This is a genomic window from Pseudomonas sp. CFBP2511 (assembly GCF_030209255.1).
Classification (GTDB): Bacteria; Pseudomonadota; Gammaproteobacteria; order Pseudomonadales; family Pseudomonadaceae; genus Aquipseudomonas; species Aquipseudomonas avellanae.
This window is the reverse complement of sequence record NZ_JARVSI010000004.1, coordinates 57,672-115,342: the sequence shown is the minus strand read 5'-3', so window position 1 is coordinate 115,342 and position 57,671 is coordinate 57,672. Positions and strand designations below refer to the sequence as shown.

Genomic DNA, 57,671 nt, shown 5'->3' with positions numbered 1-57,671 from the left:
ATTCTACCACGCCGCAGCCGTTGCGAGCCTGCGGCTGGCTATGCGCGCTTGATGCCGCGAACCTCGTCGACGCCACGATTGGCCAACTGGTCGGCACGCTCGTTGCCAGGGTGCCCGATGTGGCCGCGTACCCACTGCCATTTCACCGTGTGACGGCTGACCTGCTCGTCGAGCAACTGCCAGAGATCGGCATTTTTGACCGGCTCTTTGGCGGCGGTTTTCCAGCCACGTTTCTTCCAGTTGACCATCCACTCGGTGATGCCCTTCATCACGTATTGCGAATCGGTCACCAGCGTGACTTCACAGGGGCGCTTGAGCTCTTCGAGCCCGCGAATGGCCCCGGTAAGCTCCATCCGGTTGTTGGTGGTGTTGGCTTCGCCGCCCCACAGCTCTTTCTCGACACCCTTGCAGATCAGCAAGGCGCCCCAGCCGCCCGGGCCAGGGTTGCCCTTGCAGGCGCCGTCGGTGAAGAGTTCAACGCTATCGCTCATTACGACCTTTCCAGAATGATGGGCTTCACCTGCAGCATGGCAGTGCTCAGGAACAATCCTGAGTGTTGCGACTGACCTTGGCCATGGGCATCGGGATCAGCTTGCCGATAGGGTCGCGGCGCACCTGACGCACCGGCCGCAGACCTACCACCAGCTTGCGCGCGACCAGAAGATAGAAACCGCCGCCGGGGCTCTGCCGTCCCTCGCCGAGGCTTTCGAGCCCCGCAAGACGTGATTGCCATGCTGCTGAAGCAAGGGGCGGACGATAGCATCCGAAGCGACGTTTCTCCAGCGCGAAGCCCAGCAGGTTCAGCCAGTCGGCGACCCGCGACGATGAAATGCAGCGCGCCTTGCGCAACGCATCCCGCGCAAAGACATGCCGCACGCCCCAGGCGCTCCAGGGGTTGATACCGATGATCAGCAAGTGCCCGCCCGGCCGCACGCTGCTTGCCGCTTCGCGTAGCAGCCCGTGGGGCGACAGGCAGAAATCCAGGCCATGCTGCAGCACGACCACATCGGCCGCGTGCTCGCTCAAGGGCCAGGCCTGCTCTTCACAGACAATCTCGACGCCCGGCAACGGCGCACCGAGCCGCACATTGCGCTGCACCTGAGGGGCCACGGGCGGGTTTTGCGCAGAAGGCCCGTAATGCACCAGATAACCGCCGAAATAACGCCCCAGCTCTTCGTCGAGAACCCGCCGTTCTTCTTCGAGCAGAAGCTGCCCCAACGGCCCCGAAAGCCATTCACGGGCAGCGCGGATCAATGCAAGCCACTCAGGATCAGCCTGAGCGAACGCTTCATCGGTCATGAGTTCTCCTCCGGAGGTGCTCGCGTACAGCGGCGACAGACTCTAAGATGCACCATTGTCCGCCGCTAAGCGAACTGCGCCATGATACAGATCCATGCCCTTCCTGCTTTCAATGACAACTACATATGGTTGTTACAAGACCTTTCGAGCCAGCAGTGTGTGGTCGTCGATCCGGGCGACGCCGCGCCGGTGCTGGAATGGCTGGCGCAAAACCAGCACTACCGGCTGACCGACATCCTCATTACCCACCACCACAATGATCACGTCGGTGGCGTCGTCGAGCTCAAGCAGGCCACCCAGGCGCGCGTGCTGGGGCCCGCGGCAGAGAGCATTCCGGCCCGCGATGTCGCGCTGATCGACCACGACCGGCTTACCGTGCTCGGTCTCGAGTTCGTTGTGCATGCGGTGCCCGGCCACACCTTGGGCCACATTGCCTTCTACCATGAAGACGCGACCGCGCCGCTGCTGTTCAGTGGCGATACATTGTTTGCCGCAGGTTGCGGACGCCTGTTCGAAGGCACGCCCGGGCAGATGCATGCGTCGCTGGAACGCCTCGCGGCATTGCCGGACAGCACGCTGATCTACTGCGCCCACGAATACACCCTGAGCAATCTGCGTTTCGCCCAGGCCGTCGAGCCAGACAATCAGGATATCGCCGAGCGGCTCGCCCAGGTGACCCTCATGCGCAGCGAAAACCGCATCAGCCTGCCTTCCAGCCTGGCGCTGGAAAAACGCACAAATCCCTTTCTGCGCACCCGTGAAACATCCGTTAAAGAAAAAGCGGACGAACGGAGCGGCGGGCAAAACACCTCGCAGAGTGCGGTCTTTGCCAGCTTGAGGGCATGGAAAGATAAGTTCTGAGCCGACCCTGAAACCGCAATAAAATTCTGAAAGGTTGACCGACGGCAGGCTGGTTCCTAGAATCGCCCGACATTTTCGTCTGGATGTACCCCCCGAACAATGTCGTCATCTATCAGCAAGCCTTCACATTCGGACGCATTGACTCGGTTGGCCCAGGCCATGGCCGTCACCGCGAGCGCGCTTCTGGCCGGCTGCCAGAGCACTGCCAGCGTCGACCCTGTCAGCAGCCACCGCACGCCGAACATGGCCGCCGGTATCAAGCAAAAGCCGATTTTTCTGTCTCACAAGCCCACCACGCCCCTCGCCCCGCCACAAGATGTGTGGGAGCGCATGCGTCAGGGCTTTCAACTGCAACAAGGCAACGACCAGAACCCCCGTATCGATCAACAGCGCCTGTGGTTCGCCAACAACCCTTCCTTTCTGGAAAACGCTGGTGAGCGCGGCAGCCTGTACATGCATTACATCGTAGAGCGCCTCGAAGAACGCAACATGCCGCTGGAGCTTGCCCTGCTTCCGGTGATCGAAAGCGCCTACAACCCGATGGCTGTTTCACGCAGCCAGGCCGTCGGCCTCTGGCAGTTCATCCCGTCCACCGGGCGCTACTTCAACCTGCGCCAGACCAGCTTCTACGACGGGCGTCGCGACATTCAGGCCTCCACGGTTGCCGCACTGGATTACCTGACCCGCCTGCACGACATGTTCAACGGTGACTGGTTGCTGGCCCTGGCCGCTTACAATGCCGGCGAAGGGACTGTCAGCCGTGCCATCGAACGCAACGACAAGCTCAACCTGCCGACCGACTACTGGAACCTGCCACTGCCGCAGGAAACCCGCGACTACGTGCCCAAGCTGCTGGCCCTGTCGCAGGTGGTGCTGTCGCCCGAAGCCTATGGCGTCAACCTCAACCCGATCGCCAACCAGCCCTATTTCGAAGTCGTCGAACTCAACAAGCGTGTCGACCTGTCCAAAGTGGCCAGCGCCGCCGACATCGACGAAGACGAGCTTATCCAGCTCAACCCTGCCTACAAGAAGCGCCTGACCGTCGATGGCCCCCAGCACTTGCTGGTCCCTACGTCCAAGGCGCAACTGCTGACCGCCAGCCTGCTGACCATGAAGCAGGAAGAACTGGTCGCCTGGCAGCCTTACCGCGTGCGCAAGGGTGATACGCTGGAAAGCCTGGCGAGTCGCTATCAGGTCACGACCAGTTCGCTCAAAAGCAATAACAAGCTGGCGGGCAACAAACTGAAAGTCGGCCAGTCCCTGAGCATTCCGGTTCAGCCAGGAACACGCTCCTCGCAACCGGTGTTCGAAGCGCTGGCCAGTAACGACAAGCAGACGCGCACCCGTACTTATAAAGTCAAAAGCGGCGACAACCTGACCACCATCGCGCAAGCCAACAAGGTGGATGTCGAAGACCTGCAACGCTGGAACAAGCTCACCGGCAAGAAGCTCAAGGTCGGTCAGGCGCTGGTCATGCAGGACACCAGCAAAGCCGGCAACAAGGCGGTCGCCAGCGCCAGCAGTAAAGACAGCGAAAAGAAATCCATGCAGTACAAGATCCAGAAAGGCGACTCGATGTACCTGGTCGCCAAGCGCTTCAACGTCGAGATGCAACATCTCAAGCGCTGGAACCCACGTAGCGGGCAGGCCCTCAAACCGGGCCAGACCCTGACCGTTTACCTGCCGCACTGATGACCTCGGCCACTTGCCCTTCAATGACCTTGGGGCGGGTGGCCGGCGCAGTCCTGGCCACGCCCTCACCTGCGGTCTTTTTCCAACGGGAACAAGCTGTTACTGTTAGCGACCCGAAAGCCCAGGTCGTCTGGATAGTGATACGTCCCTTCCTGCTAATCGTCAGCCTGGCCTTGAGCTTCTGCGCCAACGCAGCCATTACCGAAAGTCATGGCTACGCGCAGTTTGGTGTGCTCAAGTACCCGGCCAGCTTCACTCATTTCGACTGGGTCAATCCCGAGGCGCCGAAAGGTGGCACCTTGAGAATGATGGCGTTTGGCACTTTCGATACGCTCAACCCCTACACATTCAAGGGCAGCAGCCCGGTCTCGACCGGAAACTTCCTGCAATATGGCGTCAGTGAGCTGAACGAACCGCTCATGGTCGGCACCGGCCAGTACGACCCCTCCGGCGACGAACCGACGTCCAGTTACGGGCTGATTGCCCAGTCAGTGGAATACAGCGAGGACCGCAGTTGGGTGGTGTTCGACCTGCGCCCGCAAGCACGCTTTCACGACGGCAAGCCGATCACCGCCTACGACGTGGCCTTTTCCTACCGGACCCTGCTCAAGGACGGTCACCCTCAGTACCGCACCGCCCTGCAGGAAGTGCAACGCGTCGATATCCTCAATCGGCACCGCATCCGCTTTGTCTTCAAGCGTTCCGGCAACCCGCTGCTGATCCTGCGTCTGGGCGAACTGCCGGTGCTGCCCCAGCATTACTGGAAAGACAGAGACTTCAAGGCCACGACCTTCGAGCCGCCACTGGGCAGCGGCCCCTACCGCATCACGCGCGTACAGCCCGGACGCCAACTGGTGTTCGAGCGGGTCAAGGATTACTGGGGCAAGGACTTGCCGGTCAATCGCGGCAAATACAATTTCGACCGGGTCGAGGTCGAGTTCTACCGCGACAGTGACGTGGCGTTCGAGGCGTTCAAGGCGGGCGAATTCGATATCTACATCGAACATCAGGCCAAAAACTGGGCCAATGGCTACAACTTTCCGGCAGTCGCCAACGGCCAGGTGATCAAGGCGCAGATCCCGCACCGTATACCGACCCAGACCCAGGGCCTGTTCATGAACACCCGGCGCGCGGCCTTCGCCGACATTCGCGTGCGTGAAGCGCTGGGGCTGCTGTTCAATTTCGAGTGGACCAACCGCACGCTGTTCAGCGACGCCTACGCCCGTTCGACCAGCTACTACCCCAACAGCGAATTTTCCGCGACGGGCCTGCCGACCGGCGGTGAATGGCTGATGCTCGCCCCTTACCGCGATCAATTGCCCCCCAGCCTGTTCACCCAACCGTTTGCGCCATCGAAGACCGATGGCGGCGGCATCCCGCGCGATACCCTGCGCAAAGCCCTGAAACTGCTGACCGACGCAGGCTGGACGCTTTCCGATCAGGGGTTGCTCAACGCGAACAAACAACCGTTGCGCTTCGAGATCCTGTTGGTCAACCCCAACCTTGAGCGCATTCTGCAGCCCTACATTGAGGACCTGCGCCGTCTGGGCATCAATGTCGGCCTTCGCACCGTAGACCGCGCGCAGTACAAACAGCGCCTGGACCGCTTCGACTTCGACATGATTCTCATGACCCTGCAACAGACGCTGAGCCCCGGTCTTGAGCAGTGGCAATATTTTCACTCCAGTCAGGCCACGATCAACGGCAGCAAGAACTACGCCGGTATCGCCAACCCGGTGGTCGATGCGCTGCTGAACAAACTGCTGGCCGCGCAGACCCGTGACGAACAGGTCGCCGCCGCACGGGCGCTGGACCGCGTGCTGCTGTCCCAGCACTACAGCATTCCCAATTGGTACCTGAACAATCACCGGCTTGCCTATCGCAACCGATTCGCCATGGTCACTACCCCGCCCTACACCCTGGGGCTCCGTGCGTGGTGGCTCAAGACTCTGGAGAAGCCCCGATGAACCCATTGCATTCCCTGCGCGCGCAAGCGGCCGGCCTGCTGCTGGCCAGCCTCGCTTGCACGGTACAGGCGGCGCCTCAGCATGGCGTGACGCTGTACGACGAACCGCCCAAATACCCGGCCGACTTCAAGCACTTCGACTACGTGAACCCGGATGCGCCCAAGGGCGGCACGTTCCGTCAGGCAGGCTTTGGCGGGTTCGACAGCCTCAACCCGTTTATCAACAAGGGCGTGCCGGCAGATGACATCGGCTTGATCTACGACACCCTGGCCCGCGCCAGCCTGGACGAACCCTTCAGTGAATACGGGCTGGTTGCCGGCAAAATCGAGAAAGCGCCGGACAACAGCTGGGTACGCTTCTACCTGCGGCCTGAAGCACGCTTCCATGACGGCCACCCGATCCGCGCTGAAGATGTGGAATTCAGCTTCAAGACCCTGATGGAACACGGCTCGCCCATGTACAAGGGCTACTACGCCGACGTCGATCAGGTCGTCGTCGAAGACCCGCTGCGGGTGCTGTTCAAGTTCAAGCACAAGGGCAGCCGCGAAATGCCACTGATTCTTGGCCAGTTGCCCGTGCTGCCCAAGCACTTCTGGGCCGACCGCGACTTCAGCAAAGGCAACCTGGACTTCCCGCTGGGCAGCGGGCCGTACAAGGTGGTCGATGTAAAAGCCGGGCGCTCGGTGCGCTATGAGCGGGTCAAGGATTACTGGGGCAAGGACCTGCCGATCAACAAGGGTTTCTACAATTTCGATGTGCTGACCACCGACTACTACCGCGACAATACTGTCGCGCTGGAAGCCGGCAAAGCCGGGCAGTTCGACTACTGGATAGAGACCAGCGCCAAAAACTGGGCGACCGCCTACAACACCCCGGCAGTCCGCGATGGCAGGCTGGTCAAGGAAGAGCTGCCCAACGGTAACCCGACCGGTATGCAGGGGTTCGTTTTCAACTTGCGCAAACCGGTATTCCAGGATGCGCGGGTGCGCGAAGCGCTGACCTTGCTGCTGGATTTCGAGTGGACCAACAAACAGCTTTTCAACGGTGCCTACAGCCGTACCAAAAGTTATTTCGACAACTCGGAAATGGCCTCAAGCGGCCTGCCCTCTGCCGAGGAACTGAAAATCCTCGAACCGCTGCGCGGCAAGATTCCGGATCGGGTATTCACCGAGGCTTTTCAGCTACCGGTTACCGACGGCAGCGGCATGATTCGCCCACAACAGCGTCGGGCCTTCCAGCTTTTGCAGGAAGCCGGCTGGAAAATCGTCGATGACAAGATGGTCGACACCCAAGGCAACCCGGTGAAGCTGGAATTTTTGATCGCACAGACCGAATTCGAGCGCATCCTGCTGCCTTACAAACGCAACCTGAGTGATCTGGGTATCGAACTGGTGATCCGCCGCGCCGATGTGTCGCAATACATCAACCGGTTGCGTTCGCGGGACTACGACATGATTGTCAGCAGCTTTCCGCAGTCCAGCTCGCCCGGTAACGAGCAGCGCGTGTACTTCGACTCGTCCAGCGCCGACAATCCGGGCAGTCGCAATGTCATCGGTTTGAAGGACCCAGCCGTCGATACGCTGGTCAACGGTCTAATCAACGCCGACTCACGCGCCAGCCTCATCAACTACACCAAGGCCCTTGACCGGGTGTTGCTGTGGGGTTTCTATGTGGCCCCCAACTGGCACATCAAGACCTGGCGGGTGGCTTACTGGAACCACATCGATCACCCCAAGGCCAAGGCGCTTTCTGATATCGGCCTGATGACCTGGTGGGCCAAACCGGATGTCAAACCCGTGACCGCGACCCCGTCAGCCACTGATCAGGCCAAGCCTGCGAACGCGGAGCAATAACATGCTGGCTTATATTCTGCGGCGGCTGCTGCTGATCATTCCGACCCTGCTAGGCATCCTGATCATCAACTTTGTCATCATTCAGGCGGCCCCCGGCGGGCCGGTGGAACAGATGATCGCCAAGATCGAAGGCTTCGACGGGGCCACCAGCCGGATTGCCGGCGGCGGCGCGGAAGTCTCGGTAGCGGGTTCCAACTATCGTGGCGCGCAAGGTCTGGACCCGGCGCTGATCAAGGAAATCGAACGCATGTACGGTTTCGACAAATCGGCACCGGAACGCCTGTGGATCATGATCAAGAACTACGCCACGCTGGATTTCGGCGACAGCTTCTTTCGCGATGCCAAGGTGATTGACCTGATTGTCGAGAAAATGCCGGTATCCATTTCCCTCGGGTTATGGAGCACGCTGATCATGTATCTGGTGTCGATCCCGCTGGGCATCGCCAAGGCCACGCGCCACGGCAGCCAGTTCGACGTCTGGACCAGCTCGGCCATCATCGTCGGTTACGCCATTCCGGCCTTCCTGTTTGCAATCCTGCTGATCGTGGTGTTTGCCGGTGGCAGCTACTTCAACTGGTTTCCGTTGCGCGGCCTGACCTCCAACAACTACGAGGAGCTGAGCACGCTGGGCAAGATTTTCGATTACTTCTGGCACTTGGTGCTGCCCGTCACCGCACTGGTGATCGGCAACTTCGCCACCATGACCCTGCTGACCAAGAACAGCTTTCTCGACGAGATCAGCAAACAATACGTCACCACCGCCAAAGCCAAGGGTCTGAGCAATCACAAGGTGCTTTACGGTCACGTGTTCCGCAATGCGATGCTGCTGGTGATTGCCGGTTTCCCCTCGGCATTCATCGGTATTTTCTTCACCGGCTCGCTGCTGGTGGAGGTGATCTTCTCGCTGGACGGCCTGGGCCTGATGAGTTTTGAAGCCGCTATCAACCGCGACTACCCGGTGGTCTTTGGCACCCTGTTCATCTTCACCCTGCTTGGGTTGGTGGTGAAGCTGATCGGCGACATTACCTACACCCTGGTGGACCCGCGCATCGATTTCGAAAGCAGGAAGCATTGATATGAAGTTGTCTCCTCTCAATCGCCGCCGTTTCGAACGTTTCAAAACCAATCGACGCGGCTGGTGGTCTCTGTGGCTGTTCCTCATTTTGTTCGGCCTGAGCCTGGGCGCCGAGCTGATCGCCAACGATAAACCGCTGGCCGTACGCTACGACGGCCAGTGGTATTTTCCGGTGATCGAGCGTTACCCGGAAACCACCTTCGGCGGCGAATTCCCGCTGGAAGCCAATTACAAGAGCCCGTACATCAAGGAGCTGCTGGCTGCGAAGGATGGCTGGACCCTGTGGGCGCCGATCCCGTTTAGTTACCAGAGCATCAATTACGATCTGAAAGTACCCGCCCCTGCGCCACCGTCCCGGGAAAACCTGCTGGGCACCGACGATCAGGGCCGTGACGTGTTGGCGCGAGTGATTTACGGCTTCAGGATTTCCGTGCTGTTCGCCCTGACCCTGACCATCCTCAGCTCGATTATCGGTGTGATTGCCGGTGCCTTGCAGGGCTATTACGGCGGCTGGGTCGACTTGCTGGGCCAGCGCTTTCTGGAGGTCTGGTCGGGCCTGCCGGTGCTGTACCTGTTGATCATCCTGGCCAGCTTTGTGCAGCCCAACTTCTGGTGGCTGCTGGGTATCATGCTGCTGTTTTCCTGGATGGGCCTGGTGGACGTAGTGCGTGCCGAGTTCCTGCGCGGTCGCAACCTGGAGTACGTGCGTGCGGCTCGGGCGCTGGGCATGGAAAACGGCGCAATCATGTTCCGCCACATTCTGCCCAACGCCATGGTCTCGACCATGACCTTCCTGCCGTTCATTCTCACTGGCGCCATCGGCACCCTGACGGCACTGGATTTCCTAGGTTTCGGCCTGCCCGCCGGTTCACCCTCGCTGGGCGAGCTGGTCGCACAGGGCAAATCCAACCTGCAGGCACCCTGGCTGGGCATAAGCGCGTTTGCGGTGCTGGCCATCATGCTGAGCCTGCTGGTATTCATCGGCGAATCCGCCCGCGATGCATTCGACCCAAGGAAATAAGATGAACAATGACAATCTGATCGAAATCCGCGATCTGGCGGTCGAGTTCGTGACGGGCGACTCGCGGCAACGGGTGGTCGAGAACATCAGCTTCGATATTCGGCGCGGTGAAACCCTGGCGCTGGTAGGCGAAAGCGGCTCGGGCAAATCTGTCACCGCGCATTCGATTCTGCGCCTGCTGCCCTACCCCATCGCCAGCCACCCGAGCGGCACCATTCACTATGCGGGCGAAGACCTGCTGAAAGCAGAAGAGAAAAAACTGCGCTCGATCCGTGGCAACCGCATTGCCATGATCTTCCAGGAGCCGATGACCTCACTCAACCCGCTGCATTCGGTCGAAAAGCAGATTAACGAGGTGCTAGGCCTGCACAAGGGGCTGACCGGCAAGGCGGCCACAGCACGCACGCTGGAGCTTCTGGAACTGGTCGGCATCCCGGAGCCACATAAACGCCTCAAAGCCCTGCCACACGAGCTATCAGGCGGCCAGCGCCAGCGCGTGATGATTGCGATGGCGCTGGCCAACGAACCCGAGCTGCTGATTGCCGACGAACCGACCACTGCGCTGGATGTCACGGTACAGCTGAAAATCCTCGAATTGCTCAAGCAATTGCAGGCTCGACTGGGCATGGCACTGTTGCTGATCAGCCACGACCTCAACGTGGTGAGGCAAATAGCCAACCGAGTATGTGTCATGCAGCGCGGTTGCATCGTCGAACAGGCATCGTGCGAAGAATTGTTCCGTTCGCCGCAACATCCTTATACCAAAGTGTTGCTCAGCGCAGAGCCCAGCGGCGGTCCTTCGACCAACCCGGCCGGTGCTCCGCTGCTCGAGGTCGAGGACCTGAAAGTCTGGTTCCCGATCAAAAAAGGCCTGCTCAAGCGCACGGTCGACCACGTCAAGGCGGTGGACGGCATTGGCTTCAGTCTGCCGCAAGGGCAAACACTGGGTATCGTGGGTGAAAGCGGGTCGGGCAAATCGACGCTGGGGCTGGCGATTCTTCGACTGATTGGCAGCCAGGGCACCATACGTTTCAAGGGCAACGCGCTAGAATCTCTGTCGCAACAGCAGATCCGACCGTTGCGCAGGCAGATGCAGGTGGTGTTTCAGGACCCGTTTGGCAGTTTGAGCCCGCGCATGTCGGTGGGTGAAATCGTCGGCGAAGGCTTGCGCATCCACGGCATGGGCACGCCTGCCGAGCAGCAGACGGCGATCATCGAAGCACTCAGGGAGGTTGGCCTGGATCCGGACACCCGGCACCGCTATCCCCATGAATTCTCTGGTGGTCAGCGGCAGCGAATTGCCATTGCCCGGGCGCTGGTGCTCAAACCGGCGCTGATTCTGCTGGACGAGCCGACCTCGGCCCTCGACCGGACCGTGCAGCGCCAGGTGGTCGAATTGCTTCGCTCGCTGCAAACCAAGTACAACCTGACATATTTGTTCATCAGCCATGACCTGGCTGTCGTCAAAGCGCTGAGCCACCAACTGATGGTGGTCAAGCAAGGCCAAGTGGTCGAACAGGGTGCAGCGCAGGAAATCTTCGCCGCACCGCAACATCCTTATACACAGCAGCTGCTGGAGGCCGCTTTTCTAGCCCCCGTAGCTGTCGATTAACCTGAACCTGAAGAGGAACAACACATGGGTTTTCTCGCCGGTAAGCGCGTCCTGATCGTCGGTGTCGCCAGTAAACTGTCCATCGCATCCGGTATCGCCGCCGCCATGCATCGTGAAGGTGCTGAGCTTGCCTTCACCTACCAGAACGACAAACTCAAGGGTCGTGTCGAAGAGTTCGCCGCAGGCTGGGGTTCAGGCCCTGAGCTGTGCTTCCCTTGCGATGTGGCCAGCGACGAAGAGATCAACAAGGTCTTTGAAGAGCTGAGCAAGAAGTGGGACGGCCTGGACGTGATCGTTCACTCGGTTGGCTTCGCGCCGGGCGACCAGCTCGATGGCGACTTCACCAACGCCACCACCCGCGAAGGTTTCCGCATCGCTCACGACATCAGCGCCTACAGCTTCGTGGCCCTGGCCAAGGCCGGTCGCGAAATGATGAAAGGCCGCAATGGCAGCCTGCTGACCCTGTCATACCTGGGCGCAGAGCGCACCATGCCTAACTACAACGTCATGGGCATGGCCAAGGCCAGCCTGGAAGCCGGCGTTCGTTACCTGGCCGGCAGCCTGGGCCCGGAAGGCACTCGCGTCAACGCCGTGTCGGCAGGTCCGATCCGCACGCTGGCCGCTTCGGGCATCAAGAACTTCCGCAAGATGCTGGCAGCCAACGAAGCGCAGACCCCTCTGCGCCGCAACGTCACCATCGACGAGGTCGGCAACGCCGGCGCGTTCCTGTGCTCGGACCTGGCGTCGGGCATCAGCGGTGAAATCATGTACGTCGATGGCGGTTTCAACACAACCGCGATGGGCAGCATGGACGAGTAAGACGGCAAGCGCCGCTCCCCGCGAGCGGCACTTTCCTGCAGCTTACTTTCCTGCACTCAAAAAGAAGGCCGCTCACTGAGCGGCCTTCTTTTTTGGGCAGGTTTCGAGCTTAGAACTTCTCGATCTTCGCCTGGCTTTCCAACTGTGCACGGTAGGCCGCGAAATCCTGCTGGCCGGCACGCGACGCGAGGAAGCGGCGATATTGCGCCTTTTCCGCATCAGTCGGTGCAGCGGCCTGATTCACGCCATTGAGACGCACAATCACGAAGCTGCCATCGGCTGCGGTAATGCTGGCAAATTCCGGCTTGTCCTTGGCAACAGGCTTTGGCATGCGAAACAGCGCCTGCAGAACTTGAGGATCAACACCTTCCTGACTGCGAGAAACCGCTTCCATCGATTTCCAGTCACGACCGTCCTGCTTCGCAGCCAACGGGATCTTGCCATCACGCAGTCCGGCCAGCAGAGCCTCGCCCTTGGTCTTCGCAGCAGCCGTGGCGTGCTCCTTGACCAGTTGAGCGCGAATCGAGCTGGCAACGCTCTCAAGCGGCAACTGCTGCGGTTGCAGGTGCTCTTTGGAGCGCACAACCAGAACGGTCTCCGGATCCAGCTCCAACGTGTTGCTGTTGGAACCCTCTTCCAGGACTTCCGGGCTGAACGCAGCCTGGATGACCGCGCGGTTGGCCGTCAGGCCTTCACCGCCTTCACGACCGAATGGCGCTGTGGTCTGAACCTTCAGACCCAGGTCCTGTGCCGGTTGAGTCAGATCGGAGGATTCAAATGCAGAATCTTCCAGCTGCTTGGTCACTTCGACAAACTTCTGCTCGACCAGCTGCGATTTCAGATCGTTGCTCAGCTTTTCTTTCAGGCTGGCAAAGGTCGGCACCGACGGCGCTTCGACGCCCAGCAGCTTGATCAAATGCCAGCCGAAGTCTGTGCGCACGGGCTGCGAAACCTGGTCCTTGTTCAAGGCATACAGCGCCTCTTCAAAAGCCGGGTCGTAGACGCCCTTGCCTGCAAACCCAAGATCACCGCCCTTGCTGGACGAACCAGGGTCCTGCGAGAACTCTTTGGCCAGCGCTGCGAAATCCTCACCCTTGGCCAGACGCTGTTGAATTTCTTCAACCTTTGCCTTGGCCTGATCGTCGTTCAGCTTGTCGTTCACTTCGATGAGGATGTGTGCAGCACGACGCTGTTCCGACAGGTTGGCGATTTCTTTCTGATAGGCCGCCTGCAAGTCTTCGTCCTTGACCGTCACCTTGTCGAAGAAAGACGATTTCTTCAATTCGATGTAATCAAGCACAACCTGCTCAGGGCTCATGAACTCCTTGGCATGCTGGTCGTAGTGAGCCTTGACTTCGTCGTCGGTCACTTTGACTGCAGAAGGATCAGCCGGCAGCGTCAGCGAAGCGAAATCACGCGTCTGTTTTTCCAGACGGGCAAAAGCGTCAACCTGTGCGTCGGTCACGAAGGCACTGCCCGCAACACCCGCACGCACCTGACCGATGAGCATTTCCTGACCCAGCATCTGGCGAAATTGCATGCGGCTGTACCCGAGCTGACGAATCACCTGGTCGAATCGGTCAGCACTGAACTTGCCATCAACCTGAAACTCAGGCGTCTGCAACAGCTGTTGATCCAGCGCGGCGTCGGAAAACGAGAACCTGGCATCGCCTGCGCCTTGCAGCAGCAGCTTGCGATCGATCAGGCCTTTGAGGGCCGATTCACGCAGCAGTTTTTCGTCGAGCATCGCAGGATCGAAATCCTTGCCCAACTGCTGCGCAAGCTGCTGAGCCAACTGGCGGCGCTGCATGTCCACAGCCTGACTCAACTCATTCTGAGTGATGTCCTCGCCGTTGACCTCAGCTGCGTTCTGCTTGTTGCTGGTAGCGGTAAACATTGCCTCGATGCCGGTGAAGGCCATCAGAGCGATGATGATTCCGATAATTGTCTTGGCAATCCAGCCTTGTGAATTGTCCCTGATGTTCTGCAGCATTGCGTCCCCCAAAACGGTTGAACTGACTAACCAACCGCGGAGCGTGGGTAGAAAGCGGATAGAAGAAAGGCGCATCCGAGGATGCGCCTTCTCGTAACTGACGAAGCGGTAGGGCTCGAACCCTTCGGTGTCGCAACCGAACGCACCACCGCTGCGCTACTGGACCAGAACGGGTCTGACCCAGCGGGCAAAAGCATCAAGAGGCTTAGTTGACAGCTTCTTTGAGAGCTTTACCGGCTTTGAAACCTGGTTTTTTAGCAGCAGCGATTTCCAGCGTCTTACCGGTCTGAGGATTGCGACCGATGCGAGCAGGACGATCAGTCACGGAGAACGTACCAAAGCCAACCAAAACAACCGAGTCGCCAGCCTTCAGAGCGCCAGTGACGGATTCGATCACTGCGTCCAGCGCACGGCCAGCAGCAGCTTTCGGGATATCAGCAGATGCAGCGATAGCATCAATCAGTTCCGACTTGTTCACTCTAAGTCCCCTTATCTCTATATTGAGTATGTTTCTAAGTTTTAGGTGTTAAGCAAAACGAGCGCTGGAAGGCTTGCTGGTGATTGCTTTGAAGAGCCGCTTTATAACAAGGGCTCTAAAAAGCTGTCAAGGAAGCCTGCCCAGTCTTAATGCGTGCTAATTCTATCCTTAGAGTCAGACTCGCGTTTTTCATCCTTTGCGACCAGATCAGTAGCCACGTCCGGCAACGGCTCCGGCGCGTATTGCAGCGCAATTTGCAGGACTTCGTCAATCCATTTAACGGGCTTGATCTGCAGATCCTGCTTGATGTTGTCAGGAATCTCCTTCAAATCACGCACGTTTTCTTCCGGAATGATCACCGTCTTGATGCCACCGCGATGCGCAGCGAGCAGTTTTTCCTTCAGGCCACCAATCGCCAGAACCTGCCCGCGCAAGGTGATTTCGCCGGTCATTGCCACATCGGCACGCACCGGGATCTGTGTAAGCGCTGACACAAGAGCGGTACACATGCCCACACCGGCGCTCGGGCCGTCCTTCGGCGTAGCGCCCTCAGGCATGTGGATGTGCGTGTCATGTTTCTCGTGGAAATCCGCTGGAATGCCCAGGCTACGGGCCCTGCTGCGTACCACGGTTTGTGCGGCAGTGATCGATTCAACCATCACATCGCCCAGAGAACCGGTCTTGATCAATTGCCCTTTGCCCGAGACCACTGCGGCTTCGATGGTCAGCAATTCACCGCCCACCTGCGTCCACGCCAAACCGGTTACCTGCCCGATCTGATCCTGCTGCTCGGCCAGTCCGTAACGGAATTTACGCACGCCCAGGAAGTGTTCCAGCATCTCGGCTGTGACCTGCACGGAGAAGCGTTTTTCCATCGTGTGTTCTTTGACCGCCTTGCGGCAGACCTTGGCAATCTGGCGCTCAAGCCCGCGCACGCCCGCTTCCCGGGTGTAGTAACGGATGATGTCGCGGATCGCTGCCTCGTCGAACTGGACCTCGCCTTTCTTCAAGCCGTTGGCCTGAATCTGCTTGGGCGAGAGGTATTTGACGGCGATGTTGATCTTTTCGTCTTCGGTGTAGCCCGGCAAACGAATGACTTCCATCCGGTCCAGCAAGGCTGGCGGGATGTTCATCGAGTTCGAGGTGCAGAGGAACATCACATCCGAAAGGTCGTAGTCGACTTCAAGGTAGTGGTCGTTGAAATTGTGGTTCTGCTCGGGGTCCAGAACCTCAAGCAATGCCGAGGCCGGATCGCCACGCATGTCGCTGCCCATCTTGTCGATTTCATCGAGCAGGAACAGCGGGTTGCGAACGCCCACCTTTGTCATCTTTTGTATCAATCTTCCTGGCATCGAACCGATATAAGTACGGCGATGACCCCGGATTTCAGCCTCGTCACGCACGCCACCCAGCGCCATACGCACAAATTTGCGATTGGTCGCATTGGCGATGGACTCGGCCAGGGAGGTTTTACCCACACCTGGAGGCCCTACCAGACACAGCACAGGACCACGAATCTTCTTCACGCGCTTCTGCACAGCGAGGTATTCAAGGATGCGTTCCTTGACCTCGTCCAGACCATAATGGTCGGCGTCGAGAATCGCTTCGGCACGCGCAAGGTCCAGGCGAACTTTGCTCTGCGCCTTCCACGGCACTTGAACCAGCCAGTCGATGTAGGTGCGCACAACGGTCGCCTCGGCCGACATCGGCGACATCTGCTTGAGCTTGTTCAGCTCGGCAGTTGCCTTGGCCAGAGCGTCCTTGGGCAGGCCAGCAGCGTCGATGCGCTTTTTCAGCTCTTCGATTTCGTTGTGGCCTTCGTCGCCGTCGCCAAGTTCTTTCTGAATGGCCTTCATCTGCTCGTTCAGGTAGTACTCGCGCTGGCTGCGCTCCATTTGCTTTTTCACGCGACCGCGGATGCGCTTTTCAACCTGCAGCAGGTCGATTTCGGCATCCAGTAAGGCCAGCACGTGTTCGACACGGGCTGACAGGTCGATAATCTCAAGGATTTCCTGCTTCTGCTCGATTTTCAGCGCCATATGCGCCGCCATAGTGTCTACCAGGCGGCCTGGCTCATCAATGCTGTTGAGCGAAGAGAGGACTTCTGCGGGGACTTTCTTGCCCAGTTGCACGTACTGCTCGAATTGAGCCAGCAGGCTGCGCACAAACACTTCCGATTCGCGGTCTGGCGCATCGACTTCGTCGATCAACGCCACATCGGCACGGTAATGGCCATCGACTTCGATGAAACGCTCCACCGAACCACGCTGCTCACCTTCAACCAGCACCTTGACGGTGCCATCCGGCAGTTTGAGCAGCTGCAATACGGTGGCGATGGTGCCGACGCTGTACAGAGCCTTTTCGTCAGGATCGTCGTCAGCCGGGTTTCTTTGCGCGAGCAGCAAGATCTGCTTGTCGCCTGTCATCGCCGCTTCAAGGGCTTCGATAGACTTCTCGCGCCCCACGAACAGCGGGATAACCATGTGCGGATAAACCACGACATCACGCAATGGCAAGAGAGGCAATTCAATAGTGGTCTTCATGATTTCGCCTCTACGGCGGCCAGTTGGCCGGGACAGATGGAATTAGCTTGAAGCCAAGATGGGGGTAGCGTTCAAAAAAAACAAGCTCTAGAGAAACACCACGCCAAGATCAGTTTCTTCATACAGAACGAATGAACTGGCCAAAAATGCAAAAGGGGGCCGAAAAGGCCCCCTTTTGTGTCACTTCACACGCAAACGCACATCAATGCTTTACGCGTCAGGAGCAGCCTTGGCGGGTGGCTCGCTGTTTTCGTAGATCAGCAACGGCTTGGACGTGCCATCGATAACGCTCTCGTCGATCACCACCTTGCTCACGTCGCTTTGCGACGGGATCTCGTACATGGTGTCGAGCAGCACGCCTTCGAGGATGGAGCGCAGGCCACGAGCACCGGTCTTGCGCTCCAGCGCACGACGGGCAACCGATTTCAGCGCGTCGGTGCGGAACTCGAGGTCCACACCTTCCATTTCGAACAGCTTGGCATACTGCTTGGTCAGAGCGTTTTTCGGCTCGGTGAGGATCTGAATCAAAGCAGCCTCATCCAGCTCGTCCAGCGTTGCGAGCACCGGCAGACGACCGACGAATTCCGGGATCAGACCAAACTTGACCAGATCGTCAGGCTCGACTTCACGCAGGGACTCGCCCACCTTCTTGCCCTCCTCCTTGCTGCGAACTTCGGCGTTGAAACCGATGCCGCCACGGGTGGAACGGTTCTGAATGACCTTTTCCAGGCCCGAGAAGGCGCCACCGCATATGAAGAGGATGTTGCGCGTGTCCACCTGCAGGAATTCCTGCTGCGGATGCTTGCGACCACCTTGAGGCGGAACGGAAGCCACGGTGCCCTCGATCAGTTTCAGCAAGGCCTGTTGCACGCCTTCACCGGAAACGTCACGAGTGATCGAAGGGTTGTCGGACTTGCGCGAAATCTTGTCGATTTCATCGATGTAGACAATACCCATCTGGGCCTTCTCGACATCGTAATCACATTTCTGCAACAGCTTCTGGATAATGTTTTCGACGTCCTCACCCACATAACCGGCTTCGGTCAGGGTGGTGGCGTCGGCAATGGTAAACGGCACGTTAAGCAGGCGGGCCAGTGTTTCAGCCAGCAGCGTCTTGCCGGAGCCCGTAGGGCCGATCAGCAGGATGTTGCTCTTGCCCAGCTCGACATCGTCATTCTTCTTGTCGCGCTGGTTCAGACGCTTGTAGTGGTTGTACACCGCTACTGCGAGAACCTTTTTGGCACGTTCCTGACCGATTACATACTGGTCAAGGATGCCGCTGATTTCTTTAGGCGAAGGCAATTTATGCGCGCTGCTTTCTGCCTGTGCTTCCTGCACCTCCTCGCGGATGATGTCATTGCACAGGTCGACGCACTCGTCGCAGATAAAGACCGAGGGGCCGGCAATCAATTTGCGCACTTCATGCTGGCTTTTGCCACAGAAGGAGCAATAGAGCAATTTGCCGTTGTCCTCGCCGTTGCGGGTGTCAGTCATTCGATCGATCCAATCCGGTAGGCTTGCAACACAAGATGAAGGCTATTGCGGGCTTTTTCAAGTCCGCAGGCGGTCGGTTGTGCCGACCCCCTACATTTTGAGCCGCTTAGGCAGGCATTTGACGCTTGTTGATCACGGAGTCGATCAGGCCGTATTCCGCCGCACGCTCTGCGCTCATGAAGTTATCACGCTCGGTATCACGCTCGATGGTTTCGAGGCTCTGGCCGGTGTGATGCGCCAGCAACGAGTTCAGGCGATGACGAATGTGCAGGATTTCCTTGGCATGGATGTCGATGTCCGACGCCTGACCCTGGAAACCGCCCAACGGCTGGTGAATCATCATCCGCGAGTTGGGCAGGCAGTGACGCTTGCCCTCTGCGCCGCCAGCCAGCAGGAATGCACCCATGCTGCACGCCTGACCGATGCAGATGGTCGAGACGTCCGGCTTGATGAACTGCATGGTGTCGTAGATCGACATGCCTGCAGTGACCGAACCGCCCGGTGAGTTGATGTAGAGATGGATATCCTTGTCCGGGTTTTCCGCTTCAAGGAAAAGCAGTTGCGCGGCGATAAGGTTGGCCATGTAGTCCTCTACCGGACCAACCATAAAGATGACCCGCTCCTTGAGAAGGCGCGAATAGATGTCATAGGCGCGTTCGCCACGGGCGGACTGCTCGATAACCATCGGGACCAGGCCGCCAGCGGCCTGGATGTCAGAGTTCTGCTGAATATAAGAATTGCGGGACATGTCCTGCATTCACTCCCAAATAGTCGAGTCTTGAATACGCACAAGCCAGCGCGAAGGCTGGCTTGTGGGTGTTTTCGCACGAAAAAGAGAATCAGTCGGCTTTTGCAGCTTCCACCGGCTTGACAGCTTCTTCGTAGGAGACCGATTTGTCGGTCACGCTAGCTTTCTGCAAAACAGTATCTACAACTTGCTCTTCAAGCACAACAGAACGTACCTCGTTCATTTGCTGCTCGTTCTTGTAGTACCAGGCAACAACCTGTTCAGGTTCCTGATAGGCGGACGCCATTTCCTGGATCATTTCACGAACGCGAGCATCGTCAGGCTTCAGGTCGAACTGCTTGACCACCTCGGCAACGATCAGACCCAGCTCTACGCGACGCTTGGCCTGCTCTTCAAACAGCTCTGCAGGCAGCTGGTCTGGCTTGATGTTGCCGCCGAACTGCTGAACAGCCTGGACGCGCAGACGGTTGACTTCGTTTTCCAGCAGCGCTTTAGGCACTTCGATCGGGTTGGCGGCCAGCAGACCGTCCATGACCTGATTCTTGACCTTGGACTTGATCGCCTGACGCAGCTCGCGCTCCATGTTCTTGCGAACTTCGGTGCGGAAGCCTTCGATACCGGTTTCCTTGATGCCGAACTGCTTGAAGAACTCTTCGTTCAGCTCAGGCAGCTTTGGCTCGGAAACGGTGTTGACGGTGACAGTGAACTCGGCAGCCTTGCCGGCCAGGTCGAGGTTCTGATAGTCCTCAGGGAAGGTCACGTTCAGAACGCGCTCTTCACCGGCCTTGGCGCCAACCAGACCCTCTTCGAAACCAGGGATCATGCGGCCGGAACCCAGAACCAGCTGGGTGGCGGTGGCGGAACCGCCAGCGAATACTTCGCCGTCGACCTTGCCCTCGAAATCAATGTTCAGCTGGTCTTCGTTCTGGGCGGCACGGTCGGCCACTTCGAAGCGAACGTTCTGCTTGCGCAGCACTTCCAGCATGTTGTCCAGATCGCTGTCAGCGACATCGGCGGACAGACGTTCTACGGCGATGGTGTCGAAACCGGCAACGGTGAATTCCGGGAATACTTCAAAAGTAGCCACGTATTCCAGATCTTTGCCTTTTTCGAACGATTTTGGCTCTACAGCAGGAGCACCCGCCGGGTTCAGCTTTTGCTCGACGACAGCTTCATAGAAGGTAGCCTGAATCAGATCGCCCAGTGCTTCCTGGCGTGCACCGTCTTCGTAACGCTGACGAATCACGCTCATCGGCACCTTGCCAGGGCGGAAGCCCGGGATCTTGGCTTTACGTGCAGTCTGCTGCAGACGCTTGTTGACTTCAGTCTCGATGCGTTCGGCAGGCACGCCAATGGTCATGCGGCGCTCAAGAGCGGAAGTATTTTCAACAGAAACTTGCATGGATATTCCTCGTTGCACAGACGTTAGCCGGCCGTTTCCGACCCCAGAATCAAGGGCATGCATTCTAGTGGGTCAAACTCAAGAAGTCACCCTACTGAAAAAGGGCGGGTTAAAAAAGGAATCGGCCTACGGCCAGAGGTGAAAAACATACACCTCGCACCATTCGCGACAGGTCTGGCACGGCGTCTATATAAGGAAGCACCTGCACCGAACGATCACCGACCCCTCTAAACAGCGCCCCACTCGACCAGCGGCGATGCAGCCGCTGGGCCTGCGAGGCGGTAAAACGAATACGTTGAAACAACAAAACCGCTCAAGGCGGCCATTTTCATTTAGCTTTTTTGCAGCCTGGGCGTTCTCACCCGAGCCATACGGGACCTGGCAGATGGAAAATTCTAAAATCAACCAGATGCCTGCCATACATGACTTCAGCCTCGAAGCCTTATTGAACCCGGCGCGCATCGTACACAACGCAGCCTGGACGCGCCACCCATGGCAAGCAATTGACCAGACGGACAATTTTTGCGCAGACCAGTTCTGACACCGACTGCCAATTCAAAAATCATCATCAATAACGAAAGCTCAGGCTGATGCACCCACATCACACGCGCCGAGACTTCGGAAAATCTTGCTGTACACCGTCGAAAAGCAAGACAACTTACCGAACCAAAACATTGAAGGCCTGCCGCCCGACACGACCACATCACCCCGCAAAACATCAACATTGAAAAAGCATGAAATCATCACATCATTGTCAATACATAACGATAACGAAAAGACAGTCGCTCATGCCATCACAACAGCTTACTTAAAGGGTGGACAGCCGCGGTGCGGAAAACCAGCCCCCTATAGACAGTAACGAGCAACACAAACAGCGGCTCACCCTACCCTTGCCCCTCCCTTGGCTACGCAGGGGAAAGACTCGAGCAAAGGCGTAGCCAGCCGGATGTTGCGCCCTTGTGCTGCACCACCAACCACTCCATACTCCGACCGCTGATTTTGCTTCTCCAGCCGGGAGGACAGAGGCTTCAACCACGGTGAATTTCACAATCTCCACCCCGCACCAACACCTTGCCGAACAGTTAAAACAGTCAAGATACCTAGCCACCAAAACATCGACATCGCTCAGGAAAAAATATGTACAAAATGATTGCTGCACTAAGTTTTCTGGCTATAACTTCCGCAGCCATTACCGGCTGCAATGAAAAAGAAGGAAACAAGGAAAACGTAGCAAATACAAAAACCACCCATTACTCATCAGATAAATGCGCAGTAGACTCCATCGGCGGCAAGACAGGGTCAACTGTTTATGTCGCCAAAGGCATGGTCCAATTCAACGGATGGGCGATCGACACCACTAACCAGAGCGCACCCAAGGAAATCAGACTTCGCCTGACGGGCTACAAGGGCACCGCCACTACGTTCAAGAACCCCACCATTGTTGATCGCCCGGATTTGGTAAAAGCATTCGGCAATGAAAAATTCCTGAAGTCAGGCTTTTCATTCACAGCAGATTTATCATCACTGGAATCCGGCGGCTATAGCGTCGTTACAGAGATCCCGGGTGAAAACTCGTCTCTTCTGTGCCAATCCAGAATATTGCTGGTCATCGAGTAAGCGGCCACCCGCCCCGCAAGAGCCACCTGAAAGAAGCCGCTGCCAATATTGATGATGACCTGGCTTCAAGCAGCGCCCCTCAGGCAACTGCCCAAGGTGAGGTCAAGACGCACCGATCGACGCGCTTGAAAACCGCGGATACAGCTGAACAAATGCGAAACTCGACACGAAAAAAAGCCCGCACTGTGCGGGCCTCTTTTAGCTTTCGCGATTATCAGTGGAACCCGGCCAAAGTACATCTGGTGCGGACGGAGGGAACCAAATTCAGGCCCCAAAAACCCGGGTAACAGGCACAAAAATTCACAGGCAAGAATCGATGTACTTTTTGCTGTACTGATTAGCTGACGCTGGACCGCAGCAGACATCGCCTGAGCTCAGCCGGCAGAACACGATGCCTTAAGTCGCTTTCAAATCGTACAGGCATCGAACCTCAAGGTTCTGGATCGCGATGTTTTGGGCGCCAGTGACTGGGTCAAAGCGCAGGTATCCGGCAAAACCTTTGTCGCTTTTCATTTCAAACGTCAGTTCATTGATGCCCAATCCTACTGGCTTAACCAGCGAATTGATTTCCGAGAGCGTTTCCCCAACCGGCGTGTAAAACAACTGCGCCAGATCTGCCCTTTCCACTTCAAGGCGAACTCTGACCTGTAACAGTTGGCAAGCGGGCAATGTAGCCAGCATGGTTGGGCTCAGGATAATCATCGGGTCAGACCCGGTCATCATCCGGTTGTCGGCGTCGAGAACGGTAATATTTGCGACCTCGAATTTGTCCGATCCAATGTTGTAGAGCGCACCTGTGGTGTCGAATGCAGCAGGCGATGTGGTGGCCAGTCCGGCAAAGGACGCCCCTATAGAACGCGCGTAGCGAAGGATGAGGCTCATGTCGATTCCAGGGTGAACGCCGGGGCACTGGAAGAAACCTCCGCGCTGATTCCCCTGATTCAGGCATGCGATGTTCTCAACGCGTATATCGTAGGTTTGTTTGTAGTACGCGTCGTGTTCTGTGATTTTTGTGCCGACAACGAGTGCGACAGATGCGAAACACATAACGATGACAAGAGAAACCGGAAACACTTTGTTGGCTTTCGACATCGCAGCAAACACGGCTGCTATCACCAGTGGCCACGCAGCGCACACCCAGAAGAAATGAAATCTTACGAAACCAAACGTAAACAACTTCATTCCAGAATCGATGCTTGCTGGATGAAGGTTTGCCCGACCCGCCGAGACGAGCCCAAGGTAAACTAATATCGCAGCAAACACCGGGAACGCGATAAATGAGACTCGACCTAATGCACCGTAGTTTCCGTAACGTCGAGCCACTACCAACGACAACAGAGATATAAGCAGCAGAGAGGCAAGCCCCAAGCTAGCAATACCTAATGATAAAAACGGAAAAATTTCGGATAGATAAAGAGACCGTGCAATTTTAGAAAGAATGAATATCCAGAATTCGGCATCCCACGGATAAGCCATTGCGGTATCAGCCCGATGAATACCATGCTGTATTCCTACAATCACCCACCCTTGCAACAGGCTGGTAAGTATCGAAGGTAAAAGCATCGATATCGCCATACCCATTACTTGTGGCGACTTCTTAACCACAAACAGCTCACGAGTCAGCATTGCCACAGAGAAAGCGAGAAAAGCGAAGGCACCACTGATATAGACCAGCCCGGATGCCGTCGCCAGAAGAATGCCGAATGTGCATTTAAGCTTTGTGCCAAACGAGCTCACACTGACAAGTGAGGCCGTCAGGATGAAAAGCAAAGGCAGCACCTGATGGTACGCCATGTTTTGAAGGCCCCAGTATGAATCAGGCTGCAGCATTATCAGTAGGCTTGAAAAGGCAGCTGCGGATAACAGTTTGTCGTTCAAACAGTACTCGAGCAATTTCCATTGAATTAACAGTATCCCGCCAAGCACTAAGGTCATGCTGATGGCTTGGTATGCAATGGTGTTCCCACTCAACCACCTGAACGCCAATGAATCCAGTGCCATCCCCAGAGGGTAAAGGGTATCGTTTGAGGAGGTGAAAAGGTCGTGCAGTTTGAGGGAGCCCGCAGTTTCGTGATAATAAGGTCTGATATCGTCCAGAAAAGGGAGGTCAATGCCATAGCGAAGCCATGAGACAATATTAAAAACAGCGGAAAGTATCGGCAATCCAACTAGCAGAACGATCAGAACACGTTTACAAAACGCTTCTATTCTAATCTTCTGTGCAGCCAAGTCTGACTGTACAAGGGTTATCATTGCTGCATTCCTTCGCGTCAAGTATGAAAATACTGACCGGACTGTACCATGTATATTTGAAACACCTAGAGATAACGCAGCAATGGGGAAATAAACTCAGGACCAGAGCCCCGGGCCGCTACATCTGGTCACACGCCAGATTGCTTTTCCAAACGCTCCAGACGCTCATCGAGCTGCTTAACGCCGTTGATCAGCACCGCAATGAATTGCTCATAGCGAAGCCCTTGGCGCGAATTGCGATCATTCTTGTCGGACAATACCCATCCCGCAAAATCATCAATACCGACTGACGTCATCGCATCTTTGACCTGCTGGGCACCCAATCTGTAATGGACGCGGCAGCCTTTTGCCTTGGTCACAACATCTTCGAAATCTCTACATCTACTGTTTTCTTCCTGCCGATCTGAATTGAAGACTCCTGCAACACCTCAATAAATTTAATCTTGGTATCGCCAGTCTCATCAATGTAAGTACCGCCTGCAACCTTTGCCATAATCATGACGCGCTGACCGGCTGCATCAAATTCTGGATAGGTGTCCATGAGCTGGCGAGTTTTGATGACTGTCGATTAAACGCGAACAGCCTTGCCATCCACGACAGACACTTCAACAGTTTGCTCTTCGTACTCTTCCTCATCCGGAACTTCTATTTTTTCAACCCGAACAACAACCCGCCCCACCTCACCGGCACCACTTTCACGGCAGGTAGACGCTGCAGTCTTTTTCCTTGGGCTTTGCTTGCCGGACGGCGGTGTCAGCCAGGGGCATTAGTGCATCACCAGTCAACCCGGATTCACGACGGGCTGACTAATGTACTAAAAATGCGCGGAAGACGCTGGAGTCTTGCGGAACTCAACGCAACAAAAAGCCCGCACTTGGCGGGCTTCTTCTGGCTTTCGCGGTTCTCAACGGAACCCTGCGAAAGTACATCTGGTGCGGACGGAGAGACTCGAACTCTCACACCTTGCGGCGCTGGAACCTAAATCCAGTGTGTCTACCAATTCCACCACATCCGCATTTCAGACTTTTAAAGCAAAGGCGCCAGACTATGAATCTGGCGCCCTTCTTAATATGGGGTGGACGATGGGGTTCGAACCCACGACCGCAGGAGTCACAATCCTGTGCTCTACCAACTGAGCTACGCCCACCATATTGCATGTGACGGTGTATCTTACTTGCTGTGCCAAAGCTGCCTTTAATGGCGCACCCGGCAGGACTCGAACCTGCGACCATCCGCTTAGAAGGCGGATGCTCTATCCAGCTGAGCTACGGGCACTTATATAATTTGTATTCTTGCGATAACAAACTAAAGGGCTTTCAATCACACCGAGCTGATTTGCAACTCTGCCTGACCTAATCAACCAGTGCTAGCTTAACCAGTGCTGGGCTCTGCCCGGCAAGTGCGACGAATCTTATAGACGGCCCCCGGGGTCGTCAACCTTTTTTTGAAAAAAATTCAGCTAGATAAAGGAGTTAGCTGAATATGCAGAGCAAGCGCCTTTGCCCTCGCGCCATGTCATGCGAGAATGCGCGCTCATTTTATTTCCTCTCGATGGTTAATCACGCGTCATGACTGCAAAACTAATCGACGGCAAGGCGATCGCCGCCAGCCTGCGCCAGCAGATCGCCAAACGCGTCGCTGAACGTAGCCAGCAAGGTCTGCGCACGCCGGGCCTCGCGGTGATTCTGGTTGGCAGCGATCCTGCCTCCCAGGTGTACGTTTCTCACAAGCGCAAGGACTGCGAGGAAGTCGGCTTTATCTCCCAGGCCTACGACTTGCCCGCCGAGACCACTCAGGTGGCGCTGACTGATCTGATCGACCGCCTCAATGAAGACGCGGCTGTCGACGGCATCCTGCTGCAGTTGCCTTTGCCTGCTCACCTGGACGCGTCGCTGCTGCTGGAGCGCATTCGCCCGGACAAGGACGTGGACGGTTTCCATCCTTATAACGTCGGGCGTCTGGCTCAGCGCATTCCGCTGCTGCGTCCGTGCACCCCAAAAGGCATCATTGCCCTGCTGGAAAGCACCGGTGTCGATCTGTACGGCCTGGATGCCGTGGTGGTGGGCGCGTCGAACATTGTCGGTCGCCCGATGGCGATGGAATTGCTGCTGGCGGGCTGCACCGTCACCGTCACCCACCGCTTCACCAAGGATCTGGCAGGCCATGTGAGCCGCGCCGATCTGGTGGTGGTTGCCGCTGGCAAGCCCGGCCTGGTCAAGGGCGAATGGATAAAGCCCGGCGCTATCGTGATCGACGTCGGCATCAACCGCCAGGACGATGGCAAGCTGGTCGGCGACGTGGTTTACGAGACCGCCCTGCCCCGGGCCGGCTGGATTACTCCGGTCCCGGGCGGCGTTGGCCCCATGACCCGTGCCTGCCTGCTGGAAAACACGCTGTACGCAGCCGAAACCCTGCACGACTGATCAGCCTGTTGGCCCAAAAAAACGGCACCTCAAGGGTGCCGTTTTTTTTACCTCTTCACCACCCTACTTCTTGCCGGCTTCCCAGCTTTTCAGCAGGTCGGAGTAGGCGATGGTTTCACCCTTCGGTTTCTCGTTGGCCAGCTTGCGTTGTGGCGCGAGGAACTTGCCACCGCTTTTCTCAGCCTTGGAATACCACTCTTCGGCCGACGTCTCAGGATTCATCTTCGGTGCACATTTGCTGGCTTCCTGCACTTTGGAACGCTCAATGCGCGTCATGATTGCATCCTGATCCTTGGCCAGACCGTCCAGCGCCTGCTGCGCTGTTTTCTCGCCGGTGACCGCCTCGGCAACGTGGCTCCACCACAGTTGCGCCAGCTTCGGATAGTCAGGCACGTTGGTGCCGGTTGGCGACCACTGAACGCGCGCCGGGCTGCGATAGAATTCCACCAGGCCACCCAGTTTTGGCGCCAGAGCGGTCATCTCCTTGGAGTTGATGTCCGACTCGCGAATCGGCGTCAGGCCGACGATGGTTTTCTTCAGCGAAACACTTTTCGACGTCACGAACTGCGCATACAGCCAGGCCGCCAGACGTTTTTTCTCGTCGGAAGACTTCAGGAAGGTCCACGAACCCACGTCCTGATAGCCCAGCTTCATGCCTTCTTTCCAGTAAGGACCTTTTGGCGACGGTGCCATGCGCCATTTCGGCGTGCCGTCGGCGTTCATGACCGGCAGACCCGGCTTGGTCATGTCGGCAGTGAAGGCGGTGTACCAGAAGATCTGCTGCGCAACGTTACCCTGCGAAGGCACCGGACCGGATTCAGAGAAGGTCATGCCCGCCGCTTCCGGCGGTGCATAGGCTTTCAGCCAGTCAATGTATTTCTGTGTGGCGAAGACTGCCGCTGGCCCGTTGGTGTCGCCACCGCGGGTGATGCTGGAACCGACCGGATGACAATCCTCGACGCGAATGCCCCACTCGTCCACCGGCAGACCGTTAGGCAGGCCCTTGTCGCCGCTGCCCGCCATGGAGAACCAGGCATCGGTGAAACGCCAACCCAGCGACGGGTCTTTCTTGCCGTAATCCATGTGGCCGAAGACTTTCTTGCCGTCGATCTCCTTGACGTCTTCACTGAAGAACTTGGCGATGTCTTCATAAGCCGACCAGTTGACCGGAACGCCCAGCTCGTAACCGTATTTGTCCTTGAATTTCTTTTTCAGGTCAGGACGCTCGAACCAGTCGGCACGGAACCAGTACAGGTTGGCGAATTGCTGGTCGGGCAACTGATAGAGCTTGCCGTCCGGCGCGGTGGTGAACGAGGTGCCGATGAAGTCTTTCAGGTCCAGGGTCGGAGACGTGACTTTGCTGCCTTCAGGGCTGGCCATCAGGTCGGTCAGAGACATGGCCTTGCCGTAGCGAAAGTGCGTACCGATCAGGTCTGAGTCGTTGACCCAGCCGTCATAGATGCTCTTGTCAGACTGCATGGCCGTTTGCAGCTTCTCGATGACATCACCTTCCTGCAGCAGGTCGTGGGTGACTTTGATGCCGGTGATTTCAGTGAACGCCCTGGCCAGGGTTTTCGACTCGTACTCGTGGGTGGTCAGGGTTTCCGACACCACTTTGATATCCATGCCACGGAACGGTTCGGCAGCCTTGATGAACCACTCCAGCTCTTTCAACTGCTCGGCATCGGAAAGCGTACTCGGCTTGAACTCTTTGGCCGCCCATTCCTTTGCCTTCTCTTCGTACTGATCCGCCCATGCCGACACACTCAACCCGCTGAGCATGATCATAGTTGCCAGCGTCACGCTATGTTGCAGCTTGTTTTTCTTATTGAACATAGTCATCTCCAATGTTGCTCTTATGTAGTCCCGCTTTTCGAACACTGCCGAGCGGATCACGTTGATGATCACGCCTGACTGCCGCCTAACCCCAACGCATCACCACCACGAGCCACACCAGGGAAATCCCTGAAGCGACCCAGATATTCCAGTCAGTCACACCAATGACCAGCAAATGCAGGTAGGCGCTACCCAGAAGGCCAATGAACAAGCGGTCGCCACGCGTGGTGACAATCGGTAGAAAACCGCGACGCTCGATACTCGCCGAGCGCAATTCCCATACCGTCATACCCACCAGCAACAACCCGATACTGATGAAGAACGCCGCAGTCGGCAGTGTCCAGGACATCCACTCCATTTTCTCGACTCCTCAGACACGACCAAGAGCAAAGCCCTTGACCACGTGGTTGCGAACAAACCAGATCACCAGCATGCCTGGCAGGATGGTCAATACTCCCGCCGCTGCCAGCACCCCCCAATCGATGCCGGACGCGGAGACCGTACGGGTCATCACCGCGGCAATCGGTTTGGCGTTGACCGATGTCAGGGTGCGCGCCAACAACAGCTCGACCCAGGAAAACATGAAGCAGAAAAACGCCGTGACACCGATTCCCGAGCCAATCAGCGGGATGAAAATCTTCACGAAGAACTTGGGAAAACTGTAACCGTCGATGTAGGCCGTTTCGTCGATTTCCTTGGGAACGCCGGACATGAAGCCCTCCAGAATCCATACCGCCAGCGGGACGTTGAACAGGCAATGCGCCAAAGCGACGGCAATGTGCGTATCAAACAACCCGATGGACGAATACAGCTGGAAAAACGGCAGCAGAAACACCGCCGGTGGTGCCATGCGATTGGTCAGCAGCCAGAAGAACAGGTGCTTGTCGCCGAGAAAACGATAGCGTGAAAACGCGTAGGCCGCCGGTAATGCGACGCTCAGCGATATCACCGTGTTCAGGCACACGTAATACAGCGAATTAAGATAGCCGCTGTACCAGCTCTCGTCGGTGAAAATGACCTTGTAGTTGGCCAAGGTAAAATCCTGCGGCCACAGCGTCAGCCCGCCGAGAATCTCGGTATTGGTCTTGAACGACATGTTGACCAGCCAGTAGATCGGCACCAGCAGGAACAGCAGGTAAATCCACAGCGGTATGATTTTGCGCAGACTCATGACCAGCCCCTCAATTCTTTTCGCTGTGAGTCATGGCGGTGTAAAACACCCATGACACCAACAGAATGATCAGGAAATACACCAGCGAGAACGCCGCCGCAGGCCCCAGGTCGAACTGACCGAGCGCCATGGTGGTCAGGGTCTGACTGAGGAACGTCGTGGAGTTGCCCGGACCGCCACCGGTGAGCACGAACGGCTCGGTGTAAATCATGAAGCTGTCCATGAAACGCAGCATCACCGCGATCAACAACACGCTCTTCATTTTTGGCAACTGGATATGCCGGAAGATGGCCCAGCCGGAAGCACGATCGATCCGCGCCGCCTGATAGTAAACATCCGGAATGGCCCGCAGCCCCGAATAGCAGAGCAACGCCACCAGCGAGGTCCAGTGCCAGACGTCGATGACCAGCACGGTCACCCAGGCGTCCGAGGCATTGGCGGCATAGTTGTAGTTGATGCCCAGCACGTTGTTCAGCGTGTAACCGAGCAGACCGATGTCGCCACGGCCGAAGATCTGCCAGATGGTGCCGACCACGTTCCACGGAATCAGCAACGGGATGGTCATCACGATCAGGCACAACGACGACCAGCGGCCTTTGGTGGGCATGGTCAGGGCGATCGCGATGCCCAGCGGGATCTCGATCAGCAGCACGCAGCCCGAGTAGATGAACTGGCGCAGCAGCGAATCATGCAGGCGCGGGTCCTGCAAGACCTGTCTGAACCAGTCGGTGCCGACGAAATAGCGGCTGGACTGATCGAAGATGTCCTGCACCGAATAATTGACCACGGTCATCATCGGAATGATTGCGCTGAATGCCACCAGCAGAAACACCGGCATCACCAGCCACCAGGCCTTGTTGTTCTGCACCTTACGCATGGGGCACCTCACTCGCAGGACCGGCTTCAAGCAGGTAATCGTCGGCATACAGCATCAGCCATTGCCCCGGAAAACTGATCCAGGCCTGGCCTTGCGGCACCGGTTTGTCTTCCTGCAGACGCACTTTCAGCAACTGGCCGGCCAGTTTCAGGGTGATGATCTTGTACGTCCCCAGGTCCTCGACGTAGGTCACATCCGCGCGCATCGCGTCGTCGTAAGGCCCGTCCCAGACGTGCACGAACTCCGGGCGAATGCCCACCTTCAGACTTTTCCACGAGGTATTGGCGAGCTTGTGCTGCAGCGATTCAGACAGCGGCAGACGAATATCGGCAAAACCGACCCCACCCGGCTGCGGCGTGACGTCGATCAGGTTCATGCCCGGGCTGCCGATGAAATAACCGACAAAGGTGTGCGAAGGCTTTTCAAACAGTTCGCGAGGTGTGCCGAACTGCACGATTTGCCCGCCATACATCACCGCGATCTTGTCAGCGAAGGTCGAAGCCTCCAGCTGATCATGGGTGACGTAGACCATGGTGATGTTGAACTGCTCGTGAATCTGCTTGAGCTTGCGGCGCAACTTCCACTTCAAGTGCGGGTCGATGACCGTCAGCGGCTCATCGAAAAGGATTGCCGACACGTCATCACGCACCAGACCGCGGCCCATCGAGACCTTTTGCTTTTCATCGGCACTCAGGTTGCGCGCTTTCTTTTTCAGCAGCGGTTGCAAGTCGAGTACGTCGGCAATCTCGTTGACCTTGATGAGCACCCGCGCCTCGTCCATGCCCTGATTACGCAGCGGGAAAGCCAGGTTATCGAACACGGTCATGGTGTCGTAGATCACCGGAAACTGGAAAACCTGCGCAATGTTGCGGCGCTCCGGCGGCAGCTCGTTGACCACTTTTGAATCGAACAGTACCTGCCCTTGAGACGGGCTGAGCAAACCCGAAATGATGTTGAGCAATGTCGATTTGCCGCAACCGGACGGCCCGAGCAGCGCGTAAGCACCACCCTGCTCCCAGATGTGGCTCATTTCCCGGATCGCGTAATCCTCGGGGCCAGGGTTGGCGCTATAGCTGTGCGCCAGGTTCTGCAAGCGAATCTCTGCCATCAGGCTACCCTCGCCATGCGCAGGCCCGGTGCCTGAATCAGGCCGCCCTGCTGATCGAATACAAATAATTTATGAGTCGGGATGTACACCCGAATCGATGCGTCAACGTCGTAGGCATGCACGCCGGGCAAATGCAGGACCAGCGAGAACAACTCGTTGCGCACGTGCAGGAAGGTTTCCGAACCACTGATTTCAGCCAGTTCCACGGTAACGGCCAGTTCCAGATCGTCATCATTGGAGGGCACCAGGCTCAGGTGACTGGGGCGCACGCCGAAGCGGTATTCACCGTCGCCAACGGCACGTAAATCAACGTTGAGTGGGAAATGTACGAAGTTGGCGAAACTGACCTCGTTGCCTTCAATGCGCCCAGGCATCAGGTTGATCGGCGGTTCGGAGAACAGCTCTGCCGCCAATACGGTCGCTGGCCGGTGATAAACCTCGGGAGTCTTGCCGCTCTGCACCACCCGGCCTTCGTGCAGGATGGTCGTGGTGCCGCCCAGCGCCAGTGCTTCATTGGGCTCGGTGGTGGCGTAAATGGCGATGGTGTGGCGAGCTGCGAACAGTTCGCGCATCTCCTGGCGCAGTTCTTCGCGCAGCTTGTAGTCGAGGTTGACCAGCGGCTCGTCGAACAGAATCAGCTCGGCATCCTTGACCAGCGCCCTGGCCATCGCCGTGCGCTGTTGCTGTCCGCCAGACAATTCGAGCGGGTGGCGTTGCAGGAATTTCTCGATGCGCAGCATCTTCGCGGTTTCCTGCACCCGACTCTGGATCACGTCCCTGGACAGACCCGCCTGGCGCAGCGGCGATGCGATGTTTTCAAACACCGTCATGCTGGGGTAATTGATGAACTGCTGATAAACCATCGAGACGTTGCGCAGACGAACCGGTCGTTGTGTGACATCGACCCCGTTCATCAACACCCGCCCACTGTCGGGCTTGTCCAGCCCGGCCATCAGGCGCATCAGGCTGGTTTTACCTGACAGGGTTCGCCCCAGCAGAACGTTGAATGATCCCGGCTCAAAGCTCAGGGAAGCGTCGTCGATCCAGATCTGGCCATCGACTGCGCGACTGACATGCTCCAGCGTGAGTGACATGGCGTGCCCTTTGTTGTTTTTTTCATAAGGGTGAATGCGTGACACTTTGCAGATAGCGACATTCGTGCCAGTTCTGGCACTTTCGCGCAGAAGCCCGAGCCAGAGCATTCGCCCGGTTTTACGGCGTCAAACGGGTTTCGCAGCTGAACAAAAATGAACAGAAATATTGAACACTTGAACAAAATGAACATTGACTTTGAGCGAATCTGAACGACACTGGACGGACGTTGCGGGCAAGGATGGTCACGCCGACGGGACCTAAAAACAAAAACAATACGTCATATTCGCAGGCATCCTCATGTCTCAACCCAGCGCTTCGCTTGCTCACGACCTCATCATTCAGGATTCATGGACTCGCTGCCGGGACTTCGGTCTCAGCCATCAGACGCGTCCATCGTTCGGCCAGCTGCCGGGCGCAGAGGTTTCCCGGCTGCTGGAACGCCATCACGGGCTGGTGCAAACCACCCATCAGGAGGTGTTGCCGGTCTATGAAAACATCCTCAGCAACTCCAATTGCCTGATCATGCTGGCCGACACTGATGGCCAGTTACTCAAGTCGTGGGGCAATCAGCGTTTCGTCGAAGCTTCGCAAACCCTGGGCTTCCTGGCCGGAGCCAGTTGGAGCGAACGCGGCACCGGCACCAACGCCATCGGCACGGCGCTGGCCTGCGAACAGGCGATTCATATCGAGCCGGATGAACACTTTCTCAAAGCCAACCGGTTCATGACCGGTTCTGCTTCGCCGATCTTCGATGCCGATCGGCGCATCATTGCCGTACTGGATGTGTCGAGTGACAGCTTCCTTCCCCCTTCGCACACGCTGGGCATGGTCAAAATGATGAGCCAGTCGGTGGAAAACCGCCTGATCCTCGATCAGTTCCGCGACACGCATTTCCAGCTGATCTTCAATACAGCCCTGAACAACCTCGACAGCCAGTGGGCAGGCCTGCTGATTTTCGACGAAAGCGGCCGGATTCTCTGCGCTAATCGCCGCGCCGACAATTTGCTGGGCGCCCGGCTTTCTGGTGTCAATATCGAGACGCTGTTCAAGTGCCCGATTCTGCAACTGCTGAGCGAGACGCAAGCGCGCCCCTTCGCGCTGCACGCGTTTGGCAACAATCGCTTTCAATGCCTACTCAAGCGTCCGACTCGCAAGCCGCTCAAGCTGCACAGCGTAAAGCCCGCTCAGGCACCTGTTGCGCCGCGCAGCCTCGATCTGGAGGCGATCAGCCTCGGCGATGCGAGAATCGAGAAAGCCGTGCTCCAGGCGCAGCGCTTGCTGGAAAAAGACATACCGTTGTTGATTCACGGGGAAACCGGGGTGGGCAAGGAAGTGTTCGTCAAAGCGCTGCATCAGGCCGGTTCGCGCGCCAGCGAGCCACTGATCGCGGTGAACTGCGCGGCAATTCCGGCCGATTTGGTCGAGGCCGAGCTGTTTGGCTACGAGAGGGGCGCGTTTACCGGCGCAAACCAGAAAGGCAGCATCGGGCTGATTCGCAAGGCCGATAAAGGCACGCTGTTTCTCGATGAGGTCGGCGACATGCCGATGCCGGTGCAGGCGCGATTGCTACGGGTGTTGCAGGAGCGCTGCGTTCAACCACTGGGCAGCAGCGAGTTGTATCCGGTAGACATACGGCTGATATCCGCCACCAACCGAACCCTGCGTGATCAGGTGCAGGCCGGGCATTTTCGTCAGGACCTTTATTATCGAATCAGCGGGCTCAACATCGAATTGCCGCCATTGCGCGAGCGCACCGACAAACATGCACTCATCCAGCGTATCTGGGAGCGGCATCGCGACGCGCATCAACGGGCGGGGTTTTCCCGAGAGGTGCTTGAGCTGTTTGAACACCATCCCTGGCCGGGCAATATTCGCCAGCTCAACAGCGTGATTCAGGTGGCACTGGCATTGGCGGACGAGCAGCCGATCAGTGCCGAACACCTGCCGGAAGACTTTCTGCTGGATGTGGGCACGGATGAGGAATGCCGGGAGACGGCGCAAGCCCGTCAATCGCCCTACCGACAGTCGTCGACGCAAGACCTGAGCCACCAGTTGCAGGCCGCGGGCGGAAATATTTCACTGCTGGCCAAACAGTTGGGCGTGAGCCGCAACACGCTGTACAAGCGGTTGCGGGAACAGCGGATTGTTTAGCTTTTGACGCTCGGCAGGCCGCACAGCGAAGAACGGACGCGGAGCGTCCAGAACAGCATGCCCACGCGGAGGATGGGCACGACAGTGTTTCAGGGATAGTCCTTTATCGTTCCCATGCTCCGCTTGGGAATGCATTTCGTGACGCTCCGCGTGACCCAGTGCAAGCCACTGCGGAGTTCAGGCTGCCTTATCTAATCAGTCCCCCAGACGCCAGGTCGTGCCGCCCTTGCCGTCTTCCAGAAGCACGCCCATGGCGGTGATCTGGTCGCGGATTCGGTCGGACTCGGCCCAGTCTTTGGCTGCACGCGCGGCCAGACGCGCCTGAATCAGCGCTTCTACCTCTGCTGCATCGACCCGCCCTTGCGCGCCTGCGCGCAAAAAGTCGTCGGCTTCCAGCTGCAGCACACCCAGCACGCTGGCCAGTTGCTTCAAACGCGCCGCCAGACCCGCCGCTGCTGCAACGTCGGTTTCACGCAGGCGGTTGATTTCACGAACCATCTCGAACAGCACTGCGCAGGCTTCCGGTGTACCGAAGTCATCGTTCATCGCGGTGGTGAAACGCTCGACGAACGCCTCGCCACCTGCAGGCTCGGCAGCCGGCAAGCCTTTGAGCGCGTGATAGAAGCGCTCCAGAGCTGCCTTGGACTCGCGCAGGCTGTCTTCGGAATAGTTGATCGCGCTGCGATAGTGGCTCGACACCAACAGGTAACGCACCACTTCCGGGTGGTATTTTTCCAGCACGTCGCGAAGGGTGAAGAAGTTGTTCAAGGACTTGGACATCTTCTCGCCATTGATGCGGATCATCCCGCAGTGTAACCAGGCGTTGGCGTAAGGCTTGCCGGTGGCCGCTTCGCTTTGGGCGATTTCGTTTTCATGGTGCGGAAACTCGAGATCGCTGCCGCCGCCATGAATGTCGAAGGTGTCACCCAGGCAGCAGGTGGACATCACCGAGCATTCGATGTGCCAGCCCGGGCGACCCGCACCCCACGGCGACTCCCAGCTCGGCTCGCCTGGCTTGACGCCTTTCCAGAGCACGAAGTCCAGTGGATCCTGCTTGGACTCGTCCACTTCGATGCGCGCGCCGATGCGCAGGTCTTCAATCTTCTTGCGCGACAGCTTGCCGTAACCCTGAAACTTGCCGACCCGGTAATACACGTCGCCGTTGCCCGGCGCGTAGGCATAGCCCTTGTCGATCAGCGTCTGGATCATGGCATGCATGCCGGGGATATGGTCGGTGGCACGCGGTTCCATGTCCGGCTTGAGGATGTTGAGGCGCGCCTCGTCCTCATGCATGGCATCGATCATGCGCGCGGTCAGCGCGTCGAACGACTCGCCGTTGTCACGTGCGCGATTGATGATCTTGTCGTCAATGTCGGTGATATTGCGCACATACGTCAGGTCGTAGCCGCTGAAGCGCAACCAGCGGGTAACCAGGTCGAACGCCACCATGCTGCGGCCATGCCCCAGGTGGCAGTAGTCGTACACGGTCATCCCGCAGACGTACATGCGCACCTTGTTGCCATCCAGCGGTTTGAATACTTCTTTGCTCTTGGTGAGCGTGTTGTAAATAGAAAGCACTATCTGCCCCTCGGACATCTCAGGTCCAGGAATCCCGCAACGTGACCGTGCGGTTGAAGACTGGTTGACCGGGTTTCGAGTCCTTGATGTCCGCGCAGAAATAACCTTCGCGTTCGAACTGGAATCGGTCTTCCGGTTGCGCATGACCCAATGAAGGTTCGGCACGACAACCGGTCAGCACTTGCAGGGAATCAGGGTTGATGTTGTCCAGGAAGCTCGCGCCGTCTTCGGCTTTTTCCGGGTTGGCTGAGCGGAACAGGCGATCGTACAGACGCACTTCGCATTCAACGCTCTCGGCCGCCGGCACCCAGTGCACCACGCCTTTGACCTTGCGGCCTTCGGGGTTCTTGCCCAGGGTGTCCGGGTCGTAGGAGCAACGCAGTTCGACGATGTTGCCGTCGGCGTCCTTGATCGCTTCGTCGGCACGGATCACATAGCTGCCACGCAGGCGCACTTCGCCATTGGGCTCAAGACGCTTGTAGCCCTTCGGCGGCTCTTCCATGTAATCGTCGCGGTCGATGTAGATTTCCCGCGAAAACGGCAGCTCGCGCATGCCCAGGTCTTCTTTCGGATGGCGCGGCAGTTCCAGCTTCTCGACCTGACCTTCCGGGTAGTTGGTGATCACGACTTTCAGCGGGCGCAGCACGCACATGGCACGCGGGGCGCTGTGGTCCAGATCGTCACGAATGCTGAACTCGAGCATGCCGAAATCGACCACGCCGTCGGAACGGTTGGTGCCGATCATTTCGCAGAAATTGCGAATGGACTTGGGCGTGTAGCCACGACGGCGAAAACCCGACAGCGTCGACATGCGCGGGTCATCCCAGCCGTTGACGTGTTTTTCGTCAACCAGTTGCTTGAGCTTGCGCTTGCTGGTGATGGTGTAGTTCAGGTTCAGGCGCGAGAACTCGTACTGGCGCGGTTTGCAGGGCACCGGCAGGTTGTCGAGGAACCAGTCATACAACGGACGATGGCTTTCGAACTCCAGGGTGCAGATCGAGTGGGTGATCCCCTCGATGGCATCCGACTGGCCGTGGGTGAAGTCGTAGATCGGGTAGATGCACCACTTGTCACCGGTCTGGTGGTGGTGTGCATGACGAATGCGGTACAGAATCGGATCACGCAGGTTCATGTTGGGCGAGGCCATGTCGATTTTGGCGCGCAGTACGCGAGCGCCGTCCTCGAATTCACCAGCCTTCATGCGCGCGAACAGGTCGATATTTTCCTCAACGCTGCGCTCACGGAACGGGCTGTTCTTGCCCGGCTCGGTCAGGGTGCCACGGTATTCGCGGGCCTGCTCGGGGGTCAAATCGTCCACATAGGCCTTGCCCGCTTTGATCAGCTCGACCGCCCATTCGTGCAACTGATCGAAATACTGCGAGGCGTAACGCACTTCACCGGCCCACTCGAAGCCCAGCCACTTGACGTCGTTCATGATGGCGTCGATGTATTCCTGGTCTTCCTTGGCCGGGTTGGTGTCATCGAAACGCAGGTGCGTATCGCCACCGAACTCCTTGGCCAGACCGAAATTCACGCAGATCGACTTGGCATGACCAATGTGCAGGTAGCCATTGGGCTCCGGCGGAAAGCGCGTGATGATTTTGCTGTGTTTGCCCGAGTCCAGGTCTGCCTGCACGATCGGACGCAGGAAGTTGGTCGGTACGGCTGGGCCTGCCTTTGAATGGGCAGCGGGTTCTGGAGTGGGCTTGCTCATAGGATCCTTGGACATACGTGCGCGGCCAGGGTAGGCCGACTAAATCAAAGCGCTTATCATAGCCGAAGCTGTCAAGCCCCTGACAACAGACTGCACATTTGAGGTCATAAAAGCTGCAAAAGCGCTGAAAAATGTTACCTCGCCTGTAAACTGCGCGTCAGGGTCATAATGTGCCCACTCATGCATGACTAGAGAGCGACTTTCCACATGTCCAAAGTAAAGCTGACCACCAACCACGGCGACATCGTTCTGCAGCTGAACGCAGAAAAAGCGCCACTGACTGTAGCCAACTTCATCGAATACGTTAACGCCGGCCACTATGAAAACACTGTTTTTCACCGTGTGATCGGTAATTTCATGGTCCAGGGCGGCGGTTTCGAGCCTGGCATGAAAGAAAAGAAAGACAAGCGCCCGAGCATCCAGAACGAAGCTGACAACGGCCTGCCGAACAAGAAGTACACCGTTGCAATGGCCCGCACCATGGAGCCGCATTCGGCTTCTGCGCAGTTCTTCATCAACGTGGCTGACAACGCCTTCCTGAACCACAGCGCCAAGACCACTCAGGGCTGGGGTTATGCGGTATTCGCCGAAGTGATCGAAGGCACTGACGTCGTCGACAAGATCAAGGGCGTCCCTACCGCCAGCAAAGCCGGTCACCAGGATGTACCGGTAGAAGACGTGATCATCGAGAAAGCCGAGATCGTTGAGTGATACTGCTGATCTCCGATCTGCACCTTGAGCAGGAGCGCCAGGACATTACCCGGGCGTTTCTGGCTCTCCTCGCTGGTCGTGCCCGTACGGCCGAAGCGTTGTATATCCTCGGGGATTTCTTTGAAGCCTGGATCGGTGACGACGCCATGTCGCCGTTCCAGCTTTCGATCTGCCAGGCCCTGCGCGAACTGAGCGACAGCGGCACACGAATTTTTCTGATGCACGGTAACCGTGACTTCATGCTCGGCAAGGGTTTCTGCAAGGCAGCAGGCTGCACGCTGTTGAGCGACCCCAGCGTCGTGCAGTTGAACGGTGAGCCGGTGCTGTTGATGCACGGCGACAGCCTGTGCACGCGCGATGAAGGTTATATGCGGATGCGCCGCTACCTGCGCCACCCGTTGACGTTGTTCATATTGCGTCATCTGCCGTTGAGCACCCGCCATAAACTGGCGCGCAAGCTGCGCAACGAAAGCCGCGCCCAGACGCGCATGAAAGCCAACGACATTGTCGATGTGACGCCGGACGAAGTGCCGAGGATCATGCAGCAGTTCGGTGTGCGCACGCTGGTCCACGGCCACACTCACCGCCCGGCGATTCACAAATTGCAGATTGGCGATCAGTCGGCAAAACGTATCGTGCTGGGTGACTGGGACCGTCAGGGCTGGGTGCTGCAGGTCGATGAACAGGGGATGAATCTCGGCTCGTTCGACTTTGTGCCGGAGACGGTTGCGTTGCTGAACTGACGGCACGAAAAGTGGGGCTTTGATGATTATCTCCCCCGCGCTCAGCGTTAGACACAAATCTAACTGACTATCGTGCCGATGCTCCGCGTCGGCATGCCGTTCTGGACGCTCTGCGTCGCACGGCGGTTCGGCGAGGTCAGTGATGTTTGTTTACGGCTCGAGGCACCTTTTCGCCCCTCGGCGACCTACTTTGATGGGGCCAAAGTAGGCAACCCCCCTGGCTCCGTTTCCGGCCCGACTTCGTCGGGTTCCTTCGCCCTGACACTGATCCGGGGGTCGCTGCAACGGGCCATCCTTGGCCCGGTGCAGCTAACTCGGCATCCTTGCCGAGTTCCCCCCGGATCAGTGTCAGGGCTCAGCCGTCACTTACGTCGCAATCTGCGTCGTCAGTGCCATCGTGATCGAAAAGCAGATCTAAAGCAGTTAAAGCAGTCACAAACTGCATGCCACCCCATTGGCACGAGAAACCCTTCTCAATGCCCGCCCCCCGCCGCCGGCCCGGCCTTGGCGCCGAATGGGGGTTTGGCCAGCCAGACCAGCAGGATCAGGCCCGCGAATATCCAGCCCAGCAGGTAGAAGTAGTCCACCGTGGACATCATGTAGGCCTGGGCGTTGAGGGTGCGCTCCAGTTGCGCGTAGGCCTGTGGGCTGGCGCCGCCAAGGCTGTCGAGGGCGTGGCGGGTGGTGGGGTCGAATGTGCTGATGTTTTCGCTCAGGTAAGCGTGATGCTGGTTCGCGCGACGGATCCAGATCCAGGTGGTCAGCGACGCCGCGAAGCTGCCGCCCAGGGTCCGCAGAAATGTCGCCAGCCCCGAACCATCGGCGATCTGGTCCGGCGGCAGGTCGGAGAGCAGAATGCTCAAGGTCGGCATGAAAAACAGCGCCACACCAATGCCCATGAACAGTTGCACCATCGCCACGTGCTCAAAATCCACATCGGTGTTGAAACCGGCACGCATGAAGCAGCTCAGCCCCATCGCCAGAAACGCCAGCCCTGCCAGCAGACGCAGGTCGAACTTGTGCGCGTACTTGCCGACAAACGGCGACATCAGTACCGGCAGAATGCCGATCGGCGCTACCGCCAGCCCCGCCCAGGTGGCGGTGTAACCCATTTGTGTCTGCAACCACTGCGGCAGAATCAGGTTGATGCCGAAAAACCCCGAATAGCCGCCGATCATCACCAGCGTACCAATACGAAAGTTACGGTAGGCAAACAGCCGCAGGTTGACGATCGGATGCTTGTCGGTCATTTCCCAGATCACGAAAAACGTCAGTGCGACCAGTGAAATCAACGAGCCGAACAGGATGAAATTCGACTCGAACCAGTCCAGATCATTGCCTTTGTCGAGCACCACTTGCAGCGACCCGACGCCGACGATCAGGGCCAGCAAGCCGATGTAGTCCAGCGGTTGACGAGCAGTGCTGACAGGCCGTTTAGCCATCTGCGAGCGCACCACCAGCACGGCGAACAGGCCGATCGGGATGTTGATGAAAAAGATCCATGGCCAACTGTAACTGTCGGTGATCCAGCCACCGAGAATCGGCCCGGCGATGGGCGCAACCACCGTGACCATCGCCAGCAACGCCAGCGCCATCCCCCGCTTTGCAGGCGGATACACCGCGATCAGCAGGGTCTGGGTCATCGGATAGAGCGGCCCGGCAACCATGCCCTGCAAGGCCCGAAACCCCACCAGCTCTGGCATCGACTGAGAGATTCCGCACAGAAACGACGCCAGCACGAACAGAATGGTGGCCCACAGGAACAGTTTGACCTCGCCAAAGCGACGGCTGAGCCAGCCGGTCAACGGCAAGGCAATGGCGTTGCTGACCGCGAACGAGGTGATCACCCAGGTGCTCTGCTCAGAACTGACCCCCAGATTACCGGCGATGGTCGGCAGCGCTACGTTGGCAATCGTGGTGTCGAGCACCTGCATGAATGTCGCCAGCGACAGACCGATGGTGCAGAGCAACAAGCTGGGCGGAGTAAAAGAAGCGGGGGCATTGTTGCTCATCGCAAATTCCTGAAAACAAGTGCGGTTCAGCGCTGCGCGGATGTCTTGCCGCTGGCAGCACTGTTCTCGTGAATCAGGCGAGTGATCAGCGCATCGGCATCGGCCAGTTGCTCGGCGTACACCTGGGTGCTGAACGCCGCCTGTTTGCGCGGCTGCTGCGCCAGTACCGGACCGCTCTGATCGTGCAGATTGACCTCGACCGTGGTCGACAGGCCAATGCGCAGCGGGTGCTGAGCCAGCTCTTCGGGGTTGATGTGCACGCGGACCGGTACACGCTGGACGATCTTGATCCAGTTACCGGTAGCGTTCTGTGCAGGCAACAGCGCGAAGGCACTGCCGGTGCCGGCGCCCAGGCTGTCGATGGTGCCGCTGTATTTCACATCACTGCCATACAGGTCGGAGCTGATTTCCACGGGCTGGCCGATGCGCATCTTGCCCAGTTGGGTTTCCTTGAAGTTGGCATCGATCCACAACTGGTCCAGCGGGATGACGGCCATGGTCGCGGTGCCCGGCTGAATACGCTGGCCCAGTTGCACGCTGCGTTTGGCCACGTAACCGGTGACCGGCGCTACCAGCGTGCTGCGTGCATTGGCCAAAAAGGCCTGACGCAACTGGGCGGCAGCCGCCTTGACGTCAGGGTGTGAGGACACCACCGTGTCATCGACCAGCGCCACGCTGGTGCTCAACTGCTGCTGAATGTTGTTCAACGCACTTTGCGCGCTGGTCAGGCTGTCTCGGGCGTGCGACAGCTCTTCCTGCGAAATCGCACCGCCCGCTGCCAGGCTGCGACGACGGCTGTAGTTGTCCTGCGCGGTCTGCACGGCAGTGCGCTGTGCGGCCAGTTGCGCTTTCATGCCATCGACATTGCTGTAAAGGCCACGCACCTGCCGCACGACCTTGCCCAGATTGGCCTCGGCACTTTGCAGTGAAACCGCTGCGTCGCTCGGATCGAACTGCAGCAGAACCTGCCCTTCTTGGACCAGATCGCCATCATCGGCGCCGATACTGATGACCGTGCCGGTGACCAACGGCGTGATTTCAACCACGTTGCCATTCACGTAGGCATCGTCAGTCTCTTCACTCCACTGGCCATAAAAATGGTACCAGCCCCAAAGGGCCAGACCGCACAGCACAACGATGATCGCCAGCCCGGTGAGCAGCAATTTGCGTTTGCCGGAATTCGGTTTTTTTTCCTGTGACGCTGCAGATGTGTTTTCAGTGGCGGCAGTGGCCATGACGATTACCTTGTAGTCAGCGACGGTGGGACAGTTGCCAATGCCCGTTCAGGGCCGTGGTCGGCGAGCAGGCTCGCCATGTCGTACCGTTCAGCTTTTGGCTTTGGGAGTGAAGCTCAAGCGAGTCAGCGTGATGTGGTCATCTGCGGCCACCAGCACTTTGGTGAGAATCCGTTGCAGGGTCGCAACCTCCTCCGCGTCCAGCGTGGCGAAAATCTCGTTCATGGCATCGGCACCGATCTGCGGCAACAGGTCGCTGAGGGTCTGCCCTTGTTCGGTGAGCACCAGACGTACCTGACGACGATCGGTCGCCGAGCGCGTCCGCGCAATCAGGCCCTTTTGCTCCAGACGGTCCAGCATGCGGGTCATCGAACCGCTGTCCAGCGACAGGTGCCGACACAATTCCACCGGCGTATCGCTGGAAAACTGGGAAATGATGATCAGCACCTTGAACTGCGCAAATGTCACGTCATAAGGCAGCAGGTACTTATCCAGCATGCGGTCCTTCAGCGCGTTGGTGCGGCCGACCAGCAGCCCGATCAGGCTGGAATCGAAATTCTCGGAGCTGAAATGTTTCAAGGTTTCACCCGGATAGCTGCCTAGGCAGTGATTACAAAATATTACTGCCTAGGCAGCCATTGTCAAAGCATTTATTAGCTTGCTTACTAAAAGCGCAAAAAAAAACGACCGCTGGTGAGGCGGTCGTTTTTTGAGGTGTTACGAACATCAGGCGGCGGCAGATACGCCAGCAGGTACGCCACTGTGAAAGCGGAATTCTTCGTCCGGGCTCTCGATCAGCTCGCGCTCGGCCAGGCGGATTTCCTCGATCTTGGCGTCTACGTCAGCCTTGTCGCCATAGCTGTAAGCCAGCTTCAGATAATCCTGAAAATGCCGCGCTTCGGACTTGAGCAAACCGCCGTAGAACTTGGCCAGCTCTTCATCCAGATGCGGCACCAGGGCAGCAAAACGCTCGCAAGAACGCGCTTCGACGATGGCACCCACGATCAAAGCGTCGGTCAGCCGGTACGGGTTGTGATTGCGCACAAGTTTGCGCAGCGCTCCGGCGTAACGCGCCGAGCTGATATTGGCCATCGGGATCTGGCGCTTTCTGATGATGCTGATTACCTGCTCGAAATGGCGCAGTTCTTCGCGGGCCAGGCGCGACATCTTGCTCAGCAGATCGAACTTGTCGTTGTACTGGAACATGAACTGGAACGCCGCCCCTGCGGCCTTCTTCTCGTTGTTCGCATGGTCGATCAGCAGGATGTCCAGGTTGCGCAGTGCAGCCTGGACCCAGCTGTCGGGTGTGCGGCAGAGCAGAAAGGCTTCGATTTCAGGGATCGGGTACATAAGCTCACAGATGACAGAGAGGCAAAGCGCGGCATTATACGAGCAGCAACAGGGACTCGCGACACAAAAGCACAAACACCCGCTCAGGCGCCGAATGCATCCTTCAGAAAGCCCGGTGCGATGTAGCGCTGGTAGTGCGCCTCGGACAGCAGGAAGAATTCGCGGTCGATCGCGTCGCGCAGCTCCGGCAGCGTCCAGTTGCGAAACTCCGGCAACAGCACAAACCCGTAGGCCTCGACCTGGCTGATGACCCGCGCGCCGCGGGCGATCAGTTGATAGGCCCAGCAGTACTCGGATTGATGCGGCACGAAGCGGATTTTGCGCTGAGTGAGCTGCGCACGCAGCTTGCCAGCATCGAAAACTTCAAGCTTGGCGGTCATCACCTGAACCAGCAATTGTTCCAGACGCAACCAGACGGCTCTTTTTTCGTCTTCGTTGTAGCCGTTCCAGTGGATGACCTCGTGGTGGAACCGCTTGCAGCCACGGCACACCAGATCCCCGTAAACAGTGGAGCAAAGGCCGACGCAGGGTGTCTTGATGATGTAATCGGGCATGTCAGGCAGGACTGGGGAAGGCGAAACAAGCGCGTATGTTAGCCCTTTGTCTAAGCAAGTTCACCCCCGAAGATGTAGGGGCTAACTTACCTTTAGCGAAGTTTTGGCGTAGAATCAGCGAGCCTTTTAAAGGCGCCAATGTCCGTTGGAAGCTGTTTTCAAAGCGTCACGAGCACAGTCAGGTTAACCCCGCATTGCGGCGTCGACGGGCCATTCCCTCATCAAGAATGGCCGTGTCGACCGTCCCTCCCCCCGTTCTGCAGGCGTAAAACTTTGAAAACAGCTTCTGTTAGGAATCGCCGACACCCTGCCAACAAGGCTCAATAAGCCTTGCGTGGGTGCGTACGATTTCTGGATGAGCGTCCCGGACACCCATTTGGGACCACTGATGAGGGTTAATACTGTGCTTGAAGCCTACCGTAAACACATCGAAGAGCGTGCCGCCCAGGGTATCGTGCCCCAGCCGCTTAACGCCGAACAAACCGCAGGCCTGGTCGAGCTGCTGAAAAATCCCCCGGCTGGCGAAGAAGCTTTCCTTGTCGACCTGATCACCAATCGCATTCCACCGGGTGTTGACGAAGCTGCCTACGTCAAGGCCGGTTTCCTGTCTGCCCTGGCCAAGGGCGAAGCCACTTCTCCCCTGATCGACAAAAAACGCGCAACCGAGCTGCTGGGCACCATGCAGGGCGGCTACAACATCGTCACACTGGTCGAACTGCTCGACGACGCCACGCTGGCCCCGGTCGCCGCCGAACAACTCAAGCACACTCTGCTGATGTTTGATGCCTTCCACGACGTCGCCGAAAAAGCCAAGAGCGGCAACGCTCACGCCAAGGCTGTCGTGCAGTCCTGGGCTGACGGCGAGTGGTTCAAGAAGCGCCCGACCCTGGCCGACAAGATCAGCCTGCGCGTCTTCAAGGTGACGGGCGAAACCAACACTGACGACCTGTCCCCGGCACCCGATGCCTGGTCGCGCCCGGACATCCCGCTGCACGCTCTGGCCATGCTGAAAATGGCCCGTGACGGCATCGTTCCGGACGTACAGGGCTCCATCGGCCCCATGAAGCAGATCGAAGAAATGCGCGGCCAGGGCTTCCCTATCGCCTACGTCGGTGACGTGGTCGGTACAGGTTCTTCGCGTAAATCGGCAACCAACTCGGTGCTGTGGTTCTTCGGCGACGACGTTCCTTACGTGCCGAACAAGCGTGCCGGTGGTTTCTGCTTCGGCACCAAAATCGCTCCGATCTTCTATAACACCATGGAAGATGCTGGCGCTCTGCCAATCGAATTCGATGTCTCGAACATCAACATGGGCGACGTGATCGACGTTTACCCTTACGAAGGCAAGGTCTGCAAGCACGACAGCGACGAAGTCATCACCACCTTCGAAATGAAGACCCCGGTGCTGCTCGACGAAGTTCGCGCTGGCGGCCGTATCCCGCTGATCATCGGTCGCGGCCTGACCAGCAAGGCGCGCGCCGAACTGGGCCTGCCGGCATTCGACCTGTTCAAGACCCCGGACCAGCCAGCGGAAAGCACCAAGGGTTTTACCCTGGCGCAGAAGATGGTCGGCAAGGCGTGCGGCGTAGCCGGTATCCGTCCTGGCACCTACTGCGAACCGAAAATGACCACCGTCGGTTCCCAGGACACCACTGGCCCGATGACCCGCGACGAGTTGAAAGACCTGGCCTGCCTGGGTTTCTCGACCGACCTGGTCATGCAGTCGTTCTGCCACACCGCTGCCTATCCAAAGCCGATCGACGTCAAGACACACCACACGCTGCCTGACTTCATCATGACCCGTGGCGGCGTATCGCTGCGGCCGGGCGACGGCATCATCCACAGCTGGCTGAACCGCATGCTGCTGCCGGACACCGTCGGCACCGGTGGCGACTCGCACACCCGTTTCCCGATCGGCATCTCGTTCCCGGCCGGTTCCGGCCTGGTTGCGTTCGCCGCGGCCACCGGCGTCATGCCGCTGGACATGCCCGAGTCGATTCTGGTTCGCTTCAAGGGCAAGCTGCAACCTGGCATCACCCTGCGTGACCTGGTTCACGCCATTCCTTACTACGCGATTCAGGCTGGCCTGTTGACCGTAGAGAAGAAAGGCAAGAAGAACGCCTTCTCCGGTCGCATTCTGGAGATCGAAGGCCTTGATAACCTGAGCATCGAACAGGCTTTCGAGCTGTCCGACGCCTCGGCCGAACGTTCGGCTGCCGGTTGCACCATCAAGCTGGCCAAAGAGCCGATCATCGAATACCTGAACTCGAACATCACCCTGCTGCGCTGGATGATCGAACAGGGTTACGGCGATCCGCGCACCCTGGAGCGTCGTGCTCAGGCGATGGAAGCCTGGGTGGCCAACCCTGAACTGCTCGAAGCCGACGCAGACGCCGAGTACGCTGAAATCATCGAAATCGACCTGGCCGACGTCAAAGAGCCTGTGCTCTGCGCGCCGAACGACCCGGACGATGCCCGCCTGCTGTCTTCGGTACAGGGCGAGAAAATCGACGAAGTGTTCATCGGTTCGTGCATGACCAACATCGGCCACTTCCGCGCTGCGGGCAAGTTGCTGGAACAGGTCAAAGGCCAGTTGCCGACGCGTCTGTGGCTGTCGCCGCCGACCAAGATGGATGCTCACCAGCTTACCGAAGAAGGCTACTACGGCATCTACGGCAAAGCAGGCGCACGCATGGAAATGCCGGGCTGCTCGCTGTGCATGGGTAACCAGGCGCGCGTCGAGCCGAATTCGACTGTCGTCTCGACATCGACCCGTAACTTCCCGAACCGTCTGGGTGACGGCGCGAACGTCTACCTGGCCTCGGCCGAGCTGGCGTCCGTCGCTTCGATTCTGGGTCGCCTGCCGACCGTCGAAGAGTACATGGGCTACGCCAACCAGATCGACACAATGGCCGCGGACGTGTACCGCTACCTGAGCTTCGATCAGATCGCCGAGTTCCGTGAAGCCGCTGCAAACGCCAACATCCCGGCGCTGCAAGTGTAATCACGGAATCAAGCATTGAGAGAACCCTGACCTTATAGTATTCCCCGCAAGGAGGAATACAGAGGTCGGGGGACTTTGAGTCAACTCACTTGAACACCCCTCTTATGGGGTGTTTTTTTGTCCTTGAACATTGACGTCATGCAGTCATGCCGTCATGACAGATCAGGCGTTTTCAAGACAAATGCCAGGGTCACGAAACGTCCAGAATCAACGCCGACTTCACGTAAACGATGTGAGAGGCGCCGATCAATCGAGGTCGCTGGTGACTTTACCAATGGCCCCCACAACCTGCCTGGCCCCCTGCTGAATATCCGCCATCGCCGTACCTGCCTGCTCCGCCAGCCCCAGCAACCGATCAGCCTGATCTCGACTGCACTGAACCTGGGTTGCTGCTTGATCAGCCAACCCGCGATTCTCTCGTACCACGCCGGTGATCTCTTTCGTGGCGGTGCTGGTGCGGCCAGCAAGTTTACGCACCTCGTCCGCAACAACCGCAAAACCACGCCCGTGTTCGCCCGCTCGCGCCGCTTCGATGGCAGCATTGAGCGCGAGAAGATTTGTTTGAGCAGCAATCGAGCCAATAGTATCGACAATGGACCCGATCAATAGCGCCTGAGATTTAAGTGCCGTCATGCTGTCGGTTACCGAGGCCATCTGTTGCGAAATCGTTTGCACGGCGATGACTGAGTCACCCACCAGGTCCATACCTCGATGCGCTTTCACATCGGTATCAAGTGAGACCTCGTAAGCCATATCTGCTGCCTGTTTGACCCTATCAGCTTTCTCCACCTGCCCGGTCACGACACTGGCGAACTTTGCGACTTTATAAACCTGGCCTGAAGCATCTTTTATGGGATTGTAGGTAGCCTCCAACCACACCACCCGGCCGCGTTTATCCAGACGACGAAATCGCCCTGCGACGAACACTCCCTCACTCAACGATTTCCAGAACTTGGCATAGTCCGCAGAGGCCGCGTCCTCGTCCAGGCAAAACAATCGGTGGTGCTTGCCCTCGATTTCCGCGAGGCTGTACCCCATGGTCTCGATAAATGGCTTGTTGGCATACAGAACTGTACCGTCGAGGCTGAACTGTACGATCGCTGTCGAGCGGTTCAGTGCGCATAACAGTTCAATGCTTTCCTGCTCATCCCTCGTCAGAATCGGCGCGAGACAGCCATAGCACTGGAATGTGCAGTCCGACAAAGCTATCCAACAGGTACTGAGCGTTACAATCCGGCCATCAGCGGCGGTGTAGCGCATCTGCTCATCGGCCATCAGGCTTGGCGAAAATACGCCGTGTGGTTCAGCAAGGATGTCGCCGATCTCTACGCCCGGCAGTTCATCCAACAAGTAACCGAGCGTCTGGGCAAACCGGTGGTTGGCAGAAATGATCCGGCCGGCCTGATTGATATGTACTGACAGAAAAACCGATTCGAGGCGGGCGCACATGACTTGCAATGCAATCAACTCTTCCTCGCAGGCAAGCAAGGCATTCTTGATACGACGATTAAACACACTAGACTCCGGTCTTGACGATTATAATTTCAAGAAAAACGGACGGCCCCATGAATTAAGCCACCTCCGTTATGCAACCTTCAAAGAACCGCTGAAACCGAAAAACTACTCACCCGACAAAGAACCTGCTGCGCAGAGTCTGTTGCGCTTGCTGCCGTACTCCATGCCCAGTTCCATACTGACCCGCGCCACGGAAAAATAGATTGCCATGATTTTTCGGACGAGATCAATGAACGCAGGAAGCAGTTCAACCTGATGTTTGCGGCATTTGAAATAGCCGCGTAACTCGCCTTCTTTGACCATTCGTATGATATGAGTTTTGGACACCCCCAGACGTGCCGAGAGTTCAACATACGTCGCGGCTTTGTAGCCGACCTTCAACGGTCCGTTCCTCAGGCTATCCGAGTACAGTGCAAGCATCGGCAAGTGACCGCCATCCCGGTTGATCATCCACCTTGCTTCAGGCAATCGCTGGTCGAGGGTCCCGTTTGCGTACAACACCCTGGCAATGCCATGAAAGTAAGAAGGCACAACATCTTCTGGTATACCGGCGCCTACGAGCCCTCGTTCATACGGTGCGACAATCTGCGAGGGCAGCACATATGAATCAATCATTTGTCTGACCTCGCACACGGCCCGATCCGTCAATTTGAAAACACGCTGCCGCTCATCTTCATCATGGAGTCGAACCTGCATATAACCCGCGCTCAATAAAAAGGAAAAATAGGTATCCAGGCTGTTGCGCGACATATAACCACGTGCCTGACAGAACGCTTTCACTCTAGACAGAGGAACCCTATCGTCCGCAAACATGAAACTTAACAGCGAGAGGGTGACGATAAACCTGTCGTACTTCAACAGCTTCTTATAGAAGAGCGGCTTGCGTCGGTAGCTCTCCATGATCAAGTCATAATGCAGAAGAATGGCCTCATCCATATCGCCTTGAAATATCGAAGAGCGAGTTTCTTCCACACACGCCAGCAAGTCAGGTTCATTCATCGGTGCCCAACAGACCTCCTACGACCACCGCCTCAGTATAGGCGTATCCGATCAGTATGAATTTTCACCCCAAAAATGTTTTATTTAGATACCGGCCTTGAATGACCATCAACTTTTCAGGGACGCCCTACCGCTACTTTTTTGATCAGGAACGGTCAGTCGCACGCCCGCATTTTCGATGACGGCCATCATGAGCGAGTCTGAAAGCGACAGGGGCCTGAGCGCAGCCCGACCTTTGATCTCATGGCCTGACGCCGAACTGCTCTACCCGATCAACTGCCCTTGGTCGTCCATGGTTTCCTCTGAGCCGGGCTTTGTACGAAAAGTGGCTGCGCTCGGTGGTGCTGCGTTAAAAACAGGCTCGAGCGCGAGTCCGATCGGAATGCTCATCTACAACCCGTAGAGTCGAACGCGACCCCGGCCGTTCCTCACCTGTTTTTGCCTTGCCTGACCTTCGCTCGCCGACTTTTCGTACATAACCTAAAACCTGTCTGTACATATATTTTTCACATTCAAATGGCTATAGTGACGGCCCTTGTTGGGGAGTAGCCTGCTCGTGACCCCGGTCACCGAGCGTTCGTATCAACATTCTCGGCAGCATGCCGTGGTACGAACACCTTCTGGTTGGCGAGACCAACGATGCATCCATGCCTAAAGTCGGGCGTGTGGTTGCGTCGTTGACTCATAGCCCGACTGGATATAACCGTGAACCCGATTTCCCTCCTCTTTCTCGCGCTTGCCATGTCCACGGATGCCTTTGCTGCGGCCCTGTGTAAAGGAGCAAGCCTGCACAAACCGCGCTTTATCGAAGCGCTTCGTACCGGCCTGATATTCGGCGCCATCGAAACCATCACCCCGGTGATCGGTTGGGGCATCGGTCAAGTGGCGGCCCGCTTCGCTGAAAGCTGGGACCACTGGATCGCCTTCACGCTGCTGCTGGTGCTCGGCCTGCACATGATCTACAACGGCCTCAAGCATGACCACGAAGAGGAGCAGGAAAAACCCGGCTCACACTCCTTCTGGATTCTTGCCGTGACCGCCTTTGCCACCAGTATCGATGCACTGGCGGTTGGCGTGGGCCTGGCGTTTGTCGACGTCAATATCATGGTCGCTGCGCTGGCTATCGGCCTGGCCACGACCGTAATGGTTACCATCGGCGTAATGCTCGGTCGTGTGCTCGGCACCATGGTCGGCAAGCGTGCTGAAATCGTTGGCGGTATCGTGCTGATCGTGGTTGGCGCAACAATTCTGTACGAGCATCTGACTGCGGCGGCCTGATTGAGGGCCCGAGACCTATAAACGCAGAATCGAGTAGGGGGCGGGGTCACACCCGCCGTCCTCTCACACCACCGCCCCCCCCCCGGGCCAGCCAGATCCTTTCAGGCACTAAGATTTGTTACCACTACGACGATGTCACTCACCAAAGCCAGAAATAAAGATGACATCTCGATCAGATTCTCAGGGCACTTCGCGAAAATCAAGACTTCTCCTACAGACCGCCTTTCACGTTTCGGATAGCCTCCCATGCGTCAACTAAACGCTGGTTATTGTTTACGGATCAAAGACACAAGGACGGCCTGCAATGATTTCTTCATCCCGATTGGGCGACAAGCACGCCTGCCCATTGCCGGGTCACGGTACAACGCCGATCGCTTCTGCATCCGGTGACGTCAACATCAATGGCCTGGGCGCGGCACGCGTGGGTGATACCTGTGGGTGCGGGGCGGTCATCACTTCGGGTTTCCCCTCTATTCAAGTGAATGGCCGTCCTATGGCCCACCTGGGAAGCCCAACCAGTCACGGCGGGACAATCATCACGGGCTCCAATAATGTTGGTGGCGGCTTCGTCATGGGTGACGCCGGTGGCGCGACCATTATTAACTTCATGGCGCTGGGGGCCTTCCGGCCAGACGGTTCCGTGGACGACGAGAAGATGGCGACCTTGTTGGCTGATCCGAAGCTCACGGAGAAAGCCTTGGCGGCGAATACTTTGGTTGAGCCTGGGGCTGCCGGTAAAGAGTCAGAGGCGAAGCCTGAGCCAAAAGCGGAAACCTTTGTTTGCAAAGATCCCGACAGGATGGAAGAGCTGGCGACCTACATTGCTGGCGAGATGAACACCAACATCAACAGCCCAGAAGTTCGGCAGATGAGAGACCTCAATAGCTTCGATGCGGCTGCAAAGATGAAGGAGTATGAGGCGCTTCCATTTTACTTGCGCCTTGGTCCCGGCCCGGACTTCTACAACATGGCGGCCGGTATGCAAGCCAAGGCTTTTGCCATCTGGGCAGAACGTGTTGGTCAGAATCGCCCGTGGGATCACAAGCCGATACTCGCCGCGAAATACGATGGCGTCGTCTACCACAAACAGGGCGATTACGATTACTTCTATGATATCTGGTCGAACATTCACTATGGATACGTCGGGCGAGCTGGCGGGCTTTCCGAAAGCATCCTTTTGGATGGCGCAGGTGCGGAGCAGATCGTTTCAGACACACTCAGGAAAGTAGGCGAGGTCCTACAGAAACCGAAAGAGGAAAGAAAACTTCCCGGGCCTAATCGCTCGGCCGACATTGATGGACTCCGTGCATGGGACGACGCCCCAGACCGGATTTCGATTAGCATTGGGATCAAGCTGTTCAGCCAAAATCCCGCCGGTGGAATTACGGCACAAATGATAATGAAGGAAGTTCTGGCAGTAGCACCTGAAGCATGGGGGAAAGGCATCCGTGAACACAAATGCAAGCAAAACTAAAAAAGGGTATGGCCGTTGGCTGCTCGTTGGCCTATTGGTCGGCCCTATCGCCTTTTGGTACTTGGCTTCTCCAGTCGTGGCAGTAAATTTTTCTCATGAAGGAAAGGACGGGTTTCGATACATCTGGAACACTCAGCATCAAATCTATAAGGGTGACATGCCCGCAGGTGGCGGCTCAGCGGTCGAGTGGGGCCAAATCTTCCCTGATAAAGATTTCTTCATGAGGTTCGATTGGTGGACCGATAAGGGAGTTCAGAGGTGTTTCTACGTGACGCCGAAATGGGGGCGGATGATAGACATTTACCTTGATGATAAAGGTCGAATCGACACTGCTGTGACTGACCATGATGTTATTGCTCGTTTAAAACAGTGTGCCGGGGAACCTGATCCTTTTCGGTCCTAAGGTTGCCTACCAGCGTCACCAAAGGACACCCTTCACAGCCACCAAGTAGAACGCAGACGACATCCTCAAGAAAGCATCACGGCCAAGATGATCATGGACGAAGTGCTTGCAGTACCGCTCCAGGCATGGGGTAAAGGGGTTCAACTACATGTCTGTCAATAAACCCAAGATCCGATATGGCCGTTGGATGCTTCTTCTACTCGTCATCCTTCCTGTGGCTTTTTGGTATTTTGCCTCTCCGGTCGTTGCGGTCAATTTTTCTCCGAATAGCAAGGAGGAGTTTCGATACGTTTGGAATACTCAAGACAGAATCCACAGGGGTGATATCAGGCACGGCGGTTCAGCCGTTGAATTCAGCTACATATTCCCTGACAAGGACTTTTTCATGATGTTCGATTGGTGGACCGACAAGGGTTTTCAGAGGTGCATCGACATCACGCCGGAATGGGGAAGAACGATAGACGTCTATCTTGATGACATCGGCAGGATCAACACAACCAAAACGACGCCGGACGTTATTGCTCGTCTGAAACAGTGTGTGGGGCAACCAGACCCCTTCCGCAGTCACCCGTGACACCCTTGCCTCCGGCTAACGCTTCCCCTTGCCGGGTGTGTAGATGACTTGCACCTCCAAGTCACCAGCGTGGCCACCATATCCAAGCTGGTTGCGCTTAGGCGCAACGCGCCATGCTTGGCGCACCACAAAAAAACCGCATCTCTCGATGCGGTTTTTTCATGGGTCAAGCTGTTACAAGCGGATCAGACCGTGAGGCTCTGCCCGCTCATGGCCAGGTCCAGCAGTTCGCGGTTGGCGACGGCATACATGGCGTAGTCCGTGCCGCTGGCCGCACGCAGCTCGACCAGCATGGCGCGCCAGCGCTCGACCATCAGCGAATGCTGTTCCAGCCACAGAGCCAGACGCGCTTCGATGTCTGACGGGCCGTCTGCCATTTGCAGGACCGACACGGTGATCGCCCGCTGTTGCCAGTCGATATCGTCACGGAACGCTTCACGCGCCAGGGCTTGCCAGTTGTTTTCCACCGGCAGGCTGCTGATCTGCTGCAAGTACCAGGTGATGTCCAGCGCGCTGCCTACGGCGAAGTAAGCCTTGGCCACATCGGCAGCGTTCTGCCCGGTGACGTCGGAGGCTTCGATGATCGGCAACAGCGTGTACAGGTGAGTCGTCCCGGCAACCATGCGCGCCAGCAATTCCGGCACGCCGGCTTCGACATAAGCCTGATAACGCGTCTGCCAGATCTCGCGGGTCGGACCTTCCAGCAGTTCGTCGAGCTTGAGGCCCAGCGCAGCGAGGTGCGGACCGAAGTGCGCCACGTCACGACCGGCATCCAGCTCGTTGCGACGGCTACGCAGGAACCAGCGCGTGGCACGACGCCCCAGACGCATCAGCTCATCCATCAGCGCCAGCTGGATTTCAGCCGAAACCTTGTAGTCCAGCGATTCGATCTGACGGAACCAGTGCGGCAGGTGGAAGATGTCCCGCACAATCACGTAGGCACCGGCCACAGCCGCAGCACTCATGCCGGTCGACTCCTTGAGGCGCTGCACAAAGGTGATGCCCATGTGGTTGACCAGGTCGTTGGCGATCTGCGTGCTGACGATCTCGCGCTTCAGACGGTGGCTGCGCATGGCCGTGGAGAACCTGGCACCCAGTGACGGCGGGAATGCGGTTTCCATGTCGCGGGTCAGATAGTCATCATCCGGCACACGCGATTCGAGCAACGCTTCCTTGAGGTCGATCTTGCTGTAGGAGATCAACACCGACAGCTCGGCACGACTCAGGCCTTGTTTGGCCGCAACCCGCTCGGCAATCTGGTCTTCAGCAGGCAGGAACTCGATGGCGCGATCGAGCTTGCCACGCGCTTCCAGGTCGCTCATCAGACGCTTGTATTCGGCAATCCGCTCGTACGCACGGCGTGCGGCCAGCGACAGTGCCTGGGTCTGCTTGTAGTTGTTGCCGAGCACCAGATGACCCACTTCGTCGGTCATGCTTTCGAGCAGCTGGTTGCGCTGCTTCTCGGTCATGTCACCGGCCTGCACCACTTCATTGAGCAGGATCTTGATGTTCACTTCGTGGTCGGAGCAGTCCACACCACCGGCGTTATCGATGAAGTCGGTGTTGGTTGCGCCGCCATTGAGGCCGAACTCGACACGACCCAGCTGGGTCATGCCCAGGTTGCCGCCCTCGCCCACCACCTTGCAGCGCAGCTCGTTGCCGTCGACACGCAGCGCGTCGTTGGCCTTGTCGCCGACATCGGCATGCGACTCTTCGCTGGACTTGACGTACGTACCGATGCCGCCGTTCCACAACAGATCAACCGGCGCCTTGAGCAGCGCGTGCAGCAGCTCGGTCGGAGTCAGCTTGTCGGCCTTGATGTCGAAGCGCGCCTTCATCTGTTCGGTGATGGCGATGCTCTTGAGGCTGCGCGGGAAGATCCCGCCGCCAGCGGACATGATGCTGGTGTCGTAATCGGTCCACGACGAGCGAGGCAGATTGAACAGACGCTCGCGCTCGGCAAAGCTGCTGGCCGGCTCCGGGTTTGGATCGATGAAGATGTGCAAGTGGTTGAACGCTGCGACCAGTTGCAGTTTGTCGGACATCAGCAGGCCGTTGCCGAATACGTCACCGGCCATGTCGCCGATGCCGATCACGCTGATGCTGTCCTGCTGCACATTGATGTCGCGTTCACGGAAGTGACGCTGCACGCCCACCCACGCGCCCTTGGCAGTGATGCCCATTTTCTTGTGGTCGTAACCGGCCGAGCCACCGGAGGCGAACGCATCACCCAGCCAGAAGCCGTAGTCGATAGCGATGCCGTTGGCGATGTCGGAGAAGGTTGCGGTGCCCTTGTCGGCGGCGACCACCAGGTACGGGTCATCGTCGTCGTGGCGTACCACGTTGACCGGCGGCACCAGCACGCCTTCCTTGAGGTTGTCGGTGATGTCCAGCAGGCCCGAAATAAAGATGCGGTAGCAGGCAATTGCTTCTGCCTGCACTTCGTCGCGGTTGCCAGTGGTTGGCAGACGGCGCGGCACGAAGCCGCCCTTGGCGCCGACCGGCACAATGACCGAGTTCTTCACCTGTTGAGCCTTGACCAGACCGAGCACTTCGGTACGGAAGTCTTCTTCGCGGTCCGACCAGCGCAGGCCGCCACGCGCCACGTTGCCGAAGCGCAGGTGCACGCCTTCGACACGCGGCGAATACACGAAGATCTCGAACTTGGGCACCGGCTTTGGCAGCTCGGGGATCAGGCGCGGGTTGAACTTGAAGCTGAAGTAACTCTTGCTCTGCCCGTTTGCGTCAGCCTGATAGAAGTTGGTCCGCAGGGTGGCCTTGATCAGGTCCAGGTAGCGACGCAGGATGCGGTCTTCGTTGAGCACCTGAACATCGTCCAGTGCGGTCAGAATCGCCTGCTCCAGACGCAATTGCTTGTCGTCCAGGTCATCGGAGCCCAGTTTGCGCGCCAGATAGAAACGGGTCTTGAACAGACGCGTCAGCTCGCGGGCGATGTCGGTGTGGTTGTTCAGGGTGGTGGCGATGTAACCCAGATCAAAGCCCAGACGAATCTGCTTCAAGTAACGCGCGTAGGCACGCAGCAACGCCACGTCGCGCCATGGCAGACCGGCCGTCAGCACCAGACGGTTGAACGCATCGTTTTCGGCATCGCCGCGCACGATATGCACGAACGCATCCT

The 57,671-nt window shown here is 57.6% G+C and carries 46 protein-coding genes, 3 tRNA genes, 2 pseudogenes and 1 riboswitch (1 of these 52 only partly in view); of the genes and pseudogenes, 20 read left to right on the top strand and 31 right to left on the bottom strand.

Features of this window, described 5'->3' with window-relative positions:
* Nucleotides 1-38: 38 nt before the first annotated feature.
* Entirely contained in the window at nucleotides 39-491 is a 453-nt protein-coding gene (gene rnhA, locus QRN38_RS03390; protein WP_003376234.1) for a ribonuclease HI, read from the bottom strand.
* 46 nt (nucleotides 492-537) lie between these two features.
* On the bottom strand, nucleotides 538-1,299 hold the full coding sequence (locus QRN38_RS03385; protein ID WP_007245220.1) for a methyltransferase domain-containing protein: 762 nt from the start codon (nucleotides 1,297-1,299) through the stop codon (nucleotides 538-540).
* Between the two features lie 81 nt (nucleotides 1,300-1,380).
* Here QRN38_RS03385 and gloB point away from each other — a divergent pair, with 81 nt between their 5' ends.
* From gloB to fabI, 8 genes are all read left to right on the top strand, one after another.
* Nucleotides 1,381-2,160 (top strand): hydroxyacylglutathione hydrolase, encoded by a 780-nt coding sequence (gloB, locus tag QRN38_RS03380; protein WP_007245219.1) that lies wholly within the window; start codon nucleotides 1,381-1,383, stop codon nucleotides 2,158-2,160.
* Nucleotides 2,161-2,259: 99 nt separating this feature from the next.
* Complete coding sequence (locus QRN38_RS03375) at nucleotides 2,260-3,852, top strand: LysM peptidoglycan-binding domain-containing protein (RefSeq protein ID WP_057415873.1); 1,593 nt, start codon at nucleotides 2,260-2,262, stop codon at nucleotides 3,850-3,852.
* Nucleotides 3,853-3,989: 137 nt separating this feature from the next.
* On the top strand, nucleotides 3,990-5,819 hold the full coding sequence (locus QRN38_RS03370; protein ID WP_057418452.1) for an extracellular solute-binding protein: 1,830 nt from the start codon (nucleotides 3,990-3,992) through the stop codon (nucleotides 5,817-5,819).
* On the top strand, nucleotides 5,816-7,672 hold the full coding sequence (locus QRN38_RS03365) for an extracellular solute-binding protein (RefSeq protein ID WP_007245216.1): 1,857 nt from the start codon (nucleotides 5,816-5,818) through the stop codon (nucleotides 7,670-7,672). The genes QRN38_RS03370 and QRN38_RS03365 overlap by 4 nt, the downstream gene beginning before the upstream one ends.
* Before the next feature lies 1 nt (nucleotide 7,673).
* Nucleotides 7,674-8,747, top strand: a complete 1,074-nt coding sequence (locus QRN38_RS03360; protein ID WP_005619548.1) for a microcin C ABC transporter permease YejB — start codon at nucleotides 7,674-7,676, stop codon at nucleotides 8,745-8,747.
* A 1-nt stretch (nucleotide 8,748) separates the two neighbouring features.
* Nucleotides 8,749-9,768, top strand: a complete 1,020-nt coding sequence (locus QRN38_RS03355; RefSeq protein ID WP_057418453.1) for an ABC transporter permease — start codon at nucleotides 8,749-8,751, stop codon at nucleotides 9,766-9,768.
* 1 nt (nucleotide 9,769) lies between these two features.
* Nucleotides 9,770-11,380, top strand: a complete 1,611-nt coding sequence (locus QRN38_RS03350; protein ID WP_007245215.1) for an ABC transporter ATP-binding protein — start codon at nucleotides 9,770-9,772, stop codon at nucleotides 11,378-11,380.
* Nucleotides 11,381-11,404: 24 nt separating this feature from the next.
* Nucleotides 11,405-12,199, top strand: a complete 795-nt coding sequence (gene fabI / locus QRN38_RS03345; protein ID WP_005770759.1) for an enoyl-ACP reductase FabI — start codon at nucleotides 11,405-11,407, stop codon at nucleotides 12,197-12,199.
* A 109-nt stretch (nucleotides 12,200-12,308) separates the two neighbouring features.
* Here fabI and QRN38_RS03340 read toward each other — a convergent pair whose 3' ends face one another.
* On the bottom strand, nucleotides 12,309-14,192 hold the full coding sequence (locus tag QRN38_RS03340) for a SurA N-terminal domain-containing protein (protein ID WP_057418454.1): 1,884 nt from the start codon (nucleotides 14,190-14,192) through the stop codon (nucleotides 12,309-12,311).
* Nucleotides 14,193-14,273: 81 nt separating this feature from the next.
* On the opposite strand from QRN38_RS03340, the gene QRN38_RS03335 reads away from it, so the two are divergent.
* Complete coding sequence (locus QRN38_RS03335; RefSeq protein ID WP_010203028.1) at nucleotides 14,274-14,405, top strand: hypothetical protein; 132 nt, start codon at nucleotides 14,274-14,276, stop codon at nucleotides 14,403-14,405.
* Here the strand turns inward: QRN38_RS03335 and QRN38_RS03330 are convergent.
* The 5 genes from QRN38_RS03330 to tig all read right to left on the bottom strand — a co-directional run bounded on the left by QRN38_RS03330 (nucleotide 14,398) and on the right by tig (nucleotide 20,857).
* Nucleotides 14,398-14,670: an HU family DNA-binding protein gene (locus QRN38_RS03330; RefSeq protein WP_002552737.1), complete on the bottom strand. Its 273-nt coding sequence runs from the start codon at nucleotides 14,668-14,670 to the stop codon at nucleotides 14,398-14,400. The two genes, QRN38_RS03335 and QRN38_RS03330, sit on opposite strands and share 8 nt — an antisense overlap.
* A 146-nt stretch (nucleotides 14,671-14,816) precedes the next feature.
* A complete protein-coding gene (gene lon, locus QRN38_RS03325; protein ID WP_005770753.1) occupies nucleotides 14,817-17,213 on the bottom strand; it encodes an endopeptidase La in 2,397 nt (798 codons plus the stop codon).
* A gap of 210 nt (nucleotides 17,214-17,423) precedes the next feature.
* Nucleotides 17,424-18,707 carry an ATP-dependent Clp protease ATP-binding subunit ClpX gene (clpX, locus tag QRN38_RS03320; RefSeq protein WP_005770751.1) on the bottom strand — a complete coding sequence of 428 codons (1,284 nt, stop codon included), beginning with the start codon at nucleotides 18,705-18,707 and terminating at the stop codon, nucleotides 17,424-17,426.
* Between the two features lie 106 nt (nucleotides 18,708-18,813).
* Nucleotides 18,814-19,455 carry an ATP-dependent Clp endopeptidase proteolytic subunit ClpP gene (gene clpP / locus QRN38_RS03315; protein WP_002552734.1) on the bottom strand — a complete coding sequence of 214 codons (642 nt, stop codon included), beginning with the start codon at nucleotides 19,453-19,455 and terminating at the stop codon, nucleotides 18,814-18,816.
* 91 nt (nucleotides 19,456-19,546) lie between these two features.
* Nucleotides 19,547-20,857, bottom strand: coding sequence for a trigger factor (gene tig / locus QRN38_RS03310; protein WP_057418455.1), 1,311 nt, complete (start codon nucleotides 20,855-20,857; stop codon nucleotides 19,547-19,549).
* Nucleotides 20,858-21,113: 256 nt separating this feature from the next.
* On the opposite strand from tig, the gene QRN38_RS03305 reads away from it, so the two are divergent.
* Nucleotides 21,114-21,398 (top strand): hypothetical protein, encoded by a 285-nt coding sequence (locus QRN38_RS03305; protein ID WP_162484635.1) that lies wholly within the window; start codon nucleotides 21,114-21,116, stop codon nucleotides 21,396-21,398.
* A gap of 596 nt (nucleotides 21,399-21,994) precedes the next feature.
* The gene (locus QRN38_RS03300; RefSeq protein ID WP_005770745.1) at nucleotides 21,995-22,474 is read left to right on the top strand and encodes a lipoprotein; all 480 of its coding nucleotides are present in this window, start codon (nucleotides 21,995-21,997) and stop codon (nucleotides 22,472-22,474) included.
* Between the two features lie 396 nt (nucleotides 22,475-22,870).
* On the opposite strand, the gene QRN38_RS03295 is transcribed toward QRN38_RS03300, so the two are convergent.
* From QRN38_RS03295 to QRN38_RS03270, 6 genes are all read right to left on the bottom strand, one after another.
* On the bottom strand, nucleotides 22,871-24,727 hold the full coding sequence (locus QRN38_RS03295; RefSeq protein ID WP_057418456.1) for a hypothetical protein: 1,857 nt from the start codon (nucleotides 24,725-24,727) through the stop codon (nucleotides 22,871-22,873).
* 128 nt (nucleotides 24,728-24,855) lie between these two features.
* Nucleotides 24,856-25,086, bottom strand: coding sequence for a hypothetical protein (locus tag QRN38_RS03290; protein ID WP_007245210.1), 231 nt, complete (start codon nucleotides 25,084-25,086; stop codon nucleotides 24,856-24,858).
* Nucleotides 25,083-25,268 carry a hypothetical protein gene (locus QRN38_RS03285; RefSeq protein ID WP_007245209.1) on the bottom strand — a complete coding sequence of 62 codons (186 nt, stop codon included), beginning with the start codon at nucleotides 25,266-25,268 and terminating at the stop codon, nucleotides 25,083-25,085. Before QRN38_RS03285 ends, QRN38_RS03290 begins: the two co-directional genes overlap by 4 nt.
* A gap of 389 nt (nucleotides 25,269-25,657) precedes the next feature.
* Nucleotides 25,658-25,742, bottom strand: a tRNA-Leu gene (locus QRN38_RS03280).
* A 56-nt stretch (nucleotides 25,743-25,798) separates the two neighbouring features.
* Nucleotides 25,799-25,874: transfer RNA gene (locus tag QRN38_RS03275), tRNA-His, on the bottom strand.
* 51 nt (nucleotides 25,875-25,925) lie between these two features.
* Nucleotides 25,926-26,002, bottom strand: a tRNA-Arg gene (locus QRN38_RS03270).
* Nucleotides 26,003-26,295: 293 nt separating this feature from the next.
* Here QRN38_RS03270 and folD point away from each other — a divergent pair.
* A complete protein-coding gene (gene folD, locus QRN38_RS03265; protein ID WP_005619567.1) occupies nucleotides 26,296-27,150 on the top strand; it encodes a bifunctional methylenetetrahydrofolate dehydrogenase/methenyltetrahydrofolate cyclohydrolase FolD in 855 nt (284 codons plus the stop codon).
* A 63-nt stretch (nucleotides 27,151-27,213) separates the two neighbouring features.
* Here folD and QRN38_RS03260 read toward each other — a convergent pair whose 3' ends face one another.
* From QRN38_RS03260 to QRN38_RS03235, 6 genes are all read right to left on the bottom strand, one after another.
* Nucleotides 27,214-28,986: an ABC transporter substrate-binding protein gene (locus tag QRN38_RS03260; protein WP_011104696.1), complete on the bottom strand. Its 1,773-nt coding sequence runs from the start codon at nucleotides 28,984-28,986 to the stop codon at nucleotides 27,214-27,216.
* An 85-nt stretch (nucleotides 28,987-29,071) separates the two neighbouring features.
* Entirely contained in the window at nucleotides 29,072-29,344 is a 273-nt protein-coding gene (locus QRN38_RS03255) for a DUF2160 domain-containing protein (protein ID WP_003376264.1), read from the bottom strand.
* A 12-nt stretch (nucleotides 29,345-29,356) separates the two neighbouring features.
* On the bottom strand, nucleotides 29,357-30,157 hold the full coding sequence (locus tag QRN38_RS03250) for a carbohydrate ABC transporter permease (RefSeq protein ID WP_003376266.1): 801 nt from the start codon (nucleotides 30,155-30,157) through the stop codon (nucleotides 29,357-29,359).
* Between the two features lie 10 nt (nucleotides 30,158-30,167).
* On the bottom strand, nucleotides 30,168-31,034 hold the full coding sequence (locus QRN38_RS03245; RefSeq protein WP_002552729.1) for a carbohydrate ABC transporter permease: 867 nt from the start codon (nucleotides 31,032-31,034) through the stop codon (nucleotides 30,168-30,170).
* A complete protein-coding gene (locus tag QRN38_RS03240; protein ID WP_057418457.1) occupies nucleotides 31,027-32,142 on the bottom strand; it encodes an ABC transporter ATP-binding protein in 1,116 nt (371 codons plus the stop codon). The genes QRN38_RS03245 and QRN38_RS03240 overlap by 8 nt, the downstream gene beginning before the upstream one ends.
* Nucleotides 32,142-33,236, bottom strand: coding sequence for an ABC transporter ATP-binding protein (locus QRN38_RS03235; RefSeq protein ID WP_005740065.1), 1,095 nt, complete (start codon nucleotides 33,234-33,236; stop codon nucleotides 32,142-32,144). Before QRN38_RS03235 ends, QRN38_RS03240 begins: the two co-directional genes overlap by 1 nt.
* A 298-nt stretch (nucleotides 33,237-33,534) precedes the next feature.
* Here QRN38_RS03235 and QRN38_RS03230 point away from each other — a divergent pair, with 298 nt between their 5' ends.
* Nucleotides 33,535-35,388: a sigma-54-dependent Fis family transcriptional regulator gene (locus tag QRN38_RS03230; RefSeq protein ID WP_057418458.1), complete on the top strand. Its 1,854-nt coding sequence runs from the start codon at nucleotides 33,535-33,537 to the stop codon at nucleotides 35,386-35,388.
* A 195-nt stretch (nucleotides 35,389-35,583) separates the two neighbouring features.
* On the opposite strand, the gene cysS is transcribed toward QRN38_RS03230, so the two are convergent.
* Entirely contained in the window at nucleotides 35,584-36,966 is a 1,383-nt protein-coding gene (cysS, locus tag QRN38_RS03225; RefSeq protein WP_005769192.1) for a cysteine--tRNA ligase, read from the bottom strand.
* Nucleotides 36,967-36,985: 19 nt separating this feature from the next.
* The gene (locus tag QRN38_RS03220; RefSeq protein WP_057418459.1) at nucleotides 36,986-38,680 is read right to left on the bottom strand and encodes a glutamine--tRNA ligase/YqeY domain fusion protein; all 1,695 of its coding nucleotides are present in this window, start codon (nucleotides 38,678-38,680) and stop codon (nucleotides 36,986-36,988) included.
* A 207-nt stretch (nucleotides 38,681-38,887) separates the two neighbouring features.
* On the opposite strand from QRN38_RS03220, the gene QRN38_RS03215 reads away from it, so the two are divergent.
* Nucleotides 38,888-39,391: a peptidylprolyl isomerase gene (locus tag QRN38_RS03215; protein WP_005740060.1), complete on the top strand. Its 504-nt coding sequence runs from the start codon at nucleotides 38,888-38,890 to the stop codon at nucleotides 39,389-39,391.
* Complete coding sequence (lpxH, locus tag QRN38_RS03210; protein ID WP_057415877.1) at nucleotides 39,388-40,134, top strand: UDP-2,3-diacylglucosamine diphosphatase; 747 nt, start codon at nucleotides 39,388-39,390, stop codon at nucleotides 40,132-40,134. The genes QRN38_RS03215 and lpxH overlap by 4 nt, the downstream gene beginning before the upstream one ends.
* A 473-nt stretch (nucleotides 40,135-40,607) precedes the next feature.
* Here lpxH and QRN38_RS03205 read toward each other — a convergent pair whose 3' ends face one another.
* The 5 genes from QRN38_RS03205 to QRN38_RS03185 form a co-directional block, all read right to left on the bottom strand.
* On the bottom strand, nucleotides 40,608-42,146 hold the full coding sequence (locus QRN38_RS03205) for a DHA2 family efflux MFS transporter permease subunit (RefSeq protein ID WP_011104699.1): 1,539 nt from the start codon (nucleotides 42,144-42,146) through the stop codon (nucleotides 40,608-40,610).
* Between the two features lie 26 nt (nucleotides 42,147-42,172).
* Entirely contained in the window at nucleotides 42,173-43,381 is a 1,209-nt protein-coding gene (locus QRN38_RS03200; RefSeq protein WP_007245202.1) for an HlyD family secretion protein, read from the bottom strand.
* A 90-nt stretch (nucleotides 43,382-43,471) separates the two neighbouring features.
* Nucleotides 43,472-43,960 (bottom strand): MarR family winged helix-turn-helix transcriptional regulator, encoded by a 489-nt coding sequence (locus QRN38_RS03195; RefSeq protein WP_005740056.1) that lies wholly within the window; start codon nucleotides 43,958-43,960, stop codon nucleotides 43,472-43,474.
* A 147-nt stretch (nucleotides 43,961-44,107) separates the two neighbouring features.
* Nucleotides 44,108-44,731 carry a MiaE family protein gene (locus tag QRN38_RS03190; protein ID WP_007245201.1) on the bottom strand — a complete coding sequence of 208 codons (624 nt, stop codon included), beginning with the start codon at nucleotides 44,729-44,731 and terminating at the stop codon, nucleotides 44,108-44,110.
* 83 nt (nucleotides 44,732-44,814) lie between these two features.
* On the bottom strand, nucleotides 44,815-45,285 hold the full coding sequence (locus tag QRN38_RS03185) for a DUF1289 domain-containing protein (RefSeq protein ID WP_007245200.1): 471 nt from the start codon (nucleotides 45,283-45,285) through the stop codon (nucleotides 44,815-44,817).
* Nucleotides 45,286-45,688: 403 nt separating this feature from the next.
* Between QRN38_RS03185 and acnB the strand changes: the two genes are divergently transcribed.
* Nucleotides 45,689-48,289, top strand: a complete 2,601-nt coding sequence (gene acnB / locus QRN38_RS03180) for a bifunctional aconitate hydratase 2/2-methylisocitrate dehydratase (protein WP_010205433.1) — start codon at nucleotides 45,689-45,691, stop codon at nucleotides 48,287-48,289.
* Nucleotides 48,290-48,535: 246 nt separating this feature from the next.
* On the opposite strand, the pseudogene QRN38_RS28145 reads toward acnB, so the two are convergent.
* The 3 genes and pseudogenes from QRN38_RS28145 to QRN38_RS03170 all read right to left on the bottom strand — a co-directional run.
* Nucleotides 48,536-48,901, bottom strand: a pseudogene (locus QRN38_RS28145) (methyl-accepting chemotaxis protein); the annotation flags it as partial.
* Nucleotides 48,902-49,090: 189 nt separating this feature from the next.
* Nucleotides 49,091-49,738: pseudogene (locus QRN38_RS28140) on the bottom strand (PAS domain S-box protein); the annotation flags it as partial.
* Between the two features lie 171 nt (nucleotides 49,739-49,909).
* On the bottom strand, nucleotides 49,910-50,803 hold the full coding sequence (locus QRN38_RS03170; RefSeq protein WP_057417754.1) for a hypothetical protein: 894 nt from the start codon (nucleotides 50,801-50,803) through the stop codon (nucleotides 49,910-49,912).
* 528 nt (nucleotides 50,804-51,331) lie between these two features.
* A riboswitch (yybP-ykoY riboswitch) is annotated at nucleotides 51,332-51,502 on the top strand.
* Nucleotides 51,503-51,508: 6 nt separating this feature from the next.
* On the opposite strand from QRN38_RS03170, the gene mntP reads away from it, so the two are divergent.
* The 4 genes from mntP (at nucleotide 51,509) to QRN38_RS03150 (ending at nucleotide 54,532) form a co-directional block, all read left to right on the top strand.
* A complete protein-coding gene (gene mntP, locus QRN38_RS03165; protein WP_057417755.1) occupies nucleotides 51,509-52,081 on the top strand; it encodes a manganese efflux pump MntP in 573 nt (190 codons plus the stop codon).
* A 304-nt stretch (nucleotides 52,082-52,385) separates the two neighbouring features.
* The gene (locus QRN38_RS03160) at nucleotides 52,386-53,555 is read left to right on the top strand and encodes a polymorphic toxin type 44 domain-containing protein (RefSeq protein WP_057417756.1); all 1,170 of its coding nucleotides are present in this window, start codon (nucleotides 52,386-52,388) and stop codon (nucleotides 53,553-53,555) included.
* The gene (locus QRN38_RS03155; RefSeq protein WP_074846304.1) at nucleotides 53,530-53,958 is read left to right on the top strand and encodes a hypothetical protein; all 429 of its coding nucleotides are present in this window, start codon (nucleotides 53,530-53,532) and stop codon (nucleotides 53,956-53,958) included. Before QRN38_RS03160 ends, QRN38_RS03155 begins: the two co-directional genes overlap by 26 nt.
* Before the next feature lie 148 nt (nucleotides 53,959-54,106).
* A complete protein-coding gene (locus QRN38_RS03150; protein WP_057417773.1) occupies nucleotides 54,107-54,532 on the top strand; it encodes a hypothetical protein in 426 nt (141 codons plus the stop codon).
* A 185-nt stretch (nucleotides 54,533-54,717) separates the two neighbouring features.
* On the opposite strand, the gene QRN38_RS03145 is transcribed toward QRN38_RS03150, so the two are convergent.
* Nucleotides 54,718-57,671, bottom strand: partial view of an NAD-glutamate dehydrogenase gene (locus QRN38_RS03145; protein WP_024668233.1) — the 3' portion only. Its footprint extends 1,903 nt past the window's final position; 2,954 of the gene's 4,857 nt are visible here — the last part of the coding sequence; its start codon lies off the right edge, out of view; the stop codon is at nucleotides 54,718-54,720.

Excerpts from the sequence above, each read along its gene's own strand:
- QRN38_RS03150 (WP_057417773.1), top strand. The coding sequence starts at position 54,107 with ATGTCTGTCAATAAACCCAAGATCCGATATGGCCGTTGGATGCTTCTT.
- QRN38_RS03205 (WP_011104699.1), bottom strand. The coding sequence starts at position 42,146 with ATGAGCAACAATGCCCCCGCTTCTTTTACTCCGCCCAGCTTGTTGCTC.
- QRN38_RS03240 (WP_057418457.1), bottom strand. The coding sequence starts at position 32,142 with ATGGCAGAGATTCGCTTGCAGAACCTGGCGCACAGCTATAGCGCCAAC.
- gloB (WP_007245219.1), top strand. The coding sequence starts at position 1,381 with ATGATACAGATCCATGCCCTTCCTGCTTTCAATGACAACTACATATGG.
- QRN38_RS03170 (WP_057417754.1), bottom strand. The coding sequence starts at position 50,803 with ATGAATGAACCTGACTTGCTGGCGTGTGTGGAAGAAACTCGCTCTTCG.
- QRN38_RS03160 (WP_057417756.1), top strand. The coding sequence starts at position 52,386 with ATGATTTCTTCATCCCGATTGGGCGACAAGCACGCCTGCCCATTGCCG.
- QRN38_RS03255 (WP_003376264.1), bottom strand. The coding sequence starts at position 29,344 with ATGGAGTGGATGTCCTGGACACTGCCGACTGCGGCGTTCTTCATCAGT.
- lon (WP_005770753.1), bottom strand. The coding sequence starts at position 17,213 with ATGAAGACCACTATTGAATTGCCTCTCTTGCCATTGCGTGATGTCGTG.
- QRN38_RS03305 (WP_162484635.1), top strand. The coding sequence starts at position 21,114 with ATGCAGCCGCTGGGCCTGCGAGGCGGTAAAACGAATACGTTGAAACAA.
- tig (WP_057418455.1), bottom strand. The coding sequence starts at position 20,857 with ATGCAAGTTTCTGTTGAAAATACTTCCGCTCTTGAGCGCCGCATGACC.
- QRN38_RS03230 (WP_057418458.1), top strand. The coding sequence starts at position 33,535 with ATGTCTCAACCCAGCGCTTCGCTTGCTCACGACCTCATCATTCAGGAT.
- QRN38_RS03355 (WP_057418453.1), top strand. The coding sequence starts at position 8,749 with ATGAAGTTGTCTCCTCTCAATCGCCGCCGTTTCGAACGTTTCAAAACC.
- clpP (WP_002552734.1), bottom strand. The coding sequence starts at position 19,455 with ATGTCCCGCAATTCTTATATTCAGCAGAACTCTGACATCCAGGCCGCT.
- QRN38_RS03250 (WP_003376266.1), bottom strand. The coding sequence starts at position 30,157 with ATGAGTCTGCGCAAAATCATACCGCTGTGGATTTACCTGCTGTTCCTG.
- QRN38_RS03375 (WP_057415873.1), top strand. The coding sequence starts at position 2,260 with ATGTCGTCATCTATCAGCAAGCCTTCACATTCGGACGCATTGACTCGG.
- QRN38_RS03360 (WP_005619548.1), top strand. The coding sequence starts at position 7,674 with ATGCTGGCTTATATTCTGCGGCGGCTGCTGCTGATCATTCCGACCCTG.
- QRN38_RS03365 (WP_007245216.1), top strand. The coding sequence starts at position 5,816 with ATGAACCCATTGCATTCCCTGCGCGCGCAAGCGGCCGGCCTGCTGCTG.
- QRN38_RS03385 (WP_007245220.1), bottom strand. The coding sequence starts at position 1,299 with ATGACCGATGAAGCGTTCGCTCAGGCTGATCCTGAGTGGCTTGCATTG.
- QRN38_RS03215 (WP_005740060.1), top strand. The coding sequence starts at position 38,888 with ATGTCCAAAGTAAAGCTGACCACCAACCACGGCGACATCGTTCTGCAG.
- QRN38_RS03335 (WP_010203028.1), top strand. The coding sequence starts at position 14,274 with ATGCGCCTTCTCGTAACTGACGAAGCGGTAGGGCTCGAACCCTTCGGT.
- QRN38_RS03260 (WP_011104696.1), bottom strand. The coding sequence starts at position 28,986 with ATGTTCAATAAGAAAAACAAGCTGCAACATAGCGTGACGCTGGCAACT.
- QRN38_RS03235 (WP_005740065.1), bottom strand. The coding sequence starts at position 33,236 with ATGTCACTCACGCTGGAGCATGTCAGTCGCGCAGTCGATGGCCAGATC.
- QRN38_RS03300 (WP_005770745.1), top strand. The coding sequence starts at position 21,995 with ATGTACAAAATGATTGCTGCACTAAGTTTTCTGGCTATAACTTCCGCA.
- QRN38_RS03350 (WP_007245215.1), top strand. The coding sequence starts at position 9,770 with ATGAACAATGACAATCTGATCGAAATCCGCGATCTGGCGGTCGAGTTC.
- QRN38_RS03185 (WP_007245200.1), bottom strand. The coding sequence starts at position 45,285 with ATGCCCGATTACATCATCAAGACACCCTGCGTCGGCCTTTGCTCCACT.
- QRN38_RS03220 (WP_057418459.1), bottom strand. The coding sequence starts at position 38,680 with ATGAGCAAGCCCACTCCAGAACCCGCTGCCCATTCAAAGGCAGGCCCA.
- QRN38_RS03190 (WP_007245201.1), bottom strand. The coding sequence starts at position 44,731 with ATGTACCCGATCCCTGAAATCGAAGCCTTTCTGCTCTGCCGCACACCC.
- QRN38_RS03340 (WP_057418454.1), bottom strand. The coding sequence starts at position 14,192 with ATGCTGCAGAACATCAGGGACAATTCACAAGGCTGGATTGCCAAGACA.
- fabI (WP_005770759.1), top strand. The coding sequence starts at position 11,405 with ATGGGTTTTCTCGCCGGTAAGCGCGTCCTGATCGTCGGTGTCGCCAGT.
- QRN38_RS03200 (WP_007245202.1), bottom strand. The coding sequence starts at position 43,381 with ATGGCCACTGCCGCCACTGAAAACACATCTGCAGCGTCACAGGAAAAA.
- QRN38_RS03295 (WP_057418456.1), bottom strand. The coding sequence starts at position 24,727 with ATGATAACCCTTGTACAGTCAGACTTGGCTGCACAGAAGATTAGAATA.
- QRN38_RS03245 (WP_002552729.1), bottom strand. The coding sequence starts at position 31,034 with ATGCGTAAGGTGCAGAACAACAAGGCCTGGTGGCTGGTGATGCCGGTG.
- QRN38_RS03285 (WP_007245209.1), bottom strand. The coding sequence starts at position 25,268 with ATGGACACCTATCCAGAATTTGATGCAGCCGGTCAGCGCGTCATGATT.
- folD (WP_005619567.1), top strand. The coding sequence starts at position 26,296 with ATGACTGCAAAACTAATCGACGGCAAGGCGATCGCCGCCAGCCTGCGC.
- clpX (WP_005770751.1), bottom strand. The coding sequence starts at position 18,707 with ATGACTGACACCCGCAACGGCGAGGACAACGGCAAATTGCTCTATTGC.
- rnhA (WP_003376234.1), bottom strand. The coding sequence starts at position 491 with ATGAGCGATAGCGTTGAACTCTTCACCGACGGCGCCTGCAAGGGCAAC.